Source organism: Kribbella yunnanensis (genome assembly GCF_039529655.1).
Lineage (GTDB): Bacteria > Actinomycetota > Actinomycetes > Propionibacteriales > Kribbellaceae > Kribbella > Kribbella yunnanensis.
The window spans coordinates 268095-312368 of sequence record NZ_BAAANF010000010.1; the positions used below are offsets into that span (position 1 = coordinate 268095).

Genomic DNA, 44274 nt, shown 5'->3' on the forward strand with positions numbered 1-44274 from the left:
GGTGGTGCACGAGGTGGATTCGGCACCGATCACGTCGGGGTCGGCCTTCGGCTGGCCCGCGATCGACCGGACCAAGTTCGAGGACGGGAAGACGTACTCGTACTCGGCCAAGTCCGACGACCGGGTCGCCGACGACGACATCGATTACGGGCCGTCCAGCCAGCAGTGCTTCTTCAAGGTCGACGCCAGGAAGCCGGGCAAGGCGGTGCTGTCGTCGACCGACTTCCCGGACGGGGAGGCCGCCATCCCGGCGCGGACGGTCGGCACCGTCACCCTGAAGCCCGCCGCAGGTGACACCGATGTGGTCGAGTACCTCTACGGCTTCCAGCCCGAGCGGGTGGTGAGCCGGATCAAGGCCGGTCCGGACGGGTCGGTGCAGATCCCGTTGAGCGTGTTCCAGAAGTCGCTGACGGTGGAGCCGGAGCAGAAGGTGCTCTACGTGCGAGCAGTCGATGCTGCGAACAATGTCAGCGACAACTCGACGGTCTGGTCGCTCAGTGCCGGTGAACTGGAACAACTGCCGGCAACCAGCCGGAACGACGTGAATGGCGACGGCCGGGCCGATCTGTCCACCGTCCTGGACCAGGGCGATGGCCGGACCGCGATCTGGAACGTCGTCACCAAGCCGGACGGCAGTCTGCACACCGGTCAGATGGCGTGGGACTCCGGTGCCAACGGTGGGTTCGCGATGTACCGGACCCGGCCGGTGCGCGGCGACTTCGACGGTGACGGGCGAACCGACGCCGTACTGTTCCGTGAGGAAGCGGGGCGACGGATCGGCATGTACCGCGGGCTGTCGGCCGGTGAGCGGTACAACTTCGAGTCCGCACCGGTCTGGTACAGCGGTGCGAACGGCTGGCCGCTCAGTACGGCGCGGATCGTCGCCGGGGACGTCAACGGCGACGGCAAGAGCGATGTGGTCGCGCAGCTGAACGTGTCGGGCACAAGCTGGCGCACACTGGTGTTCGTCAGTGGTCCGGCCTTCGGTACGCCGGTCGAGTGGCTGCAGGCGGGGAGTCCCTGGTCCGGCAGCGCTCCGCTGCTGGCTGATGTCGACGGGGACAAGAAGGCCGACCTGGTGGACATGCAGAACCTCAGCGGTTGCCGCACGGTGACGAGGTACTTCAAATCCACCGGTACGGCGTTCGCCGCGACGCCGGTCACCTTGCACGACTCCGGTGCCGGTGCGTACTGCTGGGAGCGCAGCAAGCCGCAGGTCGCGGATGTCGACGGCGACGGCAAGGAGGACATCGTCGCGCTGTACGAGAACAGCGGTACCGATGCCTCGTTGAAGGTGTTCCGCTCGACAGGTACGGCGTACACGCTGGGCGAGTGGTGGCGCGATGCCACCACGTTCGACCCGGCCAAGACCGCCCTGTCCGTTGGTGATTTCACCGGTGACGGCAAGGAGGACGTCGGTCTGTTCTACTCGCTGCCGGAGGGTGGGCGGGAGGTCTACACCCTCGCGTCGACCGGTACGTCGTTCGGCTCGGCGACCAGCCGGTGGAAGGAGCCACGGGTCGGTGCGAGCACCGGACCGAGCTTCGACATCGAGGAACGCACCTACGAGCTGGTGAACCGCAACAGCAGCCAGTGTCTGGATGTGTGGTTGGCGAGTCAGGTCGATTCGGAGAAGTTGGTGCAGCACGAGTGTCACGGTGGTCTCAACCAGCGATTCCGGATCGCCCGGATCGCCGGCACCGACCAGTTCGAGGTCCGGACCGCGCACTTCCAGGGCAACACCACCGACGGCAGGCCGCGCTGCCTGGATGTCGAGGACATGAAGCAGGACGACGAACGCAAGATCCTGCAGTGGCCGTGTATGGGTACCTCGAACCAGCAGATGGTGATCGAGTATCTCGAAGGGAGCAGCTACGACACGGTCGTGCGGCTGAAGTTCGCGCACAGCTCGAAGTGTGCGTCGCCGGCCGGAGGCAGCACGACGCAGGACACGACGATCGTCCAGCGCACGTGTACGTCGGAGGCCAGCCAGCAGTGGATCCTGCGGGCCGGATTCAACCCGGCACAGCCGACCGGAAAGCACTACATCAAGGCGTCGAACACCGCATGGGTGCTGGATGTCGAGAACTGCCTGCCGGACGCCAGGCTGCGAATGTGGGAGGTGGTGCCGAACAGCCCGTGCCAGGGCTGGCAGCTGAAGCCGCTCGGTGACGACGTGTACCGGATCATCGAGCCGAGCACTGGCGAGGCTGTTGATGTCCCGGGCTGCACCGAGGCCTTGGCACAGGCGGTCGCGACGATGCCGGAGAGTGAGAGCGCCTGTCAGCGCTGGCGGATCGAGCCGGCCTTCGACGGGACCTGGTCGATCACCAGGGAGGCGAACGGTCTCTCACTCGACGTCGCGGGCTGCAAGACCGAGGAGAACACCGATCTGATCACCTGGCGCTACTGGAACGGCCCCTGCCAGCGCTGGCGGCTCAATCCGGTCTGACCAGTTTCGAGCTGAATCGAAAGGTAGGCGCAGCTTTCGACCGAGGCGCAAAGGTCCGTGCTGACCTTTGCGCCCCGGCTGAATTCCTTGAGGTGCTTCCGAACGCTCACTGATAGTGAACCCTCCGCTACTGGGGAGGTTCCATGTCACGAGGTGTGCTTCGGCGTACCTGGGCTGTTGTGCTCGGGTTGACGCTCGTTGCCGGTCTGCATCCGCCGGGTGCGACGGCGGCTCCGGCGCAGGAGGCAGAAGAAAAGACGGTCAAGGGCACCAAGGTCAAGCCGGTGCACGGCTCGAACTACAAGGTGCAGCCACGCAAACCCGATCTAGACGTCGACGTGGTGAAGACACCGACCGTCTCCTGGCCGGCGACCGGTTCGGCCGAGGTGCAGCTGCCCGAGGTGACGTGGGGAGCGAAGCTGTCCGGCGTACTGCCGAAGAAGGCCGCTGGAGTGCTGCCGGTCGCGGTGGGGCCGGCAGCCGCCGACGGTACGGCGCCCGCGGGGGTGAAGGTCGAGCTGCTCGGCAAGCGCGGTTCGTCGATGCTGGTGCGGCTTTCGAGCACCGACAAGGCGCGGTCCAACGGCAAGGTGAACCTGGAGCTGAACTACCAGGCGTTCCGGCATGCGTACGGCGGTGACTGGGCGACCCGGCTCCGCCTCGTCGACCATTCCTCCGGTACGCCGATTGCCACCCGCAACAGTGGTGACGGAAAGCTAAGCGCCCAGGTACCGGCCACCGGCCTGTACGCGATGGAGGCGGCCGCGGGAGGCCCAGCCGGCGACTTCGGCAACACGCAACTGTCGCCGACGGCGTCGTGGTCGATCGGTGGTTCGTCGGGTGACTTCAACTGGCAGTACCCGTTCCGTGCGCCGCCTGGTACCGGTGGGCCGACTCCGACGATGAGCCTTGGTTACTCCTCGGGCAGTGTCGACGGACGGACCTCTGGAACCAACAACCAGACCTCCTGGGCCGGTGAGGGTTTCGACCTCGCGCCGGGCGGCTCGATCGAGCGCCGGTACGCGTCCTGCGGGTCGAAGTCCGAGAAGACCGGTAACAACGGCAACCGGATGGTCGGTGACCTGTGCTTCGCCACCGACAACGCCACCTTCACGTTGAACGGCAAGGGTGGTGAGCTCGTCCTCGACGACACCACCAAGCAGTGGCGGCCGAAGAGTGACGACGGCACCAAGGTCGAGCGGCTGTCTGGTGCTCCCAACGGTGACGAGGGCGGCGCCGACGCCGAGCGCGGCGAGCACTGGGTGATCACCGCCAAGGACGGCACGAAGTTCTACTTCGGCCTGAACAAGCTGCCGGGTGCCGGCGCCGAGGCGACGAACTCCGCCTGGACGGTCCCGGTGGCCGGCAACCACGCCGGTGAGCAGTGCAACAAGCCCGCCTTCGCGGACTCGTTCTGCCAGCAGGTCTACCGGTGGAACCTGGACTACGTCGTCGACCTGCACGGCAACACGATGTCGTTGTTCTACGAGACCGAGAAGAACAACTACGCGTACAACGGCACGCAGACGACGGTGAAGAGCTACGACCGGGCCGGCAACATCAAGCGGATCGAGTACGGCCAGACCGCTGGTCAGGTGTCGTCCGAGAAGCCGGTCGCTCGCGTCCACTTCGACACCACCGAGCGCTGCAACGCCGGTGCCAACTGTGCTCCGGCCGACTACTTCGACACTCCGCTGGATCAGGAGTGCACCAGCACCACCAAGTGCACCCAGACCGGACCCAGCTTCTGGACGAAGAAGAAGCTCAGCAAGGTCCGCACGGAGGTCTGGCGTGGTACGGCGTTCGACGCCGTCGACACGTGGACTCTGCGCCATTCGTTCCCGAACCCTGGTGACAACACCGGCCCGCGGTTGTGGCTGGAGGCAATCACCCACATCGGTGAGGTGGGTAGTGGCGCGGTCGCGATGCCGGAGATCAACTTCGACAAGGTGGCGATGAACAACCGGGTCGCGGACGGTACGGCGCGGCCGTTGCTGGACTGGTTCCGGATCCGTGCGATCCACTACGGCACCGGTGGTGAGCTGGCGATCACGTACTCCGACAAGGACTGCAGCTTGCCGGGCAACGTCCCGCCGGTGGACCGCAACGACCGCCGGTGTCACCCGATGAAATGGACGCCGCCGGGCGAGGTCGACGAGCGCGAGGACTGGTTCCACAAGTACGTCGTCACCTCGGTGACCGAGTCCGACCGGGTCAGCGGCATGCAGCCGGTGATGACCACCATCAGCTACCCCGGTAGGCCCGCCTGGCGGCATGACGACGAGGACGGACTCGTCGAGATCGGCCGCAAGACCTGGTCCCAATGGCGTGGCTACGACCGGGTCGTCACCACCAAGGGGCATCCGAGTGGTCCGCAGACGGTGACCGAGAACCGTTATTTCCAAGGCATGGACGGCGACAAGCTGAAGGACGGCGGCGTCAAGGATGTCGACCTGCTCGACTCCACGGGGGCCAGGACACCGGACCTGAACACGCTGTCCGGACAGGTCCGCGAGACCACCAAGCTGGTCAACGGTGCGATCTCCGAGCGGACCATCACCGACTCGTGGATCTCGCCGGCCACGTCGACCCGGGTGCGCGACTGGGGCACCACGAGCGCGTTCAAGGTCGAGCAGAAGGCCGTCAAACAGTGGGAGGCCAAGCCTGGCGGTGGATTCCGCGAGACGGCGGCGAGCAACGAGTACTCGGCCACCGGTGCGCTGACGGCTGCCTCGAACGCCAACGATCTCTCGACAGCGGCCGACGACACCTGCACCCGTTACGAGTACGCGAGCAACCCGGCCAAGGGCATCGTCGAGCTGCCGGCCAGGACCCAGATGGTCGCCAAGCCGTGTGACCAGCCGTGGACCAACGCGGACGTGATCACGGACGAGAAGCAGGTGTACACCGGCGGGACCACGCCGGAGATCGCGAGTCCGGCGGCTGCGCAGCGACTGTCCGGGTTCACGCCCGGCGGCGCGCCGACGTACGAGACGGTCCTGACGACGACGTACGACGACCATGGGCGGCGCAAGACCGAGGCGGATGCCAAGAACAACACCACCACCTTCGGCTACCTGCCCGCGGACGGTCCGGTCACCAAGACGACGGTGACGATGGCCAACGGGCACACTTCCAGCACCGAGCTGGACCCGGCCTGGGGGCAGTCGACCAAGGTCACCGACGTCGGAAACCGCAGTACGGTCTCCGAGCGTGATGCGCTGGGCCGGGTCGCCAAGGTATGGCTGCCCGGACGTGCGCAGGCGGCGACGCCGAACGTCGAGCACACCTATCTGGCCGGCGTGGACGAGCCCGGAGTGGTGCACACCAAGAGCCTGCGGGCCGACGGCACGTTCGAGACCAGCTACGAGATCCTGGACGGGCTGCAGCGCAAGCGGCAGGTCCAGACCGCGGCGGCCGACGGTATCGGGCGAGTGATCACCGACATCCAGTACGACTCGCGCGGCCTGCAGGTGATCGAGAACAACCCGTACTACAACGACGCTCCGCCCGGCGACCAGGTGTTCGTCCCGGTCGAGGAGGAGCTGCCGGCGCGCAAGGCCACCACGTACGACGCGCTCGAGCGGCCGTTGACCGAGGCGTTCTGGTCGAAGAACGAGCAGAAGTGGGCGACGACGTACAAGAACGAGGTCGACCGCCAGACCGTGGACCCGCCGGCGGGTGAGCAGGCGACGACCCGGATCAACGATGCCCAGGGCAAGCTGCTCGAACTGCGCACCTACAACACGCCTGGTGAGAGCACCAACTTCGACAAGACGGCGTACGTCTACACGAAGGCGGGACAGCTGTCCTCCGTCACCGACCCGGCCGGGAACAGCTGGCGCTACGAGTACGACCTGCGCGGCCGCCGGGTGAAGGTGGTCGAGCCGGACCGCGGCACGACGACGTACACCTACAACGAGCTGGACCAGAAGACGTCCAGCACGGACAACCGCGGGACGAAGCTCTTCTTCACCTACGACGAGATCGGCCGCGAGCGGACGGTTCGCGAGGGGACGCCCGACGGCCCGCTGCGGACCGAGCGCACGTACGACGGCGTCGCCAAGGGATCCCCGAGTACGGCGACCCGATACGTCGACGGTGCGGCGTACAAGACCGAGATCACCGGATACGCACCGAACGGTCAGCCGCTCGGGATGAAGGTCACGTTGCCCGCGTCCGAGGGCAGTCTGGCCAAGACCTACACGACGGAGAACACCTACACGGAGACCGGGCAGCCGGCCACCGTCAAGGTCCCGGGCGTCGGCGGTCTGCCGGCCGAGACGCTGACCACGACGTACGACACCAACGATCTGCCCAAGACGATGTCGAGTGAGGCGGGGACGTACGTCACCGACTCCCAGTTCAACGTCTACGGCGACCTGACCTATCTCGAGGTGAAGCCGACGGGCGGCAAGTACCTGCGGCACAACTACGTGTACGACGACGCGACGCGGCGGCTGACCCGCTCGTTCGCCCAGCGGCAGACCCTCGGCCCGCAGCGGGTGCTGGACCAGAGCTACGAGTACGACCATGCCGGCAACGTCACCAAGATCATCGACGCGCCGGCGAGTGGCAGCACGGAGCCGAAGGACGTGCAGTGCTTCGGGTACGACGAATCGCGGCGGCTGACCCAGGCCTGGACACCTGCTGACGCGAACTGTGGTGTCCAGCCGACAGCAGCGAGCCAGCTGGGCGGACCGGCGCCGTACTGGCACCAGTGGACGTTCGACCAGATCGGCAACCGCAAGACCGAGAAGCGCACCACGACTGCCGGGGTGACCACCAGCACCTACGAGTACCCGGCGGCGGGGCAGGCCCGGCCGCACGCCGTACAGAAGGTCACCACCCAGTTGCCGGATGCCGGCACGAAGGTCAGTGAGTACAGCTACGATGCCGCGGGCAACCAGGCGACACGGAACGTCGCCGGGGTCGGGGAGGCGTTCGAATGGGACGTCGAGGGCAAGCTGACCAAGGTCACGAAGGGCGCCCAGAAGACGGAGTACGTCTACGATGCCGACGGCAACCGACTGCTCCGCCGGGACAGCACCGGCACCACGCTGTATCTGGGTGACACCGAACTGCTGCTGATGCCGGACGGTTCCCAGCTGGGGACCAGGCACTACACGTTCGGCAAGCAGACGATCGGCGTCCGGGTCGGCACCAAACTGACCTGGCTGGGTTCGGACCACCACGGCTCGGCGACGCTGACCGTCGATTCCCAGACCCAGGCGTACCAACGCAAACGGATCACCCCGTACGGCGAGGTCCGCGGACCGATGCCGACGGCCTGGCCCGGTCAGCGGGACTTCGTCGGCGGCACCAGGGACGACTCCACCGGTCTCGTCCATCTGGGGGCGCGTGAGTACGACCCACTCACCGGGAGGTTCATCTCGGTGGACCCGGTCGTCGACGCGGAGGATCCACAACAGCTGAACGGCTATTCCTACGCCAACAACAGCCCGGCGAGCTTCGTCGACGCCGACGGCAAGCGGTACCGGACCCAGACGGTCACGACGACCAAGACGGTCATCCGGGAACACGTGAAGCGGATCAAGGAGCTGAAGAAGGAGATCGTCACGATCTACGTGACGGTCGTGATCTACACCTTCCTGGCCAAGATCGCCTCCGCGTTCGGCATGCACGAGTTCGCCCAGAAGATCACCGACGAGGTCGCGAAACAGGTGGTCCGCTGGAAGGAGATCGTGCGGACGATCAGGTATCACACCTCGGAGATCATCCGGATCGTCACCAAGAAACTCGTCTACGTCCCGGAGCTGAAGGAGGCGCTCAACCTCGCCAAACAGACCAACAGCAGCATCAACGGGATGGAGCACGGCGTCGACAAGCTGGCCGGTGTCGCCCAGCAGATCAACGAGAACGCCAAGGCCGCCCAGGCCGCTGCCGAGGTGAACCGGCGGGTCAACGCCGAACAGCGCCGGATGGACGAGGAGAAACGCAAGAAGGACGAGGAGGAGAAGTACAAGGACGCCGGCGGTCTGGTCGGTAAGGGCGCCGGTTTCGCGATCGGTGGTGCCGCCGGCCGCGCGGCGGGCAAGGCGATCGGCGCCGCGGCTGGTGCGGCGTGTGGTCCGGCGGCTGTGGTCTGCAGCGTCGGTCTCGGCTTCCTCGGCGGCGTGGTGGGTGGCTGGCTCGGAAGCAAGGCAGGTGAGGCGATCGGCGGGCTGATCTACAACGACCAAAGGTGGAGGCCCACGAGGCCGCTGACGCCGGAGGAGCGGCAGGAACATATCGACAACCTCTGCAAGAGCAGCTACTCGGGTTGCTGAGGAGCGCCATGAGAACCGGATTGATTGTCAGTGTCGTCTTGGTGCCGGCGCTGGTGCTGCCACCAGGGCCGGCGGTGGGCGCGGTTTCGGCCGCGTCCGGTCCAGGCGGAGTCCAGCGGGTTGAACTGGAGCATCTGCGGACCGAGACCAAGCAGGTGTTCCGGGAACCCTCGGGCCTGCACACGATGGAACAGTTCGCGTACCCGGTCCGGGCCCGCAAGGGCACGGGCTGGGTGCCCATCGACACGACCCTGCGGCTGGAGGCCGACGGCACTGTCCGGCCGGGGGCGATCGTCACCGACCTGGAGTTGTCGGCGGGCGGTACCGGGGAGCTTGTTGCCTTGGGCAAAGATGACAAGCAGGTGCGGATGAGCTGGCCGGGCCGGTTGCCGAAACCCGTGCTGTCCGGCGACACCGCGACGTACCAGGAGGTGTTGCCCGGGGTCGATCTCAAGGTCCGGGCCGAAGCGACCGGCTTCCAGCACCTGCTGGTCGTGAAGGACCGGGAGGCGGCCAGAAACCCGGCGTTGCGGGAGCTGCGGTTCCCGGTCCGGGGGAGCGGTCTGAAGCTCTCCACGAAGGCCGACGGTACGACGGTCGCCGCCGACGCGAAGGGCAAGGCGTTGTTCACCGCGGGACAGGCGGTGATGTGGGACAGCCCGGTCCAGGCGAAGAGCGCCGACGCCGAGCCGCGGTCACGTCATGCGAGTATCCCGACGAAGCGGTCGGGGAGCGATCTGGTGATCGTGCCGGATCAGAAGTTGTTGTCCGCAGCAACGACTCGGTACCCGGTGACGATCGACCCGTCCTGGTCGGTGAACAACTACTTGTGGACCCATGTCAGCCAGGAGTTCCCGAATCAGTCGTACTGGGACTACGACCGGGGCGAGGGCGCCAAGGTCGGTCGCTCGTACGACAACGTGATCACCTACCGGTCGTTCTTCCAGTTCGGTACCGGTGATGTGGCCGGGTCCCGGATCATCAGCAGCCGGTTCGAGATCTGGCTCGATCACAGCTCGTCCGGTTCACCGCAGCCGGTCGACCTCTTCCGGACCCCGGCGCTGGACCGGAATCAGCCGGTCACCTGGAACAACACCGCGGGCCACTGGGGTGAGTTCTTCGGTACGGCGTGGGGCAACGCGCGGACGAACGGCGGCCAGCCCGACATGCTGATGGGCTGGGACGGCGTCACCGGCGCGTTCCAGGGCGCGGCCGACCGGCGCGACGGCGTCATCACCTTCGGTCTGAAAGCGCCGGACGAAAGCGCCATCCTGCAGTGGAAGAGGTTCCACGGCGGGTCGGCAAAAATCGTGGTGACCTACAACAACGCGCCGTACGCGCCGGAACGGGTGAACTTCAGCCGGGCCCGGCCGTGTGGCACCGCCACTGCGCAGACGATCGTCAGCTGGCCGTTGTCGGGCTACTCGTTCTCGGCGAAGTCGTCGGACAAGGACGGCGACAACGTGGTCACCCGGCTGACGATCAGGAAGTTCCCGGAGAACACCGTCGTCCACGAGGTGGACTCGGCGACGACGACCTCGGGGTCCGCGTTCGCCTGGCCGGCGATCGACCGGGCGAAGTTCGTCGACGGGCAGACCTATTCCTATTCGGCGAAGGCCAACGACAACGTCGGTGGGGACGGCGTCGACTTCGGGCCGGAGACCCCGCGCTGCTACTTCCGGGTCGACGCGAAGAAGCCCGGTACGGCGGTGCTGTCGTCGACCGACTTCCCGGACGGGGAGGCGGCCATCCCGGCGCGGACGGTCGGGACTGTCACCCTCAAGCCCGCGACGGGTGACACCGATGTGGCCGAGTACCTGTACGGGTTCCAGCCGGAACGCGTACTGAGCCGGATCAAGGCCGGGCCCGACGGCACGATCCAGCTCCCGCTGACCGTGTTCCAGAAGGCCGGCAGTGCCGAGCCGGAGTCGAAGACGCTCTACGTGCGAGCAGTCGACAGTGCGAACAATGTCAGCGACACCGCGTCCGTCTGGTCGCTCAGTGCCGGGGAGCTCACGGAGCTGCCGGCGCTGGTCCGCAACGACGTCAACGGTGACGGCCGCGCTGACCTGGCCACGGTGCTGGACCAGGGCGACGGACGGACCTCGATCTGGAATGTGGTCACCAAACCCGACGGCACTCTGCACACTGGTCAGATGGCGTGGGACTCCGGCGCCAGCGGTGGTTTCGCGATGTACCGGACCCGGCCGGTCCGGGGCGACTTCGACGGTGACGGCAGGACGGACACCGTCCTGTTCCGTGAGGAGTCCGGTCGGCGGATCGGCATGTACCGCGGTCTGTCGGCCGGAGAGCGGTACAACTTCGAGTCATCGCCGGTCTGGCACAGCGGTGCGAACGGCTGGCCGCTCAGCTCGGCGCGGATCATCGCAGGTGACGTCAACGGCGATGGCAAGTCCGACATCGTCGCCCAGCTGAACGTCTCCGGCACGAGCTGGCGCACGCTGACGTTCCTCGGTCCGGCGTTGACGACACCGGTGGAGTGGTCGCAGACGGCCAGTCCGTGGGCCGGAAGTGCACCGCTGCTGGCCGACGTGGACGGTGACAAGAAGGCCGACCTCGTCGACATGCAGAACCTCGCTGGGTGCCGCACGCTGACCAGGTACTTCCAGTCCAGCGGTACGGCGTTCGCCGCGACACCGGTGACGCTGCACGACTCGGGTGCCGGCGGCTACTGCTGGGAACGCAGTAAGCCGCAGGTGGCCGACGTGGACGGCGACGGCAAGGATGACATCGTCGCGCTGTACGAGAACGGCGGCGCCGATGCCTCGTTGAAGGTGTTCCGCTCGACCGGTACGGCGTACGCCCTGAGCGACTGGTGGCGGAACACGACGACCTTCGACCCGGCCCGGACGGCGCTGGCGATCGGCGACTTCACCGGTGACGGCAAGGAGGACGCCGGCCTGTTCGTCTCGCTGGACGGTGGTGGCCGCGAGGTCTACACCCTCGCCTCGACCGGTACGTCGTTCGGTCCGGCGACCAGCCGGTGGAAGGAGCCACGGGTCGGTGCCAGCACCGGACCGAGCTTCGACATCGAGGAACGCACGTACGAACTGGTGAACCGCAACAGCAGCCAGTGCCTCGACGTGTGGCTGTCGAGCCAGGCCGACTCGGAGCGGCTGGTCCAGCACGAGTGCCACGGCGGACTCAACCAGCGGTTCCGGCTCAAGCAGATCGCCGGCACCGACCAGTACGAGATCCAGACCGCCCATTTCCAGGGCAACGGCCAGGACGGCCGGCCGCGGTGCCTCGACGTGATGAACATGCAGCACACGGACGAGACCACGGTCCTGCAGTATCCGTGCATGGGCACGGCGAACCAGCAGTTGCGGATCGAGTACCTCGAGGGCAGCAGCTACGACACCGTGGTGCGGCTGAAGTTCGCGCACAGCTCGAAGTGCGCGTCACCCGCACAGGGCAGCTCCGGCCAGGACGTCACCATCGTGCAGCGCGGCTGTACGGCGGAGGCGAGTCAGCAGTGGATCCTGCGCGCAGGGTTCAACCAGTCCCAGCCGACCGGGAAGTACCGCCTGCAGGGCGCGAACGACCCGAGCGACAAGGATCTGGCGCTCGACGTCGAGAACTGCCGGGCGGACGCCAGGGTGCGGATGTGGGACTGGATCCCGAACAGCCCGTGCCAACGGTGGCTGATGAAGCCGCTGGGCGACGACATCTACCACATCATCGAGCCGAGCACCGGTGAGGCGCTGGACGTCCCGGGCTGCACGGATGCCTTGGCTCAGACCGTGGCGACGATGCCGGAGAGTGAGAGCGCCTGCCAGCGCTGGCGGGTGGAGCCGGCCTTCAACGGCTCGTGGTCGATCACCAGGGAGGCCAACGGTCTCTCGCTCGACATCGCGGCCTGCAGTTCGGTCGCGGACGCCAGTCTGATCACCTGGCGCTACTGGAACGGGCCTTGCCAACGCTGGAAGCTCGACCAGATCTGAGCAGGACGGGTGGGGGCCGGTACGACGTACCGGCCCCTTCGCCGCGGTCAGCTCAGGAAGAGTTCGATCACTGGGACCAGGACGTCCGGCTTCTGGGTTGGGAGGTCGAGGGTGAGTACGTCGGAGGCTGTGCCACCCATGGTGGTGTTCTGGGCCTGCTGGTGTGGGTCGTTGACGATGCGCTTGATCTCGGAGGCGTCGTTGAGCAGCTGGGCGTACTTGACCTTGCCGGCCAGGCCGGGGAGGTGGATGTGGCCCATTGGCCAGGAGAAGAAGTGCAGGTAGAGGCGGTTGCCGTTCTGGGTGTAGCGGCAGTCCGCTGGTGCGGTGTGCTCCGAGGGGCGGGCGCCGCGGAAGGAGCGCTCGTGCAGGCGGGTCCACTCGCCGATGGAGGCCAGTGTGGCCAGGGCGCGTGGGTCGAACTCGCCTCGGCCGGTGGGGCCGACGTTCAGGAGTAGGTTGCCGTCCTTGGAGACGGAGTCGACCAGCATCTTCACCAGTAGCTCTGGTGACTTCCAGTCCAGGTTGTCGCGGTCGTAGCCCCAGCTGCCGTTCAGGGTCTGACAGGCCTCCCAGAGCACCGGTACGCCGTCCCGTTCCATCGGACCGTCCGGTTGGTACTGCTCTGGCGTCACGAAGTCGCCGGGGATGTCCAGGCGGTCGTTGATCAGGATGCCGGGCTGCAGTTCGCGCACCATCGCCATCAGCTCGACCGAACGCCAGTCGTCGCGGCCCTTGCCGTGGCCTTCGCGGCCGTCGGGGTAGTTGCGGCCCGGGTAGGAGAAGTCGAACCACATGATGTCGATGTCGCCGTAGTTCGTCAGCAGCTCGCGGGTCTGCGCGTGCAGGTAGTCGGCGTACACCTGGACGTCGCGGCCGGCCGCCTTGGCGATCGCCTCTTCGTCGTCGCGCTGCGGGTGCATCAGGTCGATCGGGAACTCAGGGTGATGCCAGTCGATCAGGGAGTGGTAGAACCCGATCCCCAGACCCTCCTCGCGGCAGGCCTCGACGAACTGCTTCACCAGGTCCTTGCCGGCGCCCCAGGCGGTGTGAGCGACCGTGTAGTCCGACACCGCCGAGTCCCACAGGCAGAAGCCCTCGTGGTGCTTGGTCGTCAGTACGGCGTACCGCATGCCGGCCTCGCGAGCCGCACGGGCCCACTGGCGCGGGTCGTAGAGGTCAGGTGCGAAGTGGTCGAAGTACGGCTGGTAGTCCTCGTCGGTCAGCCGCTCGCGGTTCTTCACCCACTCGTGGCGGGCGGGCAGGGCATACAGGCCCCAGTGGACGAACAGGCCGAACCGCCAGTCGCGGAACCTCTCGATCGAGGCTGCGGGTGGACCATCGGGCATGGGAAAGCTCCTCAGGGAGTCGCGGTCATCCGATCTATAGTCGATCGTTTGGCCGCGACCCGCCAGAGTCGGCGATTAATTCACGCAGTTAAGTTCCTAGAGATCCGATCTATTTGGAGTGAGCTCCAGCAGAACGGCGTACGGCATCGGCAGCGTCACCTCGACCGCGGTCCCGGTCAGCTCCAGCGGCGTACTGATCATCCGGCTGCGCTCGGTGAGCTGGGCCAGCTCTGCCTCGGTCGGCCAGTCGGTGATCCCGAGCTCTGCGGTCGCAGCGGCCAGATCGCCCGCGCCGATGCCCAGTGTGGTCGCAGTGACCTGCCAGGACGGATCCACGCCGGGCAGCTCCACGTGGACCGTCCTGGTCAGTTCTGGGGCGCCGTCTGCCTTGGTCTGGTCCAGCGTCAGGTTCCAGAGCAGCACGGCGATCCGGTCGCGGTCCCGCGAGGCCCAGGCCTCGATCAGACTGCCGCCTCCATCACCGGTGGCTGTGACGGGCAGTTCGACCGGTCCGAGCCGGCTGAGCAGACTCAGCGCGTGGTAGCGCGGTTTGCGCACCCCACCGACGGTCTGCAGCCCGAAACCGCCGTGCAGGAACCGCGGTGGTCGGCCCAGCTCCTCGAAGTGGTCAGACGCGACCCAGTAGGCCAGTGCGTCCACCCGCCCGGCCGCCGACCGCATCCCGCGCAGCAGGAATACACCGGCGAACACCGAGTCGTTGATCGGGTTGAAGTGCCGCGGAGTCACACCCCACTCGGTCCACAGGATCCGCGCATCGCCGTACCCGTGCCGCTCCAGCGACGCCCGTACGTCGAGCGGCGGCGAACCGTAGGTGTGCGTCGACACGAAGTCGACCGGGGTGCCGTTGGCCCGGGCGTGCGCCAGCAGGTCATCCACCCAACCCGCTGCAGCCGACGACGGTCCGCCGACGGCCAGTCGCTCGTCGACCGCCTTCACGGCTGCGGCAGTCACGTCGTACAGGTGGAGCCACTCGGCCTTGGTGCCGGACCAGAAGACCTCGAGGTTCGCCTCGTTCCACACTTCGAAGTCCCAGGCCAGCACCTCGCTCAGGCCGTACCGGTCGACCAGGTGCTCGACCAGCGCGCGGACCAGGTTGTGCCAGCGCTCGTACGACTCCGGCGGCGAGATGATCGCGCCGTACTCGAAGACGGTCTTCGAGGGATCGCTGGCCAGTTCGCGCGGCATGAAGCCGAGCTCGACCACCGGCCGCAGCCCGATCGCGAGCAGCTTGTCGTAGATCGTGTCCACCACGGAGAAGTCGTACGACGACCCGTCGATCACATGGGTGTCGTCGTGGAAGATCGCGTGCGCCCGGACCGTCTGGACGCCGAGCTCGTCGTGCATCCGGCGCAGTGCGTCCTCGAGTTCGACGCCGATCTCGTGGCCGCCGGTGGTGTCGGTGCAGAGCAGCTGGCTGAGTCGTTCACTGCCGATCATCGGGACCCATGGCCGGTGCAGTTCAGTGCCTTCAGCAACCGTATCGACGGTGACATCGACCCGCGGAACGGTGTCGTCGGCAACCAACGGGACCGCGCCGACGCTGTGACTCGGGCGGCCGGCGACTGTCACCTCGGGCACGCTGGCTACCGCATAGTGGTACGGCGTCCCCGGGGTGCAGGTCGTGTCGACGTACGGCGGGCCTGGTACGGACAGGATGTCGCCGCTGTGATGGTCGACCGGTTCGAGCGGACCGTGGTCGCCGGTCGAGCGCAGGATCAAGTACCCGACTGCGCCTTCGACGGGCGACCAGTCGATCGTCACCTGGCCGACGCCGCCGACCGCGGTCACCTCCTTGGGCGGATCGAGCTCGGGGAAGGTGAACTCGCGCTCCTCGTCGCTGCGGAGCGCGATTCGCTCGTCCCAGTCGGCCTTGGCGTCCTCTGTCATACGAGGCCCGACTCGAAACGTTCTTGGCTGATCACTGGGCGGATACCGCGTTCGGCGCGACGATCGGCGAAGCTGCGACGGATCAGGTCATTGCCGAAGACGTTGCCGATGGCACCCATCACCATCGCCTGGTCGAGCGAGAGGTACCGCTTGGCGATGAGGCCCGACTTGACCGCGACCGAGTCGTAGAAACCACCGCCGCCGTACGCGTGCAGGTTGGTTTCGATCCGGCACAGGTTCTCGATCGCCTGCCGCGGTGCGTACGACATCGCGAGGAACGCGGCATGTGGCGTGACGACACCATCGCCGTACGTCGGGTTGGGGTTGATGCCCTCGCGGCAACCCTCGAATCCCGCGTCGAAGTTCGTCGCCTCGAGGTCCGACGGATAACCACCCGGATCCATGCCGATCGCGTCGACGCCGTACACCGCGTAGCCGCCCTTGGGGTTCGAGGCGGGGGAGAAGCCCCAGTACCCGTACTTCGCCTCGTCCAGACCGTGCTCGATGTGAGCGCGGACGGTAAGCGGGTGGTTGATGCCCCAACTGTGCGGGGCCCAGGTCGCTTCGGGGACGAACAGGTCAGGCATCAGCGACTCGAACATGTCGCCGCCCCACGAGGGGACGAGCCGCATTCCGCGGTACTCGTAGGTGCCCTCGAAGACGTCGAGCCCGAGGTAGGTGCGGTGCACACCCTTCGGCTTCTGCTCGACCCACGACCAGTCGCACGAATCGGGGAAGGTGCGGTACGTCGCGAAGTACTGGGTGGGCGGAACCTGGCCGAGCGCGAACCCGACGTACCCGGCGATGCGCGCCTCGGTGTTGCAGGTGTCGTAGTGGAACTTGCGGTAGTACACGTCCGGTCCGGTGCCGGCGTGGTTGCCCTTGTCGGTCGCCTCGTCGGGCGGCGAGGTCTCGAAGAAGCCGCCGCGCATGAGACCGCCGGGGCGGGCGGCCGGGTTGTAGTAGTAGGCGAAATTCATCTTGTTCAACAGGGAATCCGCGAGTGCGCGGGCCTGCGGTTCGGCGTTCCGGACCACCATCAGCGCACACGCGAACCACCCGTTGTCGACACTCGACACGAACGGCGTAATCGGCTTCGTGCCGTCGGGGTCGACACGAAGCACCTCGCCGGTCGCTTCGTCGTACCAGTTGAAGTACATGCCGCTGGGTGTGTGGTGGACGACGTTCTGCATCGTCGTCAGCGTCTGCGTGATCCGCCGCAGCGATTCCTGCGGCGAGATGATCCCAAGGTGCCGGGCAACCACCGTGCTCCACAAGTAGCCGCCGATGTTGGTAGGCGACGTGTACTTGCTCCGCACGGGGTTCGAGACGGACTCACCGATGTTGTCAGCAGGCAACCCGGTTCGCTCGTCGGTCATCGCGACGAGACTGCGCCACGTATCCCGAGCCCACCTCCCCACGAGCGCCTTGTCGGCGCGGCTGGGGCGCCAGCCGCCTCGGAGGAGCTCGGCGGGGGAAGCGGGCTCGCTGCCCCCGAGGACGCCGGGCGTGGGCTCGCCGCCATAGGCTCGGGTTGTGCCCCCGAGGAGAGCGGCGGATCCAGCGGCGGTCAACAATGTGCGACGGTTGATGGTGGCGGTCATCAGTCACTCCTCATTTCAGTCCGGTGATCGCTATGCCCTTGGTGACGTGGCGCTGGAAGGCCAGGAAGATCACCAGCACCGGGACGACGACCACGACCGCGCCGGCCATCAGCAGGCCGAAGTTCTGCGCGTTCTGGCCGGTCGAGTACAGCGCCAGGGCAACGGGAAGGGTGTACTTGTCCTCGGTCTGGGCGATCACCAGCGGCCACAGGAAGTTGTTCCAGGAGCCGAGGAAGGTGAGGATGCCGAGGGTGGCGAGGGCGGGCCTGGTCAGCGGGAGCATGATCCGGGCGAAGATGCCGAGCTCGCTGCTGCCGTCGACGCGGCCGGCGTCGATCAGGTCGTCGGGGAGTCCGAGGAAGAACTGCCGCATCAGGAACACACCGAACGGCGAGACCAGGAACGGCAGGATCAGGCCGGGGTAGCTGTTGGCCAGCCCGGCGTTGGTGACGAGGACGAACAGCGGGACGAACGTGACCATGCCCGGGATCATCAGCGTCGCCATCACCACGACGAACAACGCGTTGCGGCCTCGGAACTGAAGCTTGGCCAGGGCGTAGCCGATCATCGAGCAGAAGGTCAGATTGCCCGCGGTCACGATCAGCGCGACCAGACCCGAGTTCAGGAAGTACCGCGGGAAGTGCGCCTTGCTGAACAGGGCTTCGTAGTTCTCCGTCGTCGCGTCCGAGGGCAGCCAGGTCGGCGGGACGCGGAGCAGTTCGCCCTGCGTCTTGAAGCTACCGAGCACCATCCACAGGAACGGTGCCGCGACCGCGACCAGGCCGAGGGTTCCGATCAGATAGATCCACCAGGTACGGCGCATCACTTCTCCCTCAGCAGCCGGAACTGGATGAACGTGATCACCGCGATGACCACGAACAACAGGTACGCCATGGACGTCGCGAGACCGTAGTTGCCGAAGCCGAACTGCTGGTACGTGTACATCGACACCGACACCGTGCTGTTCAGCGGACCGCCCTGGGTCATCACGAACGGTTCCTCGAAGAACTGCAGGTAGCCGATCCCCGTGGTCACGCTGGTGAAGAGGATCGTTGGCCTGAGCAACGGAACGATCAGGTACCGGAATCGTTGCCATGAGCCCGCACCGTCGAGCTGACCGGCCTCCTCGACCGACTGCGGGATCCCCTGCAACCCGGCCAGGAAGATGATCATCGCCGACCCGAAGTTCCGCCATACCGCCATGGCGATCAGCGACGGCATCGCCCAGGTCTTCGAGGCCAGCCAGTTCGGCCCGTCGATGCCGAACCAGCCGAGCACGGTGTTCAGCAAACCGGCATCAGGAGCCAGTACGAACCGCCAGATCACCGCGATCGCGACGATCGAGGTCACCACCGGCAGGTAGTAGCCGACCTTGAACAGCGCCTGGAACCGCTTCACTCCACGATCCAGCAGTACGGCGGCGCCCAGCGCGACCACCAGGGTCAACGGCACCCCGATCACCACGAAGTACGCCGTGTTGAACGCCGCCTTGCGGAACGTCTCGTCCTGCAACGCCTTCAGGTAGTTGCCGAACCCGACGCTCTCCACGGAGAACGGCGTCCGCAGATCCCGCTGCTTGATATCGGTGAAACTCATCCCGAGCGACCCGAGCACCGGCCCCGCAGTGAACGCCAGGAACAGCACCACGAACGGCAGCACCAGGATCCAGGCAGCTGCGGTTTGCCTTCGCATCAGCTACCGCCGGTGCCGATCTGACTGGCCTTCGTCTGGATGGCTTTGGCGGTGTCGGCGGGGGACTGGTTGGCCTTGACCATCTTCTCGATCTCGGTGTCGAAGGCGGCGGCGACCTGCTCCCAGTTCACGATCGACGGCGGGGCCTTGGCATCTTCCATCTGCTTGCCGAAGACCGGGAGCAGCGGGTCGTTCGCGATACTCGGGTCCTGCCAGGCGCTCTTCACGGCCGGCAGATCGGTGGACAGCTTGTACCAGGCCGCCTGCGTCTTCTCCTCGGACAGCCACTTGACCAGCTTCCAGGCGCTGTCCTTGTTCTTCGAGTTCTTGAAGACGACGAAGTTCGAGCCGCCGACGAACGACGTCGCGGTCTTGTTCTTCGGCAGCTGGAACACGCCGATGTTCGGCTTCATCGCCTCACCACCGGCCTTGGCCACCGAGCCCGCCATCCACGGTCCGGAGATGAACATCGGCGCCGTACCGTTGACGAACTGCGCCTCGGTCTGGTTCGGCGGCAGGTCGGTGCAGGCGACCTTGTCGGTGAAGAAGCTCTGGAAGTACTGCAAGCCCTCCTGCATCGGCGGCGTATCCAACGTGAACGTCTTCTGGTCGTCGGAGGTGATCTCGGCCCCGGCCGACCACGCGAACGGCATCACCGTCTGCCACGACCCGGTCCCACCTGGCTGCAGGTTGATCCCGCACTTGGATCCGGCCTTGTCCTTCATGGCCTTCGCCATCGCCTTCAGCCCGGCCCAGTCGGTCGGCGGCGTGGTGATTCCGGCCTTCTTCGCCAGGTCCTTGCGGTAGTACACGAGCCGCGTCTCGACGTACCAGGGAACGCCGTACTGGACGTCCTTGACCTTGGTCGTGTCGAGCGCACCCGGGAAGAACGACGAGTTGTCGAAGCCCTGCGGGGTCGGGTCGAGAGCGCCGAGATCGGCGAACTCACCCATCCAGGTGCTGCCGACCATGGCCGCGTCCGGCAGGCTCTGCGCGGTGATCGCGGTGGTGAACTTGTTGTGCGCGGCATCCCAGGGGATCGGGGTGACGGTGACCTTCGCGCCCGGATTGGCCTGCTGGAACTGTTCCATCAGCTTGGGCAGGTTCTCGCCTTCGGTACCCATCGCCCAGATGGTCAGGTCGCCGGTCGCGGGCCCGTCGCTGACGGTCGTGGTCGCCTGACCGCCCGTCGCCGGCGTATCGGTCGACCGGCCGCAGGCGGCCAGCGTCAACGCTAGTGCGCAGCCGATCACCAGTCGGCGGCGGGTGCTGTGGGTGAACATGGTTGTCTCCTCACTCGGTTACCGCATTACTGCTCTTCTGCCCCCGAGGTGCCACAGCTGTCCCGCAGGACAAGCTCCGTGGCGAGTACGTCGTTCCGTGCGCGAGTCCGCTCCCCAGTCACCCGCTCGTGCAACCGCTGCGCCGCCAACTGCCCCAACTCGGCCATCGGCTGCCGTACCGTGCTCAACCCCGGCGACACATACCGAGCCGCCATCACGTCATCCCACCCAGTCACCACAACGTCCTTCGGTACGTCGATCCCGCCGCCTCGCAAGGTGGTCAGCACCGCCAGCCCAAGCTCGTCGTTCGCACACACGAACCCATCGGGTCGCCGCACGCCGCCTGGTCGCCCCACTCCGTCGCGCTTCGCCCTCGTCCGCGCGAGCACGTCTTCGGCGACACCGCGCCCCGCGATCTCGGTCAGCTCGACCCGGATCGGCTCCGGCGCCACCTCGCCCCGCGACTCGTGCGCCTTGGCGAAACCGGCGTACCGCTCGGACACGTCGTACGAGCTGGCCGGATCACCAACGAACACAAGGTTCTTCCGTCCGGCGTCCAGCAATCTCCCGGTGAGTTGCTCGGCACTCGACAGGCTCTCGGTGCGAACGCTGTCGCACCCCGTGACCGGCGGATGCGCAACCAGCACCAGCGGTACGCCGGCCTTGCGCAGCTCCTGGATCGTCGCCACGTCCAGAGCGTTGCCGTGGACAACGATTCCGTCGACCCGCCCGGCCAGATCGCGCACCGTACGGCGCGGATCCGCGTTCCCGTGCGTCACCGTGAGTACGACGCTCTGGCCGTGCTCACCGGCCCATCGCTCGTACCCCATCAGGAGGTCGCCGTAGAACGGACCGCTGAGATCCGGCAGCACGAGTCCATGCGCCTCATGCCGCTGCACCGCAAGACTGCGCGCGGCCCGCAGCGGCACGTAGTTCAGCTCAGCCGCAGCCTGTCCAACGCGAGCCCGCGCCTTCTCCGAAACCGGCCCAGTCCCTTGCAGGACACGCGAAACCGTCGCGATCGACAGCTTCGCGAGAGCCGCGACATCGTAGATCGTCGCGGGCCTGCCGGTCGCCATGGAACCTCCAGTGGAAGCGCTTACACTTTGGTTACCCTGCCGTGGATCGTTCAAACGGTCAAGGGCTGAGAGCGGGTCTGGCAGGATGAATCCGTGACCACTGCGGAACGTAAGGACCGGCTCTTCCTGGTACGCCACGGCGAAACCGAGTGGAGTAAGAACGGCCGCCACACCTCTGTCACCGACCTGCCACTGACTCCCGAGGGTGAGCGCATCGCCACCTCACTCCGGGACCGGCTGGCCGACGAGACCTTCGATCTCGTCCTGACCTCACCGCGCCAACGCGCCCGCCGTACCGCCGAACTGGCAGGCTTCCCCGACGCCGAGGTCGACGACGACCTGGCCGAATGGAACTACGGCGACTACGAAGGCATCACCACCGCCGAGATCCGCAAAACCGTCCCCGGCTGGACAGTCTGGGCTCACCCTGTGCCCAACGGCGAAACTGCCAAGGACGTCTCAACCCGCCTGGACCGCGTCGTGGCCCGCATCGCCGCCACCGACGGCGACACCCTGATCTTCGGCCACTCCCACGCGCTAAGAGCCCTCGCCGCCCGTTGGCTCGAACTCGACGCCACCGAAGGCCGCCACTTCGTCCTCGACACCGCCACCGTCTCTACCCTCGGCTGGGACCGCGGTTCCCCCGCCATCCTGCACTGGAACAGCTAGCCGGTTACGAGCCTGACGAGTTGCTCGACGCGGTCGGTGCGCTGCGCCGGCCTTAGGCGGCGGTCGTGGTTGAGGGTGGCCTGGCCGTGCAGTGCACTCCAGAACACCTCGGTCAGCGTCTCCACGTCCCCGGTCGCGTAGGGCTCGACTCCGGCATATAGCTCACCGAACGTGATCCGCAGAACCTCCGGGCTATCGGCCGTCCCGAACGCCAGATCGGTCCGCCGCGTGAACACGGCCGCATAGACCGCGGGGTGCGCTTCGGCGTACCCGAGATAAGCCTCGGCGAGCCCGCGCAACCCACCCGCCTCGCGACCATCCCGCAGTACGACGGCCAACTCAGCAATCCCGTCGAGTGCCACGGCCGTGACGATCGCCTGCATGTTCTTGAAGTGGCTGTAGAGCACCGGCTGGCTGTACTCGACCGCCTCCGCCAGCCGCCGCGTGGTGACCGCATCCCATCCCTCGGCCTCAGCAAGCTCACGAGCCGCGCGAACGATCAACGCCCCTCGCTCGGCAAGGGCCCGTTCCCGACGATCCTGACTAGGCATGTGCTCACGCTAGCACTGCTAGACAATCTAGCGCTCGCAATGTTAGCGTTGCTAGGAAAGTTAGCACTGCTAGAAACTGGAGAATCCGATGCGCCGCTTCACCACCGTCCTGACCATCCTGATCGGCATCTTCCCGCTCACCTTCGGCACCCGCTTCCTGTTCGACGGAGCCGGCGCCGCCGCAGGCTTCGGCATCACCGCCGCCGCGGGTGGCTTCTTCCCCGTCAAAGGCATCCGCGACATCGCCCTCGGCCTCGTTGTCCTCGCCCTCTTCGCCCTGGGCCAGCGCCGCCCGACCGGCATCATCCTGGCCGTGATCGCGATCGTCCCCATCACCGACGCGATCATCGTCTCCACGCACGGCGGCTCCCTGATCTACGCCCTCCTCGTCCACGCCCTAACCGCCGCCGTCATGCTCGCCGACGCCGCCCTCCTACTCCGCGAGCGCCCCGCCACCCCCGAAACCGCTGCTGCTCCGATGGCCACCGCCACCCCGTGACCGCAGTCGGGGGTGTGGAGGCCCCACGGTGGGCTTGAACAAGAAATGACCTGTGGTCGCCCACCGGTTCTTGTTCAAGCCCCCGCTTGTGGGCTGAGCGTGTAGAGGTCGACGGTGCAGTGGTCTTGGAAGCCTAGTGAGGCGTAGACGGGGTGGCCGGCGTTGGAGGACGTGAGTACGGCGTACTGGGTGTCGGCCTGGGCTAGGGCTTTGTGGGTGAGGGCGGCGCCGATGCCTTGGCGGCGGGCTTCGGGGACGGTCATGACGAAGTAGACGCCGGCTGTGGCGCCGGTGAGGTAGATGGTGATGGTGCCGACGGGGGCGCCGTTGCGGGTGGCGATGTAGTGGCGCCAGGGGTCTTCGTAGCCGAGGGTGCGGTAGATGGATGAGACCCAGCGGGCTTCCTTCTCGCCTTCGCCAAAGCCTTGGGCGAGCGTGTGAGCCCAGGTCGCTAGAGCGGCATCGTCGGTTACGCGCTCAAGACCCAGACCCGGTACGGCGGTTGGGGTGTGGAGGTCGGCGAGCCGGAGGGCCATTCCGGGCTCGCTGCCGTCGGGGGCGAAGCCGGCCGCGGTGAGGTGATTGGTGAGTTCGGGGGAGCGCAGGGACGGGCCGACATGCCACGTGCCTGGTACGCCGTGCCTTCGCAACTCGGCTGCTGATTCGGCGACGACCTGCTCGAGATCACCGCGAGCCGCGACGACTGCGTTGTGATAGTCGAGCGGTGAGCCGCCGATCGTCCACCGGGCTGATGCATCGTCGCGCTGAGAACCACCGCCGGCTGCGCCCATCGCCATCAGTAGCTCGGCCGTGTTGTCCTCGATCGCCTGCGCCAGGTCCATCAAGGCAGTGTCACGCAGTCGCCGTACCGGATGCCACAGGTTTCAGCTGGGCAGGGCGTTCCACTGGTCCAACGTGGAAATCAGCAGGGTGGTGGTGGGGAGGGCGAGGAGTTCGGGGCGGGTGACGAAGCGGGCGTCGTCGGCGTCGTCGCCGGGGGTGAGGGTGCCGGCGACCGGGGTGGCCTCGTAGTCGCGGATGACGTAGAGATTGCCTTGTGGGGCTTCGCGTTCGACCTCGCCGATCAGGCGACCGACCTCGACCGTGAGACCGGTTTCCTCGGCGACTTCGCGGGCCACGGCGGTGGGGTCGTCCTCGCCCGGTTCGACGCGTCCGCCGGGTGGGGCCCACAGGCCGCGGCCGGGGTCGTTGGCGCGGCGGACCACGAGCAGGCGGTGTTGCTCGTCGTACACGAGTGCTCCCACACAGTCGATGCGCTGCGATTCCATGGCCCAGGGTAGGACAACCGGCGGGTTCCGGGGGTGATCACGGATAGCATCTGCAGTGGAACTTGTCCATATCAGGTACGGCGAAGGGATCCCGACCGCTCGTGCGCATCGATCTGCACACCCACTCGAACCGCTCGGACGGCACCGACCCGGTGGACGACCTGATCAGTCACGCCCGGCAGGCCGGGCTCGACGTGATCGCGCTCACCGACCACGACACCGCCGACGGCTGGGTGGAGGGGCGGCAGGCGGCGGAACGGCTCGGGATCGGGTTCGTGCCGGGGATCGAGATCTCCTGCAAGCTCAACGGGATCAGCGTGCACCTGCTCGGGTACCTGCTGGATCCGTCGTCGGCGCAACTGGCCGACGAGCTCCGGACCGTCCGCGACGGCCGCACCGACCGGATCCCGGCGATCGTTGCCCGGCTCAACAGCATCGGCGTCGCGCTGACCGTCGACGAGGTGCTCGCCCAAGCGACCGGTACGCCGTCGGTCGGGCGGCCGCATGTCGCCGACGCACTCGTTGCCAACGGCACCGTCGCGAACCGGACCGAGGCCTTCGACCGGTTCCTCGCCGACGGCCGGGCCGGTCACGTGTCGCACTACGCGATCGAGCCCGGGCACGCGATCGACCTGGTCCGCGCGGCCGGCGGCGTACCGGTGATCGCGCATCCGTGGGGCCGGTCCAGCTACAAGGTGATGACCGAGGACATGATCGCGCAGCTCGTCGACAACCACGGGCTGGCCGGGATCGAGGTCGACCACCAGGACCACTCACCGCAGTCGCGGGCCGTGCTGACCCGGATCGCCGACGACCTCGGCATCATCCGGACCGGCTCGAGCGACCATCACGGGGCCGGCAAGATCGACCACGATCTCGGTGTGAACACGACCGAGCCCGAACAGTTCGAGCGGCTGCTCGAGGTTGCGAAGGCGAATGCGGCGGCGGCAGTCGGCGTACAGGCTCCAGAGGCGTATCTGCCGTGAACGACATCATCAACCTCGGTCTGCTCAGCTCGGTCATCGTCACGCTGTTCGTGATCATGGACCCGCCGGGCACGGTGCCGGTCTTCATCTCGCTGACCGCCGGGCAGTCGCGCGCGGTTCGCAAGCGAGCGGCCTGGCAGGCGGTGCTGGTCGCGTTCGGCGTGATCGTGGTGTTCGCGGCGTTCGGTCAGCAGATCCTGTCTCACCTTGGGATCACGCTGCCTGCTCTGCAGTGTGCGGGCGGTCTGCTGCTTCTGCTGATCGCGTTGCAGTTGCTGACCGATACCGCCGAGGACCCGGTCCAGACCAAGAACGTGAATATCGCCTTCGTCCCCTTGGGTACGCCGTTGCTGGCCGGGCCTGGTGCGATCGTCGCCACCATGGTGTTCGTGCAGCGTGCGGACGGTCGGCTGCCGGACGTGGTCGCGATCTCGGTCGGCATCATCGCGATCCACCTGATCATGTGGCTGACCCTGCGGTTCTCGGGCATCATCATGCGGATCCTGGGGGAGAACGGCGTACTGCTGGTGACCCGGATCGCCGGTCTGCTGCTGAGTGCGATCGCCGTCCAGCTGGTGGCGGACGCGGTGAGTGACTTCATCAAGGCTGGGTGACGTGCTTCCGGATATGCCGACGCGGCTGTTCGTCGCGACCCCGACCAAGCTGATGACGTTCGCGGACTGCAAACGCAAGTACCGCTACACGTACCTCGAGCGGCCGCGTCCGCCGAAGGGTCCGGCGTGGGCGCACAACACGGTCGGCGGCATCGTCCACGAGGTGCTCGCCGACTTCTTCGGTCGCTGGCCGGCCTCCCGCCGTACACCGGACGAGGTCGTCGCCCGGATCCGGGTGGGCTGGCGAGACGAGGGTTTCCGGGACGAGGTCCAGTCGCTGGACTGGCGCGAGCGGGCGACCGAGATGGTCCTCGGGTACCTGCGGGAATCCGACCCGTACTACGAACCACGCGGGGTGGAACGCACTGTCGCATTCACCACCGCGCGTGCGTCGTTGCGCGGTCGAATCGACCGAGTCGACGAGCGGCCGGCGCGTTCCGGTGACGGCACCGAGCTCGTGATCGTCGACTACAAAACCGGCCGCCGACCACTCACCTCGACCGATGCACGCTCGTCCCTCGCCATGGCCCTCTACGTGCTGGGCGCCCGCCGCGTCCTGCACCGCCCCTGCACCCGCGTCGAGCTCCATCACCTCCCCACGAACACGGTCGCCGCCGCCGACCACGACGACGACTCCCTGGCCCGCCACCAACGCCGCGCCGAATCGATCGTCGACGACGCAGCCGCCGCCGAATCCCGCTGGGCCGAAGGCCTCACCCCAGCCGAGGCCGACGAAGCCTTCCCACCCGAACCCTCCCCCCTCTGCGGCTGGTGCGACTTCGCCCGCATCTGCCCCCAAGGCCGCCGAGTAGCCCCACCCCGAGACCCCTGGGCCGGCCTAGAAGACCTCCCACCCACCGAAGCCCTCGACTAACCCCCCGCCCGCTCCTGGCCTGTGCGGTCTCACTCGTGCCTGCGATCTTCCGTCGGACAGGACGTATATGGGTGCTGGGTGTCGGTGCCACGCTTGGCAGCGCGGCCGGGGGCCTTCAGTGGGTGTATACGTCCTGTCGGTCGGGGGATGCCAGCGCGGTGTGCGTGGCGTGCCAGCGGGGCGGGGGAGGGTGAGGCAACGAGTGAGAGGGGTTGCCTGCGATGGGTACCAAGACGGTGAACAAGCTGGCTGTGCCGGGTGCGACGTTGCACTACGAGGTGACGGGATCGGGGCCGGTGCTGCTGCTGATCGCCGGTGGCGGGACCGATGCCGGGATCTTCGACGGGATCGTCGGCCGGCTCGCCGCGGACTACACGGTGGTCGCGTACGACCCGCGCGGTTGCTCACGCAGCCCGTACGACGGTGCTGCGTCGGACGAGCGAGTCGACCAGTCGGCCGAGGACGCGCTGGCCGTCATCGACGCGGTCGGCGGGAGCGAACCGGCGTACGTGTTCGGGAGCAGTTCAGGCGCGATCACCGGCCTCGAACTGATCAGCCGCCACCCCGACCGGGTTCGGCTGCTGGTCGCGCATGAGCCGCCGGCCGTCGAAGTACTGCCGGACGCCGCCGACCACCGAGCGTTCTTCGAGCAGGTCTACGACACCTATCAAACCGATGGAGTCGACGCGGCCGAGGTTCTGTTCAGCCGTGGTCTCGGTGCTGATCAGGACGAGCCGCCCGCGCCGGAGGACATGCTGCCCGAGATCCTGGAGATGTTCGTGCGCTTCCAGGGCAACGCGGCCAACTTCTACCAGCACAAACTGCTGCCCTTCACCCGCTACCAGCCCGACCTGGAAGCCCTGAAGGCAGCCGCCGCGAGCGTCGTCCCCGCCGCCGGTGCCGACTCGATGGAGTACCTCCCGGGCCGCCCGATCCAGCAGATCGCCGAAGACCTCGGCTGGCCCGTCGTCACCTTCCCCGGCGGCCACGCCGGCTACCTGACCCACCCCGAACCCTTCGCCACCCTCCTGGCTCGCGTCCTCGAGTCCGAGTGATCCCCCGGCCGGCCGGAGTCTGAGGGGTCTCCGGCCGGCCGGTCGCTGTCGCCAACGACACGTAGTAGTGGCCCGACACGCCGTGTGGAGGCGGTCGGAAACGATTCCGGCGGGACTACTACGTGTCCTTCCCGACGCAAACCCGGTTGACGGCTGCGCGGCGGGCGTCGTACGGTCGGCACCTTTCCTTTGACAGAACGGCGTGGGTCACCCATGCCTGCCACAGTGGTGTCCGAACCCCCCGGGTCCTGATGGATTCGGGGTAGTTCTGCGTGCTGCTGGGCCTTCGGACACCACCTCGATGTGTGAGAGGAGGTTGCCGTGGGCGTCTATTGGGCGATCGCAGTGCGGTCGTTCCGGCGCTTTGCGACGTACCGGATCGCGACTGTCTCCGGTGCGTTCACCAATTCCGTGTTCGGGTTCATCCTGTGCGGTGTCTATCTGACGTTGTGGCACGAGCGGCCGGGGCTCGGCGGGTACGACGTCAACGATGCGCTGACGTTCGTGTGGCTTCAGCAGGGGCTGCTGCTGCCGATCGGACTGTTCGGTGCCAGTACGACGGTTGAACTCGGCGAGCGGGTTCGCAGCGGCGAGATCGCGGTCGACCTGTACCGGCCGACGCACCTGTTGCTGTGGTGGCTTTCGATGGATCTCGGCCGGGCGATGTTCCAGCTGATCGTGCGTGGCGGGATCCCGTTGCTCGTCGGGGCGCTGGTCTTCGACCTGAAGTTTCCCTCCCGGGCGGAGGCCTGGCTGGCCGTGGCGATCGGGCTGTTGTTCGCGATCCTGGTCAGCTTCGGCATCCGGTACCTGGTCGCGCTCTCGGGCTTCTGGATCGTCGACTCCCGGGGAACCGAGGCGGCCGCGATGCTCGTGTCGCTGTTCTTCTCCGGCGCGGTTCTCCCGCTGGTCGTGTTCCCCGGCTGGTTCGGTGAGTTCGTGCGGGCGACACCGTGGGCGGCGACGCTGCAGGTGCCGATCGACATCTGGCTCGGCCGCAACCCGAGCGGTATCGGCGGCGCGCTGCTCTTCCAGATCGGCTGGATCCTGGTACTGCTCCTGATCGGGCAACTGGTGACCCAGTTGGCGATGCGCAAGGTGGTGATCCAAGGTGGTTGAGCGAATCCTGCAGGCCCCCGGCCAGTACTGGATGCTCGCCGGGATGTGGATCCGATCCACCCTCGCCTACCCGGCGTCGTTCGCGCTGCTGATGGTGACCGGGATCCTGATCACGATCACCGACTTCCTCGCCGTACTGCTGATGTTCAGTCATATCAACGCGTTCGGCGGGTTCTCGCTGGCCGAGATGGCGTTGCTGTACGCAACGTCTTCGCTGACGATGGGGATCGCCGACCTGGTCACCGGCTCGATCGAACGCGTCGGCCGGCGGATCCGGAGCGGTTCGCTGGACGCCTACCTGGTCCGGCCGGTACCAGCCGTCATCCAGACAGCCGCGGACGAGTTCCGCCTCGACAAGGTCGGCCGGGTGCTGCAGGCGTTGGCCGTGCTGGTGATCGCGCTGACCCAGCTCGACGTCGACTGGACCGTTGCCAAAGGCATCATGATGGTTGTCGGCACGATCTCCGGTGCGCTGATCTTCGGCTCGTTCTTCGTGCTGGGCGCGGCATTCCAGTTCGTGGCGATCGATTCCGCCGAACTCTCCAACTCCTTCACGTACGGCGGCCGCACGTTGACGCAGTACCCGTTGTCCGCCTTCGGAAAGGACGTCGTCCGGGCGGTCACGTTCGTCGTACCGCTGGCGTTCGTGAACTTCTATCCGGTGCTCTTCGTGCTGGACAAGCAACCCCCACTGGGGTTGCCCTCCTGGATCGGCCTGCTGTCCCCGCTCGCCGCCGCGGTCATGGTCGCCCTCGCGGCCCTCGGCTGGCGCGCAGGTCTGCGTCGCTATCGCAGTACAGGGAGCTGAACATGCCAGTCATCGAACTCACCGACGTGTCCCGAGCCTTCACGGTCACGTCACGGACAGGATTCCGCCGCACCAGACGCGAGGTCCGCGCCGTCGACGGCCTCTCCTTCACCGTCGAACCCGGCGAGGTCGTCGGCTACATCGGCCCGAACGGCGCCGGCAAATCCACCACCATCAAGATGCTCACCGGCATCCTCGTCCCCAGCGGCGGCACCATCCGCGTAGCCGGCGTCGACCCGTCCCGCCACCGCCTCAAACTGGCCAAACGCATCGGCGTCGTCTTCGGCCAACGCACCACGTTGTGGTGGGACCTTCCCCTCAAGGACTCCTTCGCCGTCCTGCAGAAGATGTACGGCGTCCCGATCGCCCGCCACCGCGAAAACCTCGCCACCTTCGTCGAACTCCTCGACCTCGGCGACCTACTAGACGTCCCCGTCCGTCAACTCTCCCTAGGCCAACGCATGCGTGGCGACATCGCCGCCGCCCTCCTGCACGACCCCGAAATCGTCTACCTCGACGAACCCACCATCGGCCTGGACGTCATCAGCAAGGCCCGCCTCCGCGAATTCCTCGCCCAGGTCAACGCAGAACGCCGTACCACCGTCATCCTCACGACCCACGACCTCGACGACATCGAAGCCCTCTGCACCCGAGTCATGGTCATCGACCACGGCCGCCAAATCTTCGACGGCACCCTCCCCACCCTCCGAGCCAGCCAGTCCGCCCCCAGAACCCTGGTAGTAGACCTGGCCACCTCCCTCCCACCCATCACCATCCCCGGCGCCACCGTCACCAAAGTCGACGGCCCCCGCCAGCACCTGACCTTTCCCCCCACCACCAGCGCCGCCCCCCTGGTAGCCCACCTAGCCGCCACCTACCCCCTAGCCGACCTAACCATCGCCGAACCCACCATCGAATCCATCATCACCCAGCTCTACACCCCCACCCCTGACCTCAGCTGAGATCGGCGATCATCGAAGCAAAGACGACGTCGGCATCCATGGCCTCCTCGTCGTCCAGCCACCCTTGAACCGAGTCGGGCTTCTGTTCCGCGTCGACCAGGCCGACCCCGGCCGCGATCAGCCGCTTGGCCTCGGTGACTCCGATCTCGGCGTACTGGGCAGCCGCGTTCATGAAGTAGTCCTCACGGACTCCTTCGTTGAGGTGGAACTTGCCCGTGTTCCCGACATAGGTCCAGATGTCCTCGTCGACCAGGGCGGCGACCCAGATCTTGCGATCCCCCTGAGTGACCAGATACAGCCGTGTCATCGCGACAATCCGTCCTTTCGCTGCGATTCGGTCGACAACTTCGGGGCCGCACCTTCCGCCTGCGGCGCCGATGACGGCTCACCACGCTGGATGGGGCGAGCGTTCTGCTTACCGTAAACTCTGACCTCGACCTGCACCCCGCCGAGTGTGCGCAACTCGTCGATGCCCGCCGGGTGGCTCATCTGAGCCGACAGTGCGATCGCAGCCTGACGAGCTGCAGATCGTTTGTCTTGCGGCTGCCCGCGGTCGCGTTCGACGGCGTACAGCGGTGTCGTCCGGTGTTTGACATCGATCGATTCGCGAGAGTGGATCTGTACCTCGATGCGCTGCCCCTGCCGCTGGAGGAGTAGGTGCAAGCCCTTGTACCTACTGCCATCCGCGTAGGACTGAATCGCGCCGCCCAGCTTCCAGCCTCGGCGAGTCAGTTCGTCGCAGGCGTGCTCCGCGGCAGGAACGAGCTCGTCGGGGGATCGCGTGACGAGTGTGTACCGCAGGGCGTCGTCGAGTGGTGTCTCGTCGAAGGCAGATCGTGACAGATTCTTCAACTTGCGAGCCAACGACTGCGGAGACTTCACCCGGCTCTCCACCTGGTGCGCGACCACTTCGGAGCCGGCGGCGGCAAGGAACTCGTCGGTGATCGATTGCTCCACGACGGCGACCTGGGCCAGCAGGGTGAGACTCTTGCGGGCCGCGTCGGCGCCGTACTGGGCGGCAATTTCGGCCTTGCTCGGGATCGGATCACCCCAGTCGAGCGGCCGCCGGGCACTGAGCCGGGCATGCAGCTCGGCCGGCTCGGGTAGGTCCTCCAGACCTGATCGCATCGGTCCCCCTGGATGTCGGCGTCCTTCGACGGTAGGGAGGATTTGGGGGGCTGTGGGGTGGGTTTGGGGATCTGTGGATAACTCGGGGTGGTTACGAAGGTGGGGTGGGGGTGACTTGGGGGTGGTGGGGTCGTTGAAAAATGTGGGTTGGGACCCAACCTGAGTGGGACTCGAGGGGTAGAACAGGTATGCCGACGATGACGGGTGAGGCCGTGGTGGTGGTGGTGATGGGGCCGCCGGGGGATGGGCCTGGCTTTGTTGCGTGGGTGCGGCCGCATGTGGGGGCGATGGCTCGGTTGGCGGGGCGGCTGGGGGTGGGGGCGGACCGGGACGACATCGTGCAGGAGGCGTTGGCGCGGGCTTGGGTGAAGCGGGGGCAGTACGACGGGAGCCGCGGTACCGCCTCGGCGTGGTTGCTGGCGATCACCGCGGATCAGGCGCGGAAGGCGGCTCGGCGGGTTCGGCCGGCGGGGGTGCTGGAGGAGCAGGATGTGCCGGGGGTGCGGCCTGATGTGGAGGGCCGGATCGATGTCGGGCAGGCGTTGGGGGAGTTGCCGCCGCGGCAGCGGCTGGCGGTCGACTGTTTCTACTTCGCGGATCTGTCGGTGTCCGACACGGCCGCGGTGATGGGGTGTTCCGAGGGCACCGTGAAGTCCACGTTGTCCGATGCGCGGGCTCGCTTGCGCACGTTGCTGGAGGTCAGGGAATGAAACCGATCGACGAGATCGACGACCTGCTGACGCGGGCCGGTGCGCAGTGGCGGGCCGATGAACCGTCGGCTCCCGAGCCGGATCTGGAGCGGATCACCGGTGCGAGCCGTCGGCCGCAGCGGTGGGTGCCGGTGTTGGCTGCGGCCAGTGTGGTGGCGGTGGCTGCGGTGACGCTGAGCCTGCTCCCCAACGGCGCCCCGGCGACGCCGCAGAGCGGCCCACCAGCACCCGCGACGCCCGAGGCCGTCCAGTCCTTCGCCAACCGGAACGAGCAGACCGGTTCGAACGACGACCTCCTCGTCCGCGACGGCAGCAAGGTGCGAGTCAGCGGTCAGGTCATCGCAGCGCCGAATGTCGCCCCGGTCTTCTGCCCGGACCGCCCGATCCCGACGATCGGCTACCTCCCGGGCAAGGCGCCGGCGCCGACCTGTCCCGACGGGCTCAAGGTCGCGCTGACCGGCGTCAACGTCAACCTTTTGACCGACCTCGAAACCATCCAAGGCGTTCGCACCGGCCGCGCCACGCTCACCGGCATCTGGACCAACCGGACCATTGCCGTGCAGCAGCAGGCCGCGCCCACTCCGCCGCCCAACGTAGTGACCCCGCCGCTCCCGTGCCTGCCGCCGAAGGGTGGCTGGCCGGTCAAGCCGAGCAACCTCGACGACCCGAAGGTCACCCAGTTCCTCGACAAGCACCGTGATCAGGCCTTCGGCCCGGTGATCTACCACCCGTACGGCGAGGGTCGCACCAAGCCTGTGGTGATCTTCGTCGGTGTCGCGCACGGTGATCGCGCGGCGTTCCGGAAGGCGTTCGAGGCGGTCTACGACGGCAACCTCTGTGTGGCCCCGGCCCAGTTGAGTCGCGGTGACGCCGACCAGCTCGCCGGCAAGCTGGCCGGCCTGATGGACCGCGACGACCTCGGCATCACCTCGTCGCACACGGCAATGGACGGTGCCAGCGAGAACGTCCAGCTCCTCGTCTACACGGAGGCGGTGAAGGCGGCGCTGACCCCGATCGGTCTCGGCAAGCTGCGGATCGAGCCGGCGGTTCTCCCCGTGGCGTAGGGCTTCTTCGAGCAGGATCGAAAGGCCGGACGGACCTGTCCTCGCCGTGTCATCGTGTCCGCAAAGACACGAGGGGTGAGGTATGGCGAAAGTGCTGTCCGGACTCGTAGTAGGGGCATCGCTGGTGCTCTCGGCGTTCTTGCCGATCACCAGCGACGCCGCTCCGCAGCCCGTCGAGAAGCCGCGGGCCCAGGCGCCGGCCGAGGTCCTGCCGGCCCGCCCGAACACGGTCCGCAACCCGGTCCGGGAGAACGCCGCCGACCCCTGGATGGTGTTTGCCGACGGCAACTACCACATGCTCTACACGCACGGCGACATCCTCGTCGGCGTATCCGCACCCTCGGTGGCAGGCCTCGCGTCCGCACCTCAACAGACGCTCTGGACGCCGTCGGCCGGTGAGGCGTGCTGCAACCTGTGGGCGCCGGAGATCCACCAGTTCGACGGCAAGTGGTACCTGTACTACACCGCCGACAACGGCAACGACTCCAAGCACCGGATGTTCGTCCTCGAGGCCGATCACCCGATGGGCCCGTACACGTTCAAGGCCAAGCTCGACACCGGCGACTTCCACTCGATCGACGGCAGCGTCATGAAGCTCCCGGACGGCCGCCTGTTCCACCTGTGGTCAAGCGGTCGCGTCAACGGCCAGAACCTGTACATCGCCCCGATGAGCAACCCGTGGACGATCAGTGGCCCACCCGCCCAGCTCACCACCCCGGATCAGCCGTGGGAGCAGAACGGCCGCAAGGTCACCGAGGGCCCGGTCTCGCTGATCCACAACGGCAAGGTCTACATCTACTACTCCGCCAGCGCGTGCGAGTCACCCGACTACTCGCTCGGCGTCCTGGAGCTGACCGGCAGCGATGTCCTCAGCCAATCGTCGTGGACCAAGTCCAGCGGACCGGTCTTCAAGCGCAACGACGCCAGCTGGGTCTTCGGCACCGGTCACCACGGATTCTTCACCTCGCCCGACGGCAAGGAGACCTGGATCGTCTACCACGGCGTGACGAGCTCGAACGGTACGCCGGTCGGCAGTTGCAGCGCGGGTCGCGCCGTACGGGTCGGCAAGGTCACGTACGACGCCGCCGGCAAGCCGCAACTCGGCGTACCGAAGTCTTCGTGGGAGACGATCACCCTGCCGAGCGGTGATCCGGGTGCCGACATTGTGGCCAATGGCACCTACAGGTTGTCGCCGAAGAACAACCCGACCAACCTGCTCGAAGTTGCCAGCTGCTCGACCGCCGATGCGGCGAATGTGCAGGTCTGGACCGCGAACGGCGGTACTTGCCAGCAGTGGAAGATCACCTACAACGGCGACGGTTCGTACAAGCTGCTGGCCGCTCACAGCGGCAAGGCTCTCGATGTGGCCGGCTGTTCGGCCGCCAATCACGCCGACGTGATCCAGTGGCCGTACTGGGGTGGTGACTGCCAGGAGTGGTATCTCGATGCCCTCGGCAACGGGTACTACAAGGTGATCTCGAAGATCGGCGGCAAGACGCTGGACGTGGATGGCTGCTCGACCGCGGCCGGGGCCGACGTCCGGGTGTGGCCGTACTGGCAGGGCGCGTGCCAGCAGTGGAAGCTGGAGAAGATCGGATGAAGCGCTGGGTGGCTTTGATCGCCGCGGCTGCACTCGCTGTCGGCGGGCAGCAGGCGATGGCGAAGGAGACCAAGGCCGAGCAGCAGTTCCCGGATGTGAAGACCAGAACGAAGGGCATCATCCCGCCCGGCGGCGTACTGACGTCGAAGACCGGCGGGAACACGGTCGACGCGGAGACCCGCGAGGCCAAACCGCGGGCAGACGGCCGGTACCACTACGACTCGCCGAAGCTGATCCAGCGGTTGAAGGCGATGAACGTGAACACCTACCTGTTCGGGATCTGGGAGTCGCCGACCGACTGGGACGATCTGCGCAGCGAGTTCGCACCGCTGGCGCGGGCCGCGGGGATCGACGTCTGGCTGGATCTGGTACCGCCGTCGGAGTGCCAGGCCGATCGTCCGGAAGGCCCGTACCTAGAGGGCTACTGCTCGCGCCCGTTCAAACTCGACTTCATCGCGTGGGCGCGGAACATCGCGACGCTCTCGCTGCAGTATCCGAATATCAAGGCCTGGCAGATCGATGACTTCCTGATCGCGCGGAACAGCGACCTGTTCACTGGCCCGTACCTCGCGCAGATCAAGGCGACCCAGGACGCGATCAACCCGAACCTCGGGTTCCTGACCACGATGTACCACTGGGACTACACCGCCGATCACCTCGAGAAACTCGCGCCGTACATCGACGGCGTCCTGTTCCCGTACCTCGGCGGTGCGCAGAGCACCACGGATCCGCGCTTCCTCGCCGCGCAGATGGACGAGCTGCTCGCGAAGTTGAACCCGCTGCACCTCGACCTGATCCTGCTGCTCTACACCGATCGCTTCCTCGATGCGGCGCTGCCGCCAAGCCCCGAGTACGTCGCGGAGTCGCTCAAGGTGGCGATGCCGTACGCCGCTGATGGTCGCATCGGCGGGATCGTTGCCTACGGCGCCCCGGTCAACTACGACCGGCGACCGACGATTGCCTCGAACAACCTTGCCCAGACCGGTGAAGGCCGCTTGAGCTTTGCCCAAGGCATCTATACGACTGCTCCGGCAGGCGGGTTCGCGGAGGCCTATCAACAGGTCACGGTCGATCCGGCGGCCGGCAGCTACAACCTGCGGTTCGCCACGTACGACCAGGTGAGCAGGACGCCGGCCAAGTCCGGCAAGCTGTACAAGGAAGTGCTGGTCGACGACCAGGTGGTGTGGCGATCGGATGTCGCCGACGAGTTCGGCTTCACCTGGGCGCCCGCCTCGGTCGACCTGACTGCCGCGATGCGCGGTAAGACGACCGCGAAGCTGAGTCTCAAGCTCTACGCCCAGGCCCCGGCCAACTTTCCGATCGACGTCGGTTTCGACAGCCTGGTCCCGACCGGCTTCACGATCGCCAACTTCGGTTTCGAGGACGTCAACCCGGCCACCCGGGTCTGGCAGCTCAAGCAGCAGAGCCCGATCATCCACGGCACGATCGACAAGGTCACCCCGCACCAGGCCAAGGACGTGTACGACGTGATTGCGGCCGCGTTCGGCGGTCAGCCGCAGCCCGCCGTACCGACGACGCCGTCGGCCCCGATTCCGCCGGACCTGCCCCGAACAGGAACGACGTACCAGCCGGGTGGGGTTGGCGCGATCCGCAACAGCGCGATGTATGGCAAGGGCCGGCTGAGTCTGTTCGTGCCGGAGCGATCGGCGACCAGCGCGGGTGCCTGCGTCTGGGCCGAGCAGCGAATGGCCGTTGATCCGAACGCGCCGCGGTACGAGATCTCGTGGTGGGACTACGACGCGTACGCTGCCGACCTGCTCGGGTATCACCTGAAGCAGGTGACGATCGTGACGTCGAAGGAGAAGAAGCTGCTCAGCAACCTCGATGCCGCCGAGGCGCCGAAGGTCTGGATGAACGGCCAGGGCAACTGGGGTGCGGTGGACATCGCTCAGTTCGTCCGCGGTGAAACGTCGGTGGTGCTGCAGTTCGCGCTGTGTGAGCAGCAGGGCGTCGGTGACTACATGATCGACGTCGGGTTCGACGAGATCGACGCGGTCGGGCTCACGGTGACGAACGGCGACTTCGAGCAGGGCGCTACCGGCTGGACGATCGTCAGTCCGCACGCGGGTATGAAGGCGCAGGTCCTGACCGCCAGCTGACGATTCCGGACGTGACCATTTGACGGACGTCGTAAGGATATCGATTTCCCGGGTGATGGTGAGACTCTCCTGACGGAGTCTCATCACCGCCGCCCTCCTGAGGAGACAGTCGATGTCCGGACGCTTCCGCCTGCCCGTTGTCGCCGTACTGACCGGGCTGGTCCTGGCCGTTCCCCTCGTCGTGCCGGCCACCGCTGCTCCTGCTGAGGTTGTGGGCAAGGGGGCGGTTGGCTGGGAGACGTTGCGGCAGCTGGACCGGTTGCCGTATCTGTCGTCCGGGACGAGCACCCGCCAGTTCTCCGGGTTTGCGCGGAGCGGTAGCAACAACGACGGGTTCGACGGTGCGGATTCGTGCTTGCGGCAGGTGGCCGCGGGGTGTGTGATCGCCGAGGATCTGGGGCCCGGTCAGATCGACTCGATCTGGTTTACGAGGTTGCGTAATGACGTTCCAGACGTGACTGACACTGGGACGATCGCGATCACGCTGGACGGTACGACGGTGTTGAACCGGTCGCTGAAGGATGTCGCCGATGGTCGAGTCGGTGCGCCGTTCGTGCACCCGTTGGTCGCTAATGCGTCGCAGGCCGGTGGTGGGTTCCAGATCAAGGTGCCGATGGCGTATCGGCAGTCCATGCAGATCGTCGTACAGCGCAACCCGCTCTTCTACCACGTGAACTATCGCCACTTCCCGGACGCGGACGGCGTGACCAGGTTCGACCCGGCCGACCAGGCGAGCGACGTACTGGCGACGTTGCGAGCAGCCGGTACGGCGGATCCGAAGCCGGCCGTTTCCGGGTCGACCACGGCTGGTCAGACTCATCCGGTCGGGGCTGGGCAGGAAGTTGCCTTCGGCACCGTTCAGGGGCCTGGGGCGATCAGTGCGTTGCGGATGCGGTTTGTCGGGGTGACGCCGTCGGACGCCGTACTGGCGGGGTTGCGGTTGCGGATCGCGTTCGACGGCCGCCGTACGGTCGACTCCCCGGTTGGTGAGTTCTTCGGGACCGGATTGGGCGCGTATTCGGTGAAGTCGCTGATGTTCGCTGCCGATCCGGGCGCGGGTGGATGGTTCACGACGTGGTGGCCGATGCCTTATCGGGAGTCGGCCGCGGTCTCGCTGGTGAATTCCACCGGGGCAGCCGTCGGGAACGTCGAGTTGCAGCTGACGAGTGCACCGGACTCAAAGTGGAGCACTGCTCTCCTTCCGGGTGGACCGGCGGCGTATTTCACCGCGTTCTCGCGCAGCGGCAAGACCGCGTGGGGCGACGACTGGGTGGTGGCCGACCAGACCGGCCGCGGCAAGCTTGTCGGGGTCGCGCAGACGATGGCGGGGGTGAATCGCGGGTACCTCGAAGGCGATGAGCGCGTCTACATCGACAGCTCGCTGTCGCCGCAGCAGCATGGCACTGGGACAGAGGACTTCTACGAGGCTGGCTGGTACTTCGCCGGCGGTCGCTATAGCGCGGCCTTCACTGGCAACACTGCGCACGAGGTGGGGAACGCTGGTTGTGCACAGGAGTGTGACGCGGTCTATCGGCTGCTGCTGACCGAGTCGATCTCCTACGACTCCGCACTGCGGTTCGGAATCGAGCACGGGCAGCAGAACGACTGGTTTGCCGACTATGGGTCGACTGCGTTCCTCTACACGCAGCCCACAGTCAGTACTCGCGAGACGGATGCGCTCGATCTGGGTGATGCTGCGGCCCGGACCGCTCATCAGTACGCCGACAGTGGCACCGCGGCGACTCTGAACAGCGTGGCCGAGGGGGACTTCGACTACCTGCCGATCACGGATGAGGTCCGCTCAGGTCAGGGACCGATCACCTTCCGGATGGCGGTCGATTCCGCGAACCGTGGGGTGCTGCTGCGGCGGATCTCGGACCAGGCGCAGAAGTACCAAGAGGCGGCGGTCAGTGTGGACGACGTGCCCGTCGGGACTTGGCGGCAGCCGCTCGGCAACGGGACCATGCGCTGGCTGTCCGACCAGTTCCCGCTGCCTGCCTCGGCGACCGCTGGCAAGAGCAGTGTCAAGGTGACGATCACGCCGGTCGGCACTTGGACTGCAGCCCGCTATCTCACCGCGAGCATCGTCGACCCGTACGTCGCCGGTGGCGGGCTGGCCGCGCCCACCGGGCTGACGGCGACACCTCGTGAACACGCCGTGCTGCTGAACTGGAACCCGGTGCTGGAGGCAACGTCGTACCAGATCTACTCGGCCACCACGGCCGACGTACCGGTGACTCCCGCGAACCTCATCGGGACCGCGCCGACGCCGGGTTTCCTGCACAAGGCGTTGAAGGGTGGCCAGCAACGGTTCTACAAGGTGATCGCGGTCGATGCCTCCGGCAACCTTGGTGTTGCGGCGACCTTGGCTGCGGCGGCGAAGATCGCGACGGTGTCCGATGTTGATGCCGATGGCAAGGATGACATCGTGACGTTCCTGCGGGGAGATGCGGCTGATGTGTACGTCGCGAAGTCGACCGGCGCCAAGTTCGGCGAGGGCAAGCTGTGGCACTCATCCTTTGCTATTGGCAACGAGATCCCAGCTACCGGTGACTTCAATGGGGACGGTCGCTCAGACATCATCACCTTCACTCGCGGAGCTGCAGCGGATGTCTGGGTCTCGTTGTCGAACGGCGTCGACGGGTACCTCCCGGCCACCAAGTGGCACGACCACTTCGCGCTTGACGGCGAGGTGCCGATGGTCGGTGACTTCAACGGCGACGGCAAGGACGACATCGTCACCTTCACCCGCGGTACCACCCACGACGCCTACGTCTCGCTCTCCGACGGCAACCGTTTCGTCCAAGACAGTTGGCTCTGGCACGGCGACTTCGGCTGGCCCGGCGAACTCCTCGACATCGGCGACTTCGACGGCGACGGCCGCGACGACATCGTCACCTTCACCCGCGGCACAACAGCCAGCGTCTTCGTAGCCCTCTCCGACGGCAAATCCTTCCTAGGCACCACCTGGAAATGGCACGCCCACTTCGCCATCAACACCGAAACCCCCGACGTAGGCGACTACAACGGCGACGGCCGCGACGACATAGCCACCTTCGCCGCCGGCACCTCAGGAGACGTCTACGTAGCCACCTCAACCGGCACGGCGTTCACCGGCGACGGCAACCTCTGGCACAGCTTCTTCGCCCCCACCCCCGAGATCCCAGGCTCCGGCGACTTCACCGGTGACGGCCGCTCCGACATCATCACCTTCACCAGAGGCGCCGCCGGCGACGTCTACGTAGCCCCCTCCAACGGCCAGGCCTTCACCCCCGACCCCCAAGCCCCCCTCTGGCACGACTACTTCGCCCCCAACACCGAATGGCCCGCCCCGTCCGCCCTGCGCCCCTAGACGGCGTTGTTGAACCGGTCCCGGTCGTGGAAGAAGTCGACGAGGAGGCGGGCGGTGGTGGCTGGTTGTTCGATGGCGGGGGAGTGGCCGGCGTCGGGGACCATTTCGGGCTGGATGCCGAGGCGCTCGGCCACCTCGTTCTGGATGGGGAGCGGCCAGCCGTCGTCGGTTTCGCCGTACACGACCTGCGTGCGAACACCCGCCTTCGCCAACCGGTCGGTCTTGTCCACGGCATTAGTCAGGTGCCGGGTGACCGCGGCCAGTCCGACCGGGGAGTTGCTGATGAAGCGTTTGCGGAGGAAAGCGGCGATCTCCTCGGGCGGTTCGAGGTACCCGGGGTTCTTGGCGTCGTGTTCCAGCTTCAGGTCGTAGACCTGCTCGATCGGGAGGTTGTCTAGCCCGAAGGCGAGCATCTGGAGACCCTGCAGTGTCTGCTCATCGGTGAAACCAGACGGCCCAGTGCAGAGCAGCGTCAACGTCGAGAACACCGACGCGTCAGTCAGCACCGCCTCCCGCGCAACCAGGCCGCCGAATGAGTGCCCAACCAGCTGGCTGTAGCCGCCGAGTGCGACGCTCATCGCCACCACGTCCGCGCCCAGCGCCTCCAGCGTGTACGCCGAGGGGGCGGCCGGCCCCGCGGTGTCGAACTGACCCCGCTGGTCCACGCCCACCGCGATCCACCCGTAGCGCGCCAGGTGGTGGAGTAGCGGAGTGAAGTCCTCCTTGCTGCCCGTCCACCCCGGAACGAGCAGTACCGTGCCGAGCGGCGTACCGATCTCCGGCACTGCCCTCAGGGTCGCGAAGGATCCGCGGTCGGTCTCCAGCGTCGCTGGGTGAACCCCATCCGGCAGCGTCATCGTTCGTGGCGTACTCACAAGTAAAGAGAGTAGCGGCTCAGTCGGTCCGCACCAGTTTGGCCGTTGCCACGGCGAGTACGGCGATGATCGCGGCACTCATCAACACAGCCAGCTGCACGCCACCCGTGTAGGCGTCCCGGGCACTCGCCAGCAACTCCTGGGCGGCCGGACCGGGCAGACTCTCCGCCGCCGCGATCGCACCGCCCAGAGTGTCCCGAGCAGACTCCGCTGCGCCACCCGGCACCGTCACACCAGCCCGGTACGCCGCTGTGACCAGGCTGCCGCCAATAGCGATCCCCAGTGCCATTCCGAGCTCGGTCCCGGTCTCACCCATGCCCGACGCGACTCCGGCTCGTTCCGGCGGCGCACTGCTCACCACTACGTCGTACGTGAGCGCAAGGACGACCTGGATACCCAGGCTGACCACCGCCAAGCCGATGACCACCGGTAGCCGACCAGCGGTCGCCATCAACGCCAGTCCGGGTACGGCGACGACGAAGCCGACTGTCATCGCCGTACCAGCGCGCAGGTGGCGGACAGCCCACGGCGCGGCCAGTGTCCCGACGATGCCGGTCACCATCATCGGCAGCATCCAGAGTCCGGCCTCGAGCGGTGACATGCCCAGCACCAGCTGGAAGTACTGCACAGTCAGGAACTGCAGCGCGGCCAGCACATACAGACCGAAGGTCTGCGCACCAAGCGACGCACTGAACGCAGCCCGCCGGAACAGCCGCAGATCGACCAGTGGCTCGCTCAAACGGAGCTGGCGGCGTCCGAACACCCAACCGAGCGCGATACCGACCAGCGCCACCACCAGCGTGGTCAGATGCAGCTCACCCTTCGCAGTCTCCTTGATGGCGTAGACAACCGCCACGATCGCGCCCGTAGACAGCACAACGCTCAGCAGATCGATCCGGCCAGCCTTCGGGTTGCGGAACTCGGGCAGTAGCAGCGGCGCGGCGATCAGCAGCAGCACCAGCGGCGGTACGCCGATCAGGAACACCGAACCCCACCAGAAGTGGTCCAGCAGCACGCCGCCGATCAGCGGACCGGCCATGCCGCCGAGCATGAAGTTCGTCATCCAGATCGCGATCGCCAGCCGCCGCTGATCCGGGTCCTGGAACATGTTGCTCAGCAAGGAAAGTGTCGACGGCATCAGCGTCGCCCCGGCCAGCCCCAGCAGCGCACGGGCAGCGATCAGCAGCTCCGGACTGGTCGCGAACGCAGCCAGCACCGACGCCCCCAGGAACCCGGCCGCACCGATCATCAACAGCCGACGCCGACCGATCCGGTCACCGACTGTGCCCATCGTGACGAGCAGACCGGCGACCACGAACCCGTACACGTCAACAATCCACAGCAGCTGCGAGGAACTGGGGGAGAGGTCCGTGCTCAGCACAGGCGCGGCCAAGTGCAGCACCGTCGCGTCCAAGCCGAGCAGGATGGTCGGCAGGGCCAGGACGGCCAGGCCGAGCCATTCGCGCCGGCCGGCCCGCGCCGGAGCAGTCGTCGGGGAGATCGTCGATTCGCTCATGTCGGCCATGCTGGGAGTTAAAGTCCCCTTGAGGTCAAGAGCGGGGCGTGACGGACGGGACACGGACTGATGCAACCGGTCGTTCCGCCGTGCGGCACAATGGCCGCGTGCCTCCTCGCACTCTCGCGGTTGCCAACCAGAAAGGCGGCGTGGCCAAGACGACCACCGTCGCCACACTCGGTGCTGCCCTGAGCGAACTCGGCCAGCGCGTGCTGCTCGTCGATCTCGATCCGCAGGCCTGCCTGACCTTCTCGATCGGCATCGACCCCGAGGACCTGGACAAGTCGATCCACCACGTACTGCTCGGCGGAGTGCAGGCGGGCGACGTGCTGATCGAGTTCGACGAAGGCCCGGACCTACTCCCCGCGACCATCGAGCTCGCCACCGCAGAGGTGCAACTGGCCCGCGAGACCGGCCCCGAGCAAGTGCTCCGAACCGCCTTGCGATCCGTGCGCCCGGCGTACGACTGGATCATCGTCGACTGCCCACCCACCCTCGGCCTGCTCACCGTGAACGGGTTGTCCGCGGCAACCGACGTACTGATCCCCTTACAGTGCGAGACATTGGCACATCGTGGCGTCGGGCAACTACTAGACACCGTGCATGACGTCCAGCACCTCACCAACCCCAGCCTGCGGGTGCTCGGCGTCCTACCAACCCTGTACGACGGCCGCACCACCCACGCCCGCGCTGTCCTCGAGACAATCGCCGAGGCCTACTCGCTCGACGTCCTCGCCCCAGCAATCCCGAAGTCCATCCGCTTCGCCGAAGCCCCCGCAGTAGGCGAAACCATCCTCACCACCGCCCCAACGTCCCCCGGCGCCAAGGCCTACCGAACCCTAGCCACCACCCTCCTCTAAC

32 protein-coding genes (1 of these 32 cut by a window edge) are annotated in these 44274 nt (G+C 66.8%); 18 read left to right on the forward strand and 14 right to left on the reverse strand.

All coding sequences use genetic code 11. The features are described from left to right. The 3 genes from ABD231_RS16880 to ABD231_RS16890 all read left to right on the forward strand — a co-directional run. On the forward strand, positions 1 to 2452 hold the 3' portion of the coding sequence (locus ABD231_RS16880) for an RICIN domain-containing protein (RefSeq protein WP_344152047.1). 1517 nt of this gene lie to the left of the window's left edge; the window shows 2452 of its 3969 coding nt (coding positions 1518-3969); the start codon falls outside the window, past its left edge; the stop codon is at positions 2450 to 2452. Positions 2453 to 2595: 143 nt separating this feature from the next. Next, positions 2596 to 8742 carry an RHS repeat domain-containing protein gene (locus ABD231_RS16885; protein ID WP_344152050.1) on the forward strand — a complete coding sequence of 2049 codons (6147 nt, stop codon included), beginning with the start codon at positions 2596 to 2598 and terminating at the stop codon, positions 8740 to 8742. Between the two features lie 8 nt (positions 8743 to 8750). Then, positions 8751 to 12707 carry an RICIN domain-containing protein gene (locus tag ABD231_RS16890; RefSeq protein WP_344152053.1) on the forward strand — a complete coding sequence of 1319 codons (3957 nt, stop codon included), beginning with the start codon at positions 8751 to 8753 and terminating at the stop codon, positions 12705 to 12707. Positions 12708 to 12754: 47 nt separating this feature from the next. Here ABD231_RS16890 and ABD231_RS16895 read toward each other — a convergent pair whose 3' ends face one another. The 7 genes from ABD231_RS16895 to ABD231_RS16925 form a co-directional block, all read right to left on the reverse strand. Next, positions 12755 to 14056, reverse strand: a complete 1302-nt coding sequence (locus ABD231_RS16895; protein ID WP_344152056.1) for an alpha-L-fucosidase — start codon at positions 14054 to 14056, stop codon at positions 12755 to 12757. A gap of 96 nt (positions 14057 to 14152) precedes the next feature. After that, positions 14153 to 15964 (reverse strand): GH39 family glycosyl hydrolase, encoded by a 1812-nt coding sequence (locus ABD231_RS16900; protein ID WP_344152059.1) that lies wholly within the window; start codon positions 15962 to 15964, stop codon positions 14153 to 14155. Continuing rightward, positions 15961 to 17568, reverse strand: a complete 1608-nt coding sequence (locus ABD231_RS16905) for a glucoamylase family protein (protein ID WP_344152062.1) — start codon at positions 17566 to 17568, stop codon at positions 15961 to 15963. The genes ABD231_RS16900 and ABD231_RS16905 overlap by 4 nt, the downstream gene beginning before the upstream one ends. A gap of 10 nt (positions 17569 to 17578) precedes the next feature. Then, positions 17579 to 18391 carry a carbohydrate ABC transporter permease gene (locus ABD231_RS16910; protein WP_344152065.1) on the reverse strand — a complete coding sequence of 271 codons (813 nt, stop codon included), beginning with the start codon at positions 18389 to 18391 and terminating at the stop codon, positions 17579 to 17581. Next, positions 18391 to 19260 carry a carbohydrate ABC transporter permease gene (locus ABD231_RS16915; protein ID WP_344152068.1) on the reverse strand — a complete coding sequence of 290 codons (870 nt, stop codon included), beginning with the start codon at positions 19258 to 19260 and terminating at the stop codon, positions 18391 to 18393. Before ABD231_RS16915 ends, ABD231_RS16910 begins: the two co-directional genes overlap by 1 nt. After that, a complete protein-coding gene (locus ABD231_RS16920) occupies positions 19260 to 20543 on the reverse strand; it encodes a sugar ABC transporter substrate-binding protein (protein WP_344152071.1) in 1284 nt (427 codons plus the stop codon). The genes ABD231_RS16915 and ABD231_RS16920 overlap by 1 nt, the downstream gene beginning before the upstream one ends. 26 nt (positions 20544 to 20569) lie before the next feature. Continuing rightward, positions 20570 to 21622: a LacI family DNA-binding transcriptional regulator gene (locus ABD231_RS16925; RefSeq protein WP_344152074.1), complete on the reverse strand. Its 1053-nt coding sequence runs from the start codon at positions 21620 to 21622 to the stop codon at positions 20570 to 20572. Between the two features lie 93 nt (positions 21623 to 21715). Between ABD231_RS16925 and ABD231_RS16930 the strand changes: the two genes are divergently transcribed. Next, positions 21716 to 22291, forward strand: coding sequence for a histidine phosphatase family protein (locus ABD231_RS16930; protein ID WP_344152077.1), 576 nt, complete (start codon positions 21716 to 21718; stop codon positions 22289 to 22291). On the opposite strand, the gene ABD231_RS16935 is transcribed toward ABD231_RS16930, so the two are convergent. Then, complete coding sequence (locus tag ABD231_RS16935; protein ID WP_344152080.1) at positions 22288 to 22842, reverse strand: TetR/AcrR family transcriptional regulator; 555 nt, start codon at positions 22840 to 22842, stop codon at positions 22288 to 22290. The genes ABD231_RS16930 and ABD231_RS16935 overlap by 4 nt on opposite strands. 88 nt (positions 22843 to 22930) lie before the next feature. On the opposite strand from ABD231_RS16935, the gene ABD231_RS16940 reads away from it, so the two are divergent. Beyond that, a complete protein-coding gene (locus ABD231_RS16940) occupies positions 22931 to 23341 on the forward strand; it encodes a DUF4267 domain-containing protein (RefSeq protein WP_344152083.1) in 411 nt (136 codons plus the stop codon). Between the two features lie 74 nt (positions 23342 to 23415). On the opposite strand, the gene ABD231_RS16945 is transcribed toward ABD231_RS16940, so the two are convergent. Beyond that, positions 23416 to 24183, reverse strand: a complete 768-nt coding sequence (locus tag ABD231_RS16945; protein WP_344152086.1) for a GNAT family N-acetyltransferase — start codon at positions 24181 to 24183, stop codon at positions 23416 to 23418. 42 nt (positions 24184 to 24225) lie between these two features. Next, the gene (locus tag ABD231_RS16950; RefSeq protein WP_344152089.1) at positions 24226 to 24630 is read right to left on the reverse strand and encodes an NUDIX domain-containing protein; all 405 of its coding nucleotides are present in this window, start codon (positions 24628 to 24630) and stop codon (positions 24226 to 24228) included. Positions 24631 to 24731: 101 nt separating this feature from the next. On the opposite strand from ABD231_RS16950, the gene ABD231_RS16955 reads away from it, so the two are divergent. From ABD231_RS16955 to ABD231_RS16985, 7 genes are all read left to right on the forward strand, one after another. Next, on the forward strand, positions 24732 to 25616 hold the full coding sequence (locus ABD231_RS16955; RefSeq protein ID WP_344152092.1) for a PHP domain-containing protein: 885 nt from the start codon (positions 24732 to 24734) through the stop codon (positions 25614 to 25616). After that, positions 25613 to 26230: a MarC family protein gene (locus tag ABD231_RS16960; protein WP_344152094.1), complete on the forward strand. Its 618-nt coding sequence runs from the start codon at positions 25613 to 25615 to the stop codon at positions 26228 to 26230. The genes ABD231_RS16955 and ABD231_RS16960 overlap by 4 nt, the downstream gene beginning before the upstream one ends. Then, positions 26208 to 27104, forward strand: coding sequence for a RecB family exonuclease (locus ABD231_RS16965; RefSeq protein WP_344152096.1), 897 nt, complete (start codon positions 26208 to 26210; stop codon positions 27102 to 27104). The genes ABD231_RS16960 and ABD231_RS16965 overlap by 23 nt, the downstream gene beginning before the upstream one ends. A gap of 221 nt (positions 27105 to 27325) precedes the next feature. Further along, positions 27326 to 28159: an alpha/beta fold hydrolase gene (locus tag ABD231_RS16970; RefSeq protein WP_344152098.1), complete on the forward strand. Its 834-nt coding sequence runs from the start codon at positions 27326 to 27328 to the stop codon at positions 28157 to 28159. Positions 28160 to 28480: 321 nt separating this feature from the next. Then, positions 28481 to 29278 carry an ABC transporter permease gene (locus ABD231_RS16975; RefSeq protein WP_344152101.1) on the forward strand — a complete coding sequence of 266 codons (798 nt, stop codon included), beginning with the start codon at positions 28481 to 28483 and terminating at the stop codon, positions 29276 to 29278. Continuing rightward, positions 29271 to 30086 carry an ABC transporter permease gene (locus ABD231_RS16980; RefSeq protein ID WP_344152104.1) on the forward strand — a complete coding sequence of 272 codons (816 nt, stop codon included), beginning with the start codon at positions 29271 to 29273 and terminating at the stop codon, positions 30084 to 30086. Before ABD231_RS16975 ends, ABD231_RS16980 begins: the two co-directional genes overlap by 8 nt. Before the next feature lie 2 nt (positions 30087 to 30088). Beyond that, positions 30089 to 31048: an ABC transporter ATP-binding protein gene (locus ABD231_RS16985; RefSeq protein ID WP_344152107.1), complete on the forward strand. Its 960-nt coding sequence runs from the start codon at positions 30089 to 30091 to the stop codon at positions 31046 to 31048. Here the strand turns inward: ABD231_RS16985 and ABD231_RS16990 are convergent. After that, positions 31041 to 31355 carry a hypothetical protein gene (locus ABD231_RS16990; RefSeq protein WP_344152110.1) on the reverse strand — a complete coding sequence of 105 codons (315 nt, stop codon included), beginning with the start codon at positions 31353 to 31355 and terminating at the stop codon, positions 31041 to 31043. The two genes, ABD231_RS16985 and ABD231_RS16990, sit on opposite strands and share 8 nt — an antisense overlap. Further along, positions 31352 to 32176, reverse strand: a complete 825-nt coding sequence (locus tag ABD231_RS16995) for a RelA/SpoT domain-containing protein (RefSeq protein WP_344152113.1) — start codon at positions 32174 to 32176, stop codon at positions 31352 to 31354. Before ABD231_RS16995 ends, ABD231_RS16990 begins: the two co-directional genes overlap by 4 nt. Before the next feature lie 188 nt (positions 32177 to 32364). On the opposite strand from ABD231_RS16995, the gene ABD231_RS17000 reads away from it, so the two are divergent. The 5 genes from ABD231_RS17000 to ABD231_RS17020 all read left to right on the forward strand — a co-directional run bounded on the left by ABD231_RS17000 (position 32365) and on the right by ABD231_RS17020 (position 41022). Further along, positions 32365 to 32886, forward strand: a complete 522-nt coding sequence (locus ABD231_RS17000) for an RNA polymerase sigma factor (protein ID WP_344152116.1) — start codon at positions 32365 to 32367, stop codon at positions 32884 to 32886. Then, complete coding sequence (locus tag ABD231_RS17005) at positions 32883 to 33950, forward strand: hypothetical protein (RefSeq protein ID WP_344152119.1); 1068 nt, start codon at positions 32883 to 32885, stop codon at positions 33948 to 33950. The genes ABD231_RS17000 and ABD231_RS17005 overlap by 4 nt, the downstream gene beginning before the upstream one ends. Positions 33951 to 34032: 82 nt before the next feature. After that, positions 34033 to 35550 (forward strand): family 43 glycosylhydrolase, encoded by a 1518-nt coding sequence (locus tag ABD231_RS17010; protein ID WP_344152122.1) that lies wholly within the window; start codon positions 34033 to 34035, stop codon positions 35548 to 35550. Beyond that, on the forward strand, positions 35547 to 37670 hold the full coding sequence (locus ABD231_RS17015; protein WP_344152125.1) for a hypothetical protein: 2124 nt from the start codon (positions 35547 to 35549) through the stop codon (positions 37668 to 37670). Before ABD231_RS17010 ends, ABD231_RS17015 begins: the two co-directional genes overlap by 4 nt. 112 nt (positions 37671 to 37782) lie before the next feature. Next, positions 37783 to 41022, forward strand: coding sequence for a DUF2961 domain-containing protein (locus ABD231_RS17020; RefSeq protein ID WP_344152128.1), 3240 nt, complete (start codon positions 37783 to 37785; stop codon positions 41020 to 41022). Here ABD231_RS17020 and ABD231_RS17025 read toward each other — a convergent pair. Both ABD231_RS17025 and ABD231_RS17030 read right to left on the reverse strand, forming a co-directional pair. Next, positions 41019 to 41897 (reverse strand): alpha/beta fold hydrolase, encoded by an 879-nt coding sequence (locus ABD231_RS17025; protein WP_344152131.1) that lies wholly within the window; start codon positions 41895 to 41897, stop codon positions 41019 to 41021. The genes ABD231_RS17020 and ABD231_RS17025 overlap by 4 nt on opposite strands. Positions 41898 to 41916: 19 nt before the next feature. Next, positions 41917 to 43413 carry an MFS transporter gene (locus tag ABD231_RS17030; RefSeq protein ID WP_344152134.1) on the reverse strand — a complete coding sequence of 499 codons (1497 nt, stop codon included), beginning with the start codon at positions 43411 to 43413 and terminating at the stop codon, positions 41917 to 41919. Between the two features lie 107 nt (positions 43414 to 43520). Between ABD231_RS17030 and ABD231_RS17035 the strand changes: the two genes are divergently transcribed. Further along, the gene (locus ABD231_RS17035) at positions 43521 to 44273 is read left to right on the forward strand and encodes a ParA family protein (RefSeq protein ID WP_344152136.1); all 753 of its coding nucleotides are present in this window, start codon (positions 43521 to 43523) and stop codon (positions 44271 to 44273) included. Position 44274: the final 1 nt, after the last annotated feature.

Excerpts from the sequence above, each read along its gene's own strand:
- ABD231_RS16925 (WP_344152074.1), bottom strand. The coding sequence starts at position 21,622 with ATGGCGACCGGCAGGCCCGCGACGATCTACGATGTCGCGGCTCTCGCG.
- ABD231_RS16910 (WP_344152065.1), bottom strand. The coding sequence starts at position 18,391 with ATGCGCCGTACCTGGTGGATCTATCTGATCGGAACCCTCGGCCTGGTC.
- ABD231_RS16885 (WP_344152050.1), top strand. The coding sequence starts at position 2,596 with ATGTCACGAGGTGTGCTTCGGCGTACCTGGGCTGTTGTGCTCGGGTTG.
- ABD231_RS16950 (WP_344152089.1), bottom strand. The coding sequence starts at position 24,630 with ATGGAATCGCAGCGCATCGACTGTGTGGGAGCACTCGTGTACGACGAG.
- ABD231_RS16920 (WP_344152071.1), bottom strand. The coding sequence starts at position 20,543 with ATGTTCACCCACAGCACCCGCCGCCGACTGGTGATCGGCTGCGCACTA.
- ABD231_RS16935 (WP_344152080.1), bottom strand. The coding sequence starts at position 22,842 with ATGCCTAGTCAGGATCGTCGGGAACGGGCCCTTGCCGAGCGAGGGGCG.
- ABD231_RS16985 (WP_344152107.1), top strand. The coding sequence starts at position 30,089 with ATGCCAGTCATCGAACTCACCGACGTGTCCCGAGCCTTCACGGTCACG.
- ABD231_RS16970 (WP_344152098.1), top strand. The coding sequence starts at position 27,326 with ATGGGTACCAAGACGGTGAACAAGCTGGCTGTGCCGGGTGCGACGTTG.
- ABD231_RS16915 (WP_344152068.1), bottom strand. The coding sequence starts at position 19,260 with ATGCGAAGGCAAACCGCAGCTGCCTGGATCCTGGTGCTGCCGTTCGTG.
- ABD231_RS16890 (WP_344152053.1), top strand. The coding sequence starts at position 8,751 with ATGAGAACCGGATTGATTGTCAGTGTCGTCTTGGTGCCGGCGCTGGTG.
- ABD231_RS16995 (WP_344152113.1), bottom strand. The coding sequence starts at position 32,176 with ATGCGATCAGGTCTGGAGGACCTACCCGAGCCGGCCGAGCTGCATGCC.
- ABD231_RS16940 (WP_344152083.1), top strand. The coding sequence starts at position 22,931 with ATGCGCCGCTTCACCACCGTCCTGACCATCCTGATCGGCATCTTCCCG.
- ABD231_RS16895 (WP_344152056.1), bottom strand. The coding sequence starts at position 14,056 with ATGCCCGATGGTCCACCCGCAGCCTCGATCGAGAGGTTCCGCGACTGG.
- ABD231_RS17000 (WP_344152116.1), top strand. The coding sequence starts at position 32,365 with ATGCCGACGATGACGGGTGAGGCCGTGGTGGTGGTGGTGATGGGGCCG.
- ABD231_RS16905 (WP_344152062.1), bottom strand. The coding sequence starts at position 17,568 with ATGACCGCCACCATCAACCGTCGCACATTGTTGACCGCCGCTGGATCC.
- ABD231_RS17015 (WP_344152125.1), top strand. The coding sequence starts at position 35,547 with ATGAAGCGCTGGGTGGCTTTGATCGCCGCGGCTGCACTCGCTGTCGGC.
- ABD231_RS17020 (WP_344152128.1), top strand. The coding sequence starts at position 37,783 with ATGTCCGGACGCTTCCGCCTGCCCGTTGTCGCCGTACTGACCGGGCTG.
- ABD231_RS16990 (WP_344152110.1), bottom strand. The coding sequence starts at position 31,355 with ATGACACGGCTGTATCTGGTCACTCAGGGGGATCGCAAGATCTGGGTC.
- ABD231_RS17030 (WP_344152134.1), bottom strand. The coding sequence starts at position 43,413 with ATGAGCGAATCGACGATCTCCCCGACGACTGCTCCGGCGCGGGCCGGC.
- ABD231_RS17005 (WP_344152119.1), top strand. The coding sequence starts at position 32,883 with ATGAAACCGATCGACGAGATCGACGACCTGCTGACGCGGGCCGGTGCG.
- ABD231_RS17010 (WP_344152122.1), top strand. The coding sequence starts at position 34,033 with ATGGCGAAAGTGCTGTCCGGACTCGTAGTAGGGGCATCGCTGGTGCTC.
- ABD231_RS16900 (WP_344152059.1), bottom strand. The coding sequence starts at position 15,964 with ATGACAGAGGACGCCAAGGCCGACTGGGACGAGCGAATCGCGCTCCGC.
- ABD231_RS16945 (WP_344152086.1), bottom strand. The coding sequence starts at position 24,183 with ATGGACCTGGCGCAGGCGATCGAGGACAACACGGCCGAGCTACTGATG.